The organism is Paraflavitalea devenefica (assembly GCF_011759375.1).
Taxonomy (GTDB): Bacteria; Bacteroidota; Bacteroidia; order Chitinophagales; family Chitinophagaceae; genus Paraflavitalea; species Paraflavitalea devenefica.
The window spans coordinates 692,057-749,727 of sequence record NZ_JAARML010000002.1; the positions used below are offsets into that span (position 1 = coordinate 692,057).

The following is a 57,671-nucleotide window of genomic DNA, read 5'->3' on the forward strand; positions in this document are numbered from 1 at the left end:
AGTAAAGTGGCATCCCTGATCGCTGTTTTAAATTCGTTGGCATGGCGGCGCGTACCGGCAAAGCGATCACTCGTCAGCACTTGTTCCCGCGTGGGGCCTGGCTTTTCACCAGCCACCATCCCGTCCTGAGTTTGGCGGAATGTCACACCACCGATCGTTCCGCGGATCTTGAATAGACTAATGACTTTTGCCATAAAAACCGATTTAATAGTTAATAAACGTTAATGCATTTCCCTCCTTGCCTTGTAGCCTCAATTCCTTGCTGCCTTTACCTAAACTTACAGCAACCAACATCATCTTTCCAAATCACCTGTTCATAAATGATCACTTTTGAAAAAAATGATAATTTTTCATAAGTCTAAGATGACTCAATTTGGTTTTTGCCAGGAGAAAAGCCACTTGGCGACTAGAGAAAAAATAGCAGAAAAATGGTTTTCCATGAACAGCGAAAAATCACTATTCATGAAATAATGCAGGGATAGGGACAAGTGAAAGCAACGCTCCGGTAACGCTTAAGATACGCTATAGATACTCCATAGATAACCTTAAGATACCTTTACTGATACCTGGTATGCACATAAGCCGCAGGTAAACTGGTAATAAGGGAATAGTAAGACAATAGTAAGAGAACAGGGCTCAAATCAGGGCGGGAAGCGGAAAACCGTTCGTAGGCAGTTGAACGGTTGCTGGCCGGAGAGGCGCAAAAAGGAGATATAAACAAACCACCATTCATATAAATTAAAGATACCCAAAATATCTATGAATGGGTCAATCTGGCCACAAAAAAAGAACCCCCGATAAGAATAACGGGGGGTTAACCAAAACTAACTGCTATGAGAAAACTCTATAAAACTTACTAAGTACTTTAAGTGCGTTTGCTTGATGACACAAAGTAAGGCTATCTCTCCCCGTTCCGGAAACGGTTTTGGACGAATTGCCTGTTTTAGTTAGTAAAGTGTGGTAAATGGGCGATGGATGGAGGAAACAGCAAACCCTAATACCCACTTAGTGGTATTTTCAAAGGGGATATAACCGGATGGTTGATCTCTGGACAGAGGGATAAAAAGCCCGTCGCCAGTTCGTATCTTGCGTCCTGCAAAACATGGACGAAATATTCAGCATATCAGTAGTTACAGAAAACGATATACCAGCCGTAACGCAGGTGGTGAACAGTGCTTACCAGGGAGAGCCGGGCAGCAGAAGCTGGACATCCGAAAGTCACCTGGTAGCAGGGCAGCGGACCACCGAAAATATTTTGCGGGATCTCATTGCACAGCCACCGGTCACTATGTTGAAATATACTAATGAGCAGGGGGAGGTGCTGGGCTGCGTTCTACTTGAACAAAAAGACGGTACCTTATACCTGGGTATGTTGTCTGTTTCTCCGCAGGCACAGGCTTTAGGCATTGGCAGCAAGCTATTACAACAAGGCGAAGCCTTTGCCCGGGAGCACCAGTACCATTCTGTCACCATCACCGTGATCAACCTGCGGCATGAACTCATTGACTGGTACCGGCGCAAAGGTTTTGTACCCACCGGCAAACTGGAACCTTTCTCCAACAAATCCTCCGCCGCCCGGGCCGACTTTTCCTTTATGGAAATGAAGAAGGAGCTGCTGTAAGCACGAATAAAAAAGCCACTCGCCGCAACCCTCTCAGTGCAGGTAGATTACTTCAATGCCTTTTTACCTCGTAACCTCTTTACCTTCTCTCGATATCGCGCGCCGTGTAGGAACCGGAGCTTTTGTAATTATCCACAGGGCTGATTGTTAGTTGTTTATATTCTGCTTTTGAGGCTGGGGGTAGGTAACGTATATTTGACGGATTGGCAAAATTGGGAGGTTTCCACATGTTTTCGGTAAGGTTCATTAGTAGCAGTAACAATTTTTGTAACCTACACTTACACAGCATGACAAGAAAAGATGCCGAAATACAGCTCAATCACCTTTTTGGCTTTTCACAATTCCACGATTTGCAGTGGACAGTGATCCAACAACTATTAGCTGGAAAAAAAGTGCTTTTCATTGAAAAAACTGGTTTTGGAAAATCCCTATGCTACCAATTTCCGGCTACGCAATTACAAGGTATTACCATCGTGTTTTCTCCGTTAATTGCCCTAATGCGTGACCAGGTGCGCAGCATGCACCAAAAAGGGATCAGGGCAGCAGCTATTAATTCTAATCAAACCGACGAAGAAAATGATGCCATAATAGAGCAGGCACGAAATAATGAACTTGATATTCTGTATATAGCGCCCGAAAGAATGGAAAATGCTGAATGGATTGGCGCTGCTCATAACATGAAAATTGCTATGGTTGTCATTGATGAAGCACATTGCATTTCCATGTGGGGCCAAAGCTTTCGTCCCAATTACAGGAGAATTGTAAACCTGGTGAACCTATTACCCAAAAATTTTCCTGTTTTAGCTACTACCGCTACAGCCACTGTGCGGGTACAGGATGATATTGTAGAGCAAGTGGGGGCTGGTTTGATTCCTATTCGCGGTCAGTTACTCCGTTCGAATATCAGCTTGTCGGTAATAACGGTGCAAAGCGAGGATGAAAAATTTTATTGGTTGGCGGAGAACTTTGCCAAACTGTCCGGTACAGGTATCATTTATACGGGTACACAGGCCAATACAGACATTTATGCCAATTGGCTGCAATTTCTTGGCTTTAATTCAACTGCTTATAGCGGTCGACTGGATGCAGAAACCCGTAAACGGGTAGAAGAAGCCTTCATTTCCAATCAATATGATGCAGTTGTTTCAACCAATGCGCTGGGCATGGGGATTGACAAGCCTGATATCCGCTTTATTATCCATACACAAGTGCCTCAATCGCCCATACACTACTACCAGGAAATAGGCAGGGCAGGTAGGGATGGGCAGCCTGCGGAGGCAATTCTCTTGTATCATCCTTCTGCTGATCTGGCCTTGCCCCGGAATTTTATTGAAGGGACTAAACCAGCTATTGAAAAATATCAATTGGTAATAGACACTACCAAAGTGTCACTAAAAGGGCGTAACCAGATCATAAAAGATACTAATCTTAAACAAAAACAGGTAGAGATAATATTGGCAGACCTTGTTGATCAGAAGATCCTGCATGAGATGCAAAATGGGAGTAAAAAATATGCCTATAATCCTGAGGCGCCCGTATTCGATCCTGCTGGATTTGAGCTTTTAAGAGTTGCCCAGCAAAAGGAATTGGAACAAATGGTAGCTTATATTGGTATAGACTCATGTAGAATGCATTACTTGTGTGATTATTTGGGTGATAAGTTGGAAAACTCCTGTGGCATTTGTGATAACGATAAAGGAGAAAAGAGAATAATAACAGAAACAACGAAATTAAAAGAGCAGTTACAGGAATTCAGGGAAACCTTTTTTCCTGTGCTGGACGTAGAAGCGAAGAAAAGCAACATTATAAATGGTGTCGCTGCATCTTATTATGGCGTTTCAAACGTGGGGGCGGCCCTGCATCATTCAAAATATGATGGAGGGGGTGATTTTCCGGACTGGTTAGTAAAGCTAACTTTAAAAGCTTTCAGAAAACATTACGGAAAAGAAACCTTCGACTTAATTCTATATGTACCACCTACTGAATCGGGCGATCTCGTTAAAAACTTTGCCGGGAAAATAGGTAGTGTTTTAAAAATATCGGTGTCGCATAAGCTTGTTAAGACCAGCCCTACCGATCCACAAAAAAGATTTGAAAGTGGTATTTCGAAAAAAGACAATGTTCATGGTAAATTTGCTTATGTAGATCCTGCGGAAATAGCCGGCAAAAAGATCTTATTGATAGATGATATTTTCGACAGCGGCTATACTGTCAAAGAAATAGGACAATACCTGACTAATAAAGGAGCGTCTGTTATTGCTCCTTTGGTCATTGCAAGAACTGTAGGAGGTGATATTTAAATAAAGACAGATGAAAAGTTTGATAGATAATACGTATTGGATAGCCGTGGCTCATTTACCAAGGTGGCCAACAGAACGGATTAATCGTTTTATTATCCAGGTAGTGCATGAACACAAAATGACCTGGGCTGATTTTTTTGAACTGGATAGTAAAGTGTGGAAAGAGACATTTGGCTTTTCGGATAAAGAAATAAATGATGTAGAAGTGGCAAGAAATGACCTGCCACGACTTGCTTTTATTGCAGAACAATTGGACAGCGAAGGTTTTCAGGTTATTCCAGTCAACTCCCCGGATTACCCAACCGTGCTAAAAGACAATCTAAAAGTAAAAAGCAGCCCGCCTGTTATATACATAAAGGGCAGAAAAGGGTTGTTGCAGGAAGAAGCAGTAGCCATAGTAGGAGCCCGTAAATCTGGAAACCTGGCTCTGGAATTTACAGATCATGTGGCTAAAAAGACTGTGCAGGAACATAAAGTAGTGGTGAGTGGCTTTGCAAAAGGGGTGGATAAACAGGCTTTGGATAGTTCCATAAAGTATAATGGCAAAAGCATCATAGTGCTGCCTCAGGGTATTTTAACATTTCAAGCAGGGTTTAAAAAGTATTATCAACCAATTATTAATGGCGATGTATTAGTACTGAGTACCTTTTTCCCAAAAGCGGGCTGGGAAGTAGGACTTGCCATGGCGAGAAATGTATACATCTATGGCCTTGCAAAGGAAATTTATGTAGCAGAATCTGATAATAAAGGCGGTACCTGGGAAGGAGCTATAGATGGGTTAAAAAGGAAAAGGAGAATTTATGTAAGAATGCCTAAACAAAATGAAAAAAATGCCAATAAGGTTTTGATTGATATGGGAGGCATTCCGGTAGATATGAATGGGGAAATAGCGAATACAAAAAATCCCTTACAATATTCTATAAGGGATCAGGAACTGAATATTGTAAACGAGCCGGCTGGTATTTATGAAGTGGCTGACAAAAGTAAAAACATTGAACGTGAAATATTGGACTTATTGAAAAAAGGCAGCTTTAGTGCCAAGGAAATTATGCTCACCTTAAAATTGGATTGGGAAGGAAAAAAACTCAGCAACTTTCTGAAAAGTAATCCAAATGTTAAAAGTCTGGGTGGTAAACCTGCGCGTTTTTGCATCAGCGATTCAACAGCTCCTTCATTATTTGGCTAAAATTGATAGCGAATGACCTGGACCTTATTAAATAATAATATTAAACACAAACCCCAGCTAAGGTAGAAGAGGCTGTAATAACAAAAAAGGCAGCTCATAACGAACTGCCTTTTTTATTAGTTACCAGATACTCCTGAAACTACTAATAGTTAATTTTTTAATCGTGGTATTACCGGGCGATTGAATCCGGATATGCTTAAATGGCTCAGTCGGAAAGAACGTTTCCGTCATAACCGTTAAGCCACCATCTGCAAATAGTTCAAGGGAGCTGACATCTATGATCAGGGAACAATCCAGCTTGCCCGATGAGGTTAAGCGTGGCGCTACATGCCTTCCTGCAAAGTCTTTGTGAAAATCTGTCTTTCCCGATTTAGTCCGGTCAATAAAATACTGTTGTTGTTGTTCATCATACCCAATCACCACCTCTTCCCCTGCATCATTGGAAAGTAGGATCGAAAAACCCCTGAGCTGTTCCAGGTTCAGGTCAACACGGGCAGGCAAGGACACCTTTCCTGTTTTGGCAACTACATCAAAGGAGTTTTTTACGGGTATATTTTGAAGCGTGACCGGTTTCGACCGGATTTTATTGAGCTCCGCAACCGGCTCAGAAGCCACATACATTTCCTTACCTATCCGCTTTAGCTTTAATTCACGGGGAATGGTCATGGCATTTCGCCAGGTTTCGGTGGGCACCACATTAGCATATTGCCAGTTACTCATCCAGCCTAAAAACACTTTCCGGTTGCCCGTATTCGCCCAGCTAATACCAGCATATTCATCAGGCCCATAATCCAGCCACTTGGTAGTTGTATCAAAAGGCGTAAACTGCTTGCCGTCAAAAGCTCCCAGGAAATATTGGGTAGCAGAACCGCCATTGGGACCGCCGGGATTCAGGTTGACGATCAATACCCAAACCTGCTTTCCATGATCATTCAAGGTAAATAAGTCAGGACATTCCCATACGCCGCCATGGGCGCCCAGCTCTTTTCCAAACTCGCTTTCTTTGGTCCAGTTCTTCAGATCAGGAGAAGAATAAAAGGTGATATGGTCTTTGGTGGCCAATGTCATAACCCACTTTTTTTGTGGCTCATACCACATTACCTTGGGATCGCGGAAGTCGGTGATGCCGGGATTCTTCAATACCGGGTTACCGGCATACTTTGTCCAGGTTTTGCCATTATCAAGACTATAGGCAATACTTTGATGCTGGAAATTGTTCCTGCCTTCCTTTTCCCCTTTGGGATCGTGATGCGTAAAGATGGCTACCAATGGGACCTGCCCGTTTTTACCAAAACCCGATGTGTTGTTTTTGTCCACTACCGCACTGCCGGAAAAAATATAGCCCAGGCTATCGGGATACAGGGCAATAGGCTGTTCCTGCCAGTGGACCAGATCGGTACTGGTAGCATGTCCCCAGTGCATGGGCCCCCAGATAGTACTACCAGGATAATACTGGAAGAACAGGTGATAAATTCCGTTATGATACACCATTCCATTGGGATCATTGGTCCATTTTTCTTTAGGCGAGAAATGGACCTGTGGACGGTGCTTTTCACGATACAACTGTTGAGCATTGGAAGACTTTGCCAATACAGCGGATATAAAGATGGCTGCTACAAGAACCGATTTCTTTTTATTCATAAAACAAGTTTTTTTGAATGAAGGCAACAAGGTAGTTACCTCGTTGCCTCTGTGCCTTTATGCCTTGTTGCCTTTTCAATAACGCGGGTTTTGCGTATACAGCCCTTTGGTAAAGGTAATTTCAGATTGCGGGATCGGTAAATATTCATCCCTGCCGGCTGTAAATACGGCGGTGGATAAAAAAGTCCGCCTGTTCTTTTCAACCGCTATATAATTATTTAAAACCTGCGCGGCAATGCCCCATCTTACCAGGTCAAAAAATCGTTGTCCTTCGGTGGCAAATTCGAGTCGCCTTTCCCACTGCAAGGCAGTACGCGCGTAAGCCTGTGTCCAACCGGCGGCAGGATAAGGTTGAACGTTATAGTTGGAAGCAAAAGTGCCATCCAACTTCTTCAGCTTGCCAGTACTGGCTGCTGCCCTGGTCCTGATCTGGTTAATAAGTGGCAGGGCCTTATCTGGCTGCCCCAGCTCAATATAGGCTTCTGCCTGCATCAACAACACGTCATCATACCGCAGGATATCATAATTCTTGGCAACGCCCATAAAAGGACCGTTTTTGAAATAAGAGGAGCTGGTGGCCAGTTGCTGGTTACGCATCGTATGAAAATTGCCATACACACCGGGATCGCGTACCCAGCTATTGCTGAACAACTTGGTGTTATCATACTTGTACACATGTCCATCGATGCCTACGGTATGATCCAGCCGCACATCAACAGTAGCGGTGCTTAAATTGGCATTGCTGTTGTTGAACGTAGTAAAATTAGGGAGGCCGTTGGCATCGGTCGTATGGGCATTCACCAGGTTTTGGCTGGCAGCATGAAAGCCACAGCATCCATACTGGGGAGCGCCATGCGGATAATTTAAGCCATCCTCATAATTCAGCCTGCCGGCAGTGGTGCCATCGTTGATCGTAAACTGGATGGCAAACAGGGATTCCCGTCCGTTCTCTGTTTCAGGTAGAAAATTATCAGCAATATCAGCGCTTAAGGCATACTTTCCTGATGCAATAACAGACTGGCATAAAGCCACTACTTCCTGCAATCGTGTTTGATTAATATTGATCACCTGGTGGGTGGCATCCTGTTCATACGCCTGGAATAACCGCAGTTTGGCCAGGTAAGCCTGGGCGGCAAACTTATTCGGCCGGCCGATTTCCGTTTGTGTTTCCGGCAGGTTAGCCACGGCAAACTCCAGGTCGGCAGCAATCTTATTCCAGGATTCTTCCCAGGAAAGGCCATTCGACACCTTTAAAATGTCGTCTGAAGAAGCAGTCTCATCGAATAGAGGAATATTCTTGTACAGGATCTTCATGGTGAAATAGCTATGTGCCCTTAAAAACTTCAGTTCTGCCAGCCTGGATTTCTTTTGCGGGAAGTCGGCCTCTGACAAATTATTCACTGCACGCAGCGCTACATTGGCCCTGGAAACAGACTTAAACAAATTCTTCCAGGTACGGGAAACAAAAGCGTCCATAGTAGGGGTTACCAGGTTATAATGTTCCATGGCGTCTATTTCTCCCACATCACCGGTACCGCCGCCGCCTTTGTACGAATCGTCCGATCTTACACTGCCATAGGCCCACATACTGTATATCGGGCCGATCATATCGCCATTACCGATGGCGGCATAGGCAGCCGTCACCAGGCCCTCAACTGCAGTAGGGGAGGTCAGTGCGTCGGACGACAATACGCCGGTGGGTGTGTATTCTAATTGTCTTTTACAGGAGCCGTACAGCAATAGGCCTGAAACAATCAAAGCCGGTATATATATCTTTTTCATGTTGAATCTCATTTGATGATGAATTAAAAGGAGGCATTAATACCGAAGGTGAAAGTTTTCGGTACCGGAATGGGATCGAGGTCAATCCTTTCAGGATCGGGACTCTGATAGCTTTTGCTTTTAAACCAGAACAGGTTCTCGGCCATAGCATAAAAGCGTAACCCGGTAAAGATGGTTTTGGGTTTCATACTATACCCAAGCTGGATGTTACGCATCTTGAAATAAGAAGTGCTCACCATAAAATAATCCGAGGTGCGGCCTTCATTATTATTGTCTTTAAGCGTTAGGGCAGGTACGCTGGTATTGGTATGTTGAGGTGTCCAGCCGTTGAATACGCCAGGGCCTACATTTTCCCTGCTTTTCATCAGGTTATTGAAAACGGTATACACATCAAACCCTTCTCTGCCGGCTACACCGGAACCGAAAACAGACAGGTCGAACTTTTTATAAGTCAGGTCAATGCGTATACCATATTCAATGTCCGGAAGCGTGGTGCCTATCCAGGTCCTGTCAAGATCATTAATAACGCCATCGGTGTTGATGTCTGCATAACGGATCCTTCCGGGGCCTGCACCTATTTGTGTCGGAGCTTTATTGACTTCTTCCTGCGACTGAAAGAGGCCCATTGTTTTATAACCGAAAATATCAAACTGCGAATGGCCGATGATTGTGTTCACCAGATTGCCGGGGTAGGCGGGACGAACACTTTCGGGCAGTTCGGTTATCTTATCCCTGAAATGGGCAAAATTCAGTTTTACATCATAGCCCAGATCGCCCTTCTTTTCACCCTGGTAGCCTATGACCAGTTCCCATCCTTTATTGGTCTTGGAAGCGCCATTCACGGCTTTGGATTGACCTTCTCCCAACGCGGAAGCCACCGGTGGCGTGATCAGTATACCGGTGGTTTTCCGGGAGAAATAATCGAACGACCCATATATCCTGTTTTTATACAGCGTGAAATCAATACCTGCATTGATCTCATCGGTTGTCTCCCATTTAAGGTCCGGGTTGGCGGCCTGCGTTTGCACGAATCCTGAAGGTAAGGTGCCGGTATTAGCGCCCGACAAGGAGTAAGCTGTACCGATATTCATATACTGTTCCCAAAAGCCGCCCACCAATTGACTCAGCGCTGTACCATACCTGGTATCAAAGAGCCCAAAACGGGCCAGGTCGCCAATTTGCTGGTTCCCTACGCGGCCAATGCCGGCTCTTAATTTTAACTCAGAGAGAAAGTCCTGGGTCTGCATAAAACTTTCTTTGTCTACTCTCCAGCCTATAGAAGCTGCCGGGAAAACGCCAAAGCGGTTATTAGCCCCGAAACGGGAAGAGCCATCCCGGCGAAGGGTAACAGCAGCTAAATACTTGTCTGAAAAATTATAATCAATACGTCCAAACAGGGAGAACAGGCGATTACCGGTTGACCCACCCGATACATACGTATTACCGGTTCCTGCACTTAAAGTAAAATAGTCTTCTGTTTGAATGGCAAAGCCTTCTTTCTTGGTATTCTGAAAAGTAAGGTCCGTTCTGATATATTCAGTGCCTGCCAGGAACTTTAAACTATGTTCAGTATTGATATTCCAGCTATACCGTACGGTGTTGGAGAAAGTATAACTCAGGTACTTGTTCTGATCTAAAGTAAGGCTATTGGTAGTTCTGTTAAAAGCGCCTTCCCTGAATGTTGGCAGAATGGTTTTGTTCAGGTACGTAGCATAATCTGCACCAAGCGTTGATTTGAAAAACAGGTTTTTGACCGGCTGAATTTCAACGAACACACTGCCAAAGGAAGTGAGCCGGTTGGCATTATCCCACCTGGACAAATACTGCATGTGCAAAGGATTATTTCGGTCGGAGTAACCGCCTCCGGAGGCACCTGCAAACGTGGTACCGTCTTTTTGATATACAGGAATAGTAGGCGCCAAAGTAACTGCCAGGAAAGTAGTGGAGGCGCCACCGATATCCCGCGTAGTGAGTGTTTCATTGGAGTTGGCCACCCGTATATTCATGCCAAACGTAGCTTTATTGTCAAAAGCCCTCGTGATAGCATTGATACTACCACTCATGCGCTCGTACCCGGTATACCGCAACATACCGGTATTCTTAATATAACCCACATTGATTTCGAGCGATGAGTTTTTGTTGCCGGCAGAAGCGGTTAAACTGCTGTTGGTCACAAGCCCCGTTTTATACATTACGTCCTGCCAGTCGGTATTGCCGGCAGGCGTATTGGGATCGCCGCCTACTAAGGGCTTAACGGTTACGCTGTTTAAAACAGGGTTATCAAAATCATTGTTCCAGTTGAAATCATAGATCTCGCCATAGGCAGCAGCAGGGTCCTGCCTGTCGTTTACAGAAGCCTGCCATAAAGCCCTTCCCCTGTCCACCGCATTTAGCATCTTAAACCTGACCGGTTTCTCTGTCTGGGCCGAAAGGCTGGAATTAAACTGGATATTTACTTTCCCATTCGTATTACCCCCGTTTTTGGTCGTAACGATAATAACGCCGTTGGAGGCGCGGGAGCCATACACAGAAGCAGCGGAAGCATCTTTTAATACCTGCACCGAAGCGATCACCGCCGGGTCCAGGTTTTGAAATACCTCCGGTCTTGTGGTGGGTATCCCATCTATGACATACAGTGGATCATTAACGCCCAGCGTATTGGAGCCCCTGATCAGTATCCGGGAATTGCTGCCATTGGGAGAACCGCCATTCCTTTCAATATACAAACCGGCCACCCGCCCCTGCAGCGCCTGCATAGCGTTACCGGAGCTATTATTCTTTACGGGCGCCAGGTCTACCACGGCAACAGCGCCGGTCAGGTCTTTTTTCCGTTGTGATTGGTAGCCGATCACCACAAACTGTTCCAGTTCCTTCTCCGCTTCTTCTACTTCAACCGTTACGGGTTGCATAGCGCTGGTAACTTTCATGGTCACGGGTTTCATGCCCACATAAGTGATACTGAGCACATCGCCTGGAGCTGCTGCGATGGAAAACTTACCGGCCGCATCGGTCACTGCCTGTTTATGATTGGCTGAAACAGTGGCCCCTGCAAGGGGCGCCCGGTTGGTTTTATGCACCACCACACCGGTAATTGTTTTTTCCTGGGCAAGGACCATTACAGAAAACAGCAGTCCTGTAATAGCCATCAGCAATCGTTGCATAGTGTTAATTTTGGTTTTGGAAAGTGTTAGATAATAAAGAATGTCATACCTGCGTCTTCGAAAATTGGCTAAGTGTTGCGATCTCCCGGGTGTCATAATCAGGGCAGGCGCCGGGATAAGAAGCAATAAGGGCCCCCATCGCGCACGCGTAATCGAGCATTTCGGCAGGCGGGGCCCTGTCAATCAATTGGGAAAGAAAGGCTGCCAGGAAGGCGTCTCCGCTACCCACGGTGTCCGCCACTTGTACCTTATATCCTGCATGCTCATAAAAATCCCCGTTTAAACACAGTACTGCGCCATCTCCTCCCATGGTTACCACGATCGTGTTGATCAGGAAGCGTTCCTGTATCAGCTTTATCTTACCGGTTACAGTAGGTACAGGTGAATACCAGCCTGCTATCAATTCCAGTTCAGCCAGGTTCAGTTTTAATACATCTGTCTTTTGAAGTAACTGTTCAATGATGGGACGATTGAAATGTGGAGGACGCAAATTAATATCCAGCACTTTGGTAGTAGTGGTAGCCGATTCAAGCAGAGAGAACAAGGTATTCTTTGAGGCAGGACTCCTGCAAATTAAACTGCCAAACACCAGGTAATCTGTCTGCTGCATCAGGGCTGTATAAGAATCATCCCACGTAATAAAATCCCAGGCCGATGGGTATACGATATCATAAGCCATTTCGTGATGACCATTAGACCGGGCATACACCAGGCCGGTAGGATGTATGGGATCTATACTGAAATGATCAGTGCCAATGCCCCATTTTGAGAAAATATCCAACAGTTCCCTGCCATGGCTGTCGGCCCCTACTTTTGTGATCACTGAAATAGCCCGGTTTAACTTATGCAAATGGTAGGCTACATTCATAGGCGCTCCGCCTGGCAAAGCACCCGCAGGCAGAATATCCCAAAGGACCTCGCCATAACAAACGATCCGTTTGCCTGAAGTTGGTATACGCATACAAGCAATGGTTTTGATGAAGAATAATTAATGCAGTACCAGCGAGCGTTCTATCTGCTCCAGTGATTTACCTTTCGTTTCGGGCATCACCTTCCAGACAAAAACCAGTTGCAACACCATCATAATACTGAAGAATAAAAAGGTATTGCCGCCTCCCAGTTTTTCGGCCAGCATAGGAAAGGAAAAAGCAATGAGCGCAGCCATTACCCAATGGGTAAAACTTCCCAGCGTTTGGCCTTTTGCCCTCACCTGGTTGGGAAATATTTCAGCGATGAATACCCAAATAACAGCGCCCTGGCTGAAAGCAAAAAAGGCGATATACACCAGCAGGTAAATCGTAACTGCCCATCCACTGAAATTATTGGAGTAAAAAGCCTGTGCAACCAGCCCCAGTGTGGCGATCAATCCTATAGAACCAATCAGCATCAGCGTTTTTCTGCCTATCCTGTCTATAAAATTGATGGCGATAAGCGTAAAAATAAAATTGACAGCGCCGATACCCACTGTCGACAACAGGGAAGAAGTTCTCCCCAGGCCTGTCATTTCAAAAATGCGGGGGGCATAATAAATAATCGCATTGATGCCGGATACCTGGTTAAAAACTGCAAAAGCCACCGCCAGGAAAACAGGGAACCTGTATTTGCGGGAGAGCAACTGGCTGGCATTAGGGGAAGCGTTTTCCGGCGACTTATTGTTTATTATATTTTCTAACTCTGTTTCATAACCATCCGGGTTCACTATTTTTAGAATAGTGCTGGCCTCATCCAGTTTTCCTTTCTTCAGGATCAGCCATCTTGGACTTTCAGGTACCAGTTGCAGCAGGATCAGGAACAGTAATGAGGGGAAAGCCTGTACCCCCAGCATCCATCGCCAGGCGGTTTCTCCATCCTCCCCGATCAGGTAATTGGAGAAATAAGACAACAAAATGCCAAACACTACATTGAACTGGAATAGGGCAACTAGGCGGCCTCTTTTGGCAGCAGGGGCAATTTCTGAAATATAAACCGGCGCCGTTACGGAGGAAGCGCCCACACCCAGGCCACCCAGCAGCCGGAACAGTAAAAAGAAATGCCAGTCGGTGGCAAAAGCAGTGCCGAGGGAAGAAACCAGGTACAGGGCGGCAATGATCATTAAAGTGTTTCTTCTTCCCAGCCTGTCGGAAGGAATGCTGCCCGTTAAAGAACCAATAATAGTACCTATTAAAGCAATAGAAACAGTGAGGCCATGTTCGACAGGGTTTAAGGACCAGTATGCCTGGATGGACTGTTCTGCGCCGGAGATCACAGCCGTATCAAATCCAAATAAGAAGCCACCCAGGGCAACGACGATACTCCACAGGAATACTTTTCGCTGATTCATACAACAAGCAATTTTTTGTAAACATATCGTACCGGTCCCCGGAACGGGTAGTGATCCTGTTTCAAAAAATTGTAAGGCGTAAGAAATAACTGGTTATGTGCAATGGGTTGCTATTCAATCATAAGTACATATCTGTAAATTTGTATGGCGGGGCGGCTTTTAGAATTTGTAACCCGCTTTTTAGAAACTGTATCATGGAAGTGCTGCCGCACTGTGCAAAAAATACCAACCGGAATTTCATTGAGTTATATTTATGACAGAAGGAGATGATTTTCTTTACCTTGTATTGCCTGTCTATATAATATGGTACGATCATTAACGAAACGCTTGCTTCTTACACGACTGCCCGGCCCTTGTATTGCCCCATTGTTGGTTTCGGGCCTATTATTGCTGTTGCTTTTACCAGCCTGTACCGGCCAGAAGAAACAGGCCGCTTATACCATCGGGTTTTCGCAATGTATTGAATCGGATGCCTGGCGCAGGACCATGCTGGAAGGCATGAAAAAGGAGCTGGCTTTCCATCCGGGTGTACAGTTTATTTACCGGCAGGCAAACGGCAATAGTCAGCAACAGGAAGCGCAGGTGAAGGAATTACTGCAAAAGCATATTGACCTGCTCATCATCTCTCCCAATGAAGCAGCGCCGCTAACGCCGGTAGTGGAGGAGGCCTTCCGCAAGGGAATACCGGTCATTGTGGTCGACAGGAAAATAGCCACACCTTTATATACGGCCTATGTAGGCGGCGACAACTATGAGATCGGCAAAATGGCCGGCCAGTATGCCGTGAATTTGCTTAACGGCAAAGGAAAGATCATCGAAATAACTGGGTTGCCCAAATCATCACCTGCCATAGAACGGCGCCAGGGTTTTGCGGATGCGATCAAAAACTATCCCGGTCTGCAGATCATACGGCAGGTAAACGGGGAGTGGCTGCAGCAAACGGCCCAACAGGAACTTGCCAAAATAGCGCCGCAATACCCGGATGTAAATCTGGTCTTTGCGCACAATGATATGATGTCGCTGGGGACTTACGAAGTATATAAAAACAGCGGGCTGACAAAGCCCTATATCATTGGCGTGGATGGTTTGCCGGCTACGGGGATGAAATTTGTGGCGGGCAAAATGACCACCGCTACCATGTTATATCCCACCGGTGGCGAAGAAGCCATCAGGATAGCCATGAAAATCCTTAATAAGGAGAACGTTGCTAAGGAAAACCTCCTGCAGACCACGGTTATTGATTCTACCAATGTGCGCATCATGCAACTGCAGGCAGCCAAAACGGCCAGCCAGCAACAGCAGATAGAGCGGCAGCAATCCATGTTAAAAGAACAACAAAGGATCTATAACAACCAGCGCACCCTGGTTTACATCCTGGTACTGTCTCTGATCTTGTCGCTTATTCTAGGCGGATTGGCTTTCTATTCTTTACGGGAAAACAGGAAGATCAGTAAAAAACTGCAGGCGCAAAACCAGGAGATCCTCGACCACCAGGCGCAACTGGTAGCCATGTCGGAAAAAGCCAAAGCGGCCAATGAAGCCAAGGTCAACTTCTTTACCAACATATCACACGAATTCAGAACACCTTTAACACTTATACTTGGGCCAATGGAAGAATTACTGGCCAACAGTAAAAACAGCTATCATACCAACCAAACCCTTGGTTTAATACAGAAGAACGTTATACGGCTGTTGCGGCTGGTGAACCAACTGATGGATTTCAGGAAAATAGAAGTGGACAAAATGAAACTAAGGGCCGCTGAAACCGACCTGATCACTTTTACAGCCGAGATCATACAATCGTACAAAAGCATTGCACAAAAAAGGAATATCGACCTTCGCCTCATCACCAAAGAAAGACAACTGCTGGTATGGATGGATATAACCATGCTGGATAAAGTGATTTTTAATCTGTTGTCCAATGCATTCAAGTTTACCAAAGACAATGGATACGTACACATTTACATCAGTAAAAATGAGCCCGGCAGCCAGGCGATCATGAAAATTGAAGACAATGGGGTAGGCATGTCGAAAGATGCCATTGACCATGCTTTTGATGTATTTTACCAGGGCGAATATGAAAACTACAAAGGATCGGGTCTGGGCCTGGCCTTATCCAAAGAACTCATCGGATTACATAAAGGCACCATTACCGTATCGAGTGAAAAATGGAAGGGCACCAGGTTTGAAATAAGTCTGCCTTTGGGCAATGCCCATCTTGAAAAAGACGAAATGACGGAGTCTGTGCAGGAATCCAGCCAGGCAGTTTTATATGAGCACGAAAAAATATATACCGCTGATCTTAAAACTGAAACCTCTATAAAAACTGAAACAGAAGAATCACCGGCTGAAAAAACACATACGGTATTAATTATAGAAGACAATGCAGACCTACGGCAATTCCTGGTGAACAAATTAAGCGGTCAATATGAAATACTGGAAGCGGATAATGGTCAGTATGCCTTGCAACAGGCTTTCGACTATGTCCCCGACCTGATTATTTGCGATGTGGTGATTCCCGGGAAAGATGGCATGGCGCTTACTCATATCTTTAAAAATGATGTCCGCACTTCCCATATTCCGGTTGTGTTGTTAACTGCCAAAACAGCCATGGAGCAGCAGATCGAAGGCATGAAAAACAGGGCGGACGCCTACATTACAAAGCCCTTCAACGTATTGTTACTGCAGCAAACCATCAAAAGTCTGCTGGATAACAGGGCCAGGCTAAAAGAACACTTTACAGGGGAGCTGCCCACTGGTCTAAAAACCCAGACCATCAGCAAACCCGACAGGAAGTTCATCAATGAATTTTCGGCATTGGTGGAAAGTAACCTTTCCAATGAAGACTTTACAGTAGAGACCATTTGTAAGCACATAGGCATATCCAGGGTACAGTTATACAGGAAAGTAAAAGCTTTGCTAAATGTTAATGTGAATGATTATATCCTGAATACAAGATTGCAGAAAGCAAAATACTTTTTGAAGAATGAAGACACGCCTATTGGAGAAATAGCCAGTAAAACCGGCTTTTCTTCCTCGGCTTACTTCTCCAGTGTATTTAAAACAAAAGTGGGCATTACTCCAAAAGAGTATAGGGAAAAATAAATAGTACCTACGTCTTTAATTTTCTATTTTTGGCCTGCTAAATGAGGTGTCAGAAGCTGTAAGCATAGCTTCGCACAGTCTCACATTGATTGTAATTAATGAAATACTGAATGAGAGAGCAACTAGCTACTTTGATTAAACAATTAAAAGACAATTCAGGCACGTTTAAAGAGGTAATAGAATTTATTGAAACCTACTATCAACATCAGCCAACCGCCTTTAAAAATGGTGCGGCATACAATGAAGCCACCCAAAATCAGGGCAGTGCCAAAGTCTTTGCTTTCGCCCAATTCAATAACCTGAGCAAAGAAGATACCCTTTACCTATTTGCAGAGCACTATCAATCGGTATTAAACAATCCGGACGGCACCGATCACCAAAACATCCGGCAATTTATGACGCATGGCTGGCCGGGGATCGTTTTTGAAGGGCAGGCCATGCTGGAGAAATAGTTCAGCCCAACACTAACATTACGATGATCCATATGCTCCATGGTAATGAATAGGCTTCTTTCCAAGAAGGTAAAAATACCAGTGATCTATAGTAGGTGTAAGTTGGTGAGTTTTAAGGTAACTGATAAGGTGCAATGTCAGGTAATTGGGTTGCCGCTTTATTCTTCAAATTCCTTATTCAGATAAGGATTAAACTCCTCTACCGGACGGGGCAGAAAATAGCCTTTGATTAAATCGGTATTTAATACGCATATTTCTATGTGCAGACGATCGGTAAAATTGGCGCCATCGTAGATGGGACCTCCTTCCTGAAAAGGGCTACGAATGGTATCATATCGGGGAACTCCTTTGTTTTTATTAGATTGATGCACAAATTTGATCACTGCACAATCCAACTGCCGATTAGCACCTTTGTTAACTGGCATTATTTCGTCGCTTTCACGCACGGTTGCTAACAAATTTACATGGGCTTCTTTGACGATGTTAATGGAATTGGGCTCAATCAAATTTAAGCAGTTGCCTAACTCAATAATGGCCCCAATCACAAAAGGCGTTTTTATTTTACCACTAAACTTCTGACTCTTCCGGGCGGCCTCTACAGCATATGTTAACGCACGATGAGGATTTTGCTCCCAAAAGTACACACCAGGTCCTAACCAATCCCAAGGATTGTCACTAAGCCTTAGTTCATCGGAACCGTTTAGCAAGCGTAAACCTAAATCCCGATCACAACTATGAAAGCCGGTAATTTGAAAGGGTTGATGATAAGCCAAAGGAATTTATTTCTTTGTTCCTGCCGCTTTTTCTTTTTTCTCTTCTTTAATGATGCCGGCATCAATCAGAAATTGCCGGGCAGACTCTTTGGTCTTGCGTGCTTCGGCAGAAGCTTGCCGAATGACTTCTATTTGTTGTTGAATGGTGATTTGAGTCATGACTAAGACTATAATGGTAAATAAGTTGCGATTGAATGCATTTCAAATGTACAATGTGGCGACGTGGGGCGAGTTATCAATTATCCACTACGCCGGGATAACCTTTTTAAAAATTGATTATCAATCATATAGCTTCATGCTACACTTGAATATTCAACAAAATTACAACAAATGGTAAGACATCAGAATTTGCAGAACACTATCAATCGGTATTAAATAACCCGGATGGTACTGATCACCAAAACATCAGGCAGTTTATGGCGCATGGCTGGCCGGGAGTGGTTTTTGAGGGGAAAGCCTTGCTGGAAAAGTAGCTCCGCAACTTTTATATTACCAGTTGCGAAACCCTTTTTCCCGATTCCGTAACCGTTATAGGCATGTGGCGCGCAATTTTGCGCCAAATAAAGATATATGCGGTCCAAGGTATTGGCTATGATGCTATTATTGTTTCTGTTAAGTATAGTAAATCCCCTTTTGGCGACGGAAGGCCCCGGGGGTAGTATAAAAGGTAAGATACTTACTGCAGATGGTAAGCCGGCTACATCGGTTACTATACAGATAAAAGAAAATAAGAAAGCAACAATGACCGATGAAAACGGATTGTTTACTTTCAAAAAACTGCTTCCCGGCAAATATACTCTGCAGGTTACCCTCGTAGGCTATAGGTCTGAAGAAAAAACAGTAGAAATCATAAAGGATGAAACGCAGACGATAGAGCTGAACATCCAGGTATCGGATAATGAACTGCAGGAAGTAGTTGTGTCGGCTGGTGCCAATAAATTTGGCCGCAAGGAAAGTGACTATGTGGCGAGACTGCCCCTTAAGAACCTGGAGAACCCACAAGTATATAATGTAGTAGGTAAAGCGCTGATCGAAGAGCAGGTAATAACCACCATGGATGACGCGCTGAAAAATGCACCCGGTGTGAACAGGCTGTGGTCTTCTACAGGCCGCCCTGGCGATGGTGCGAGCTTCTTTTCCATGCGTGGCTTTTCTGTACAGCCTACCATGATCAATGGTGTGCCGGGTTTGACCAACGGCGGCATCGATCCGGCCAATATTGAAAGGATCGAGAGCATCAAAGGACCCTCCGGCACCCTGTTTGGCAGCAGCCTGATCTCCTTTGGCGGTTTGCTCAACATCGTCACCAAAAAGCCTTACGAACACTTTGGCGGAGAGGTAAGCTATATCACCGGAGGCTTTGGGCTTAGCCGCATCACGGCCGACATCAATACCCCACTCGACAAGGATAAAAATGCCTTGTTGCGTGTAAATGCTGCTTATCATAACGAAGGCAGTTTCCAGGATGCCGGCTTTAAAAAATCCTTTTTCATTGCGCCTTCGTTCTCTTATAGAGTAAACGACAAGCTTTCATTCCTGGTGAATACCGAGTTCTATACCAGCGAAGCGACCAATACCCTGATGGTGTTCCTGAACAGGAGCCGGCAGTTGATCGCCAGAACACCTAAGGAGCTGAACATGGATTTCAACAGGTCGTATACCAGCAATGATATCACTTATAAGAACCCTACGATGAACCTGTTCGGCCAGATGAACTACAAGATCTCCGACAAGTGGACGTCACAGACCAACCTCTCCAGGAGTGTACGCAAAAGTGATGGGTACTATTCTTATGTGATGTTCCTGGATGGTAACCCTAACTCCCCGCCTGCAACCCTTCCTGCCAACGATACGTTGATCTCCCGCTTTGTATATTACCAAAACTCGGTAACTACTACTACTGACCTTCAGCAAAACTTTATTGGTGATTTCTATATCGGCCAGTTCCGGAACAGGGTCGTGGCAGGTATTGATGTCATGCAAATACAGGCAGTAAACGACAACTCTGCCTATGCCCTGTTCGACTATGTGAATGTGACAAGGAACAATGATCCACGCTATGGTCAGTTGACACGCGCAGCGGTAGATGCCAAACTGGCTGTTACGCCTGGCGCTACCAAAGTAGGCACCAATACCTATACCTACAGCGCTTATGTATCTGATGTATTCAATATTACCCCACAGTTGACTGCCATGGCCAGTCTGCGTTTCGACTATTTCGATACCAAGCCCAGCGTCAACTACAATACCGGTGCTAAATCCGGTAAATACGATCAGAAAGCCCTTTCCCCCAAGTTTGGAATGAACTACCAGGTATTGGATGACAAGTTGAGTGTATTTGCCAACTATATGAATGGTTTCCGCAACGTAGCGCCCGTAGCTGCTAACCAGGCCGCCAACTACCCGGTGAACCTGGAGCCACAACAGGCTAACCAATACGAAGCAGGGGTGAAGACCGACCTTTTCAACCACAAACTTACCCTTACTGCCAGCTACTATAATATTGAAGTGACTAATATTACCCGTTCTATCAGTGTAGACGATCCGAACAGTACCGATCCTGCCAAAATGTTGAATGTAACCATTCAGGATGGTAACCAAAGAAGCCGTGGTGTGGAAGTTGACCTCGTAGCCAACCCGCTTCCCGGTTTGAACATCGTGGCCGGTTATGCATACAATGACAGCAAAATATTAAATGCAGCCCCGGCAACCAAAGACAGAAGGCCCAATACGGCCGGTCCTTCTTCCCTGGCCAATGCATGGATCAGCTATACTTTCAGGTCTGGTAAGCTGCAGGGCTTTGGAGCAGGCGTGGGTGGCAACTATGCCGGCGAGAACATCATTACCAGTACGCTCGCCACGGGCGATTTCACACTGCCTTCTTACACAGTGGTGAATGCAACCCTCTTTTATAATGCCAGCAAATTCCGCATTGCCCTCAAGGCCGATAACATTGCCGACAAAGAATACTTTGGAGGTTGGACTACTGTTGAAAAACAAATGCCCAGAAGATTTTCGGGCAGTGTAGCATTCAGGTTCTAAGCTACAGGCATGGTTAACGAAAACAAAAAAGCCCCTGCAAACCAGGGGCTTTATCTCTTGGAGTTGGGGAGACTGGAGGGCAGTGAACCTTTTAATCTTTTACTCTTCTTCGCTCAGCCCGCTTTTTTGCCAAATCGCTGTTAACGGTAGGGTTTTCAATTTCAAAGCATTTCGACAATCTGAATATTGTTTCCGCAAGTGTCATTAAAAACAGCAATTTTCACTGTTCCCATTTCAGTTGGTTTTACACTGAACTCAACTCCAAGGCCTACAAGTCGCTCATATTCTTGCTGAACGTTGTCAGCATTGAATTGTGTGTAAGGAATTCCTGCGTCAAAAAGTGCTTTTTGATACGTTTTGGCTGGTTCAAAATGGTTGGGTACTGGTTCCAACAAAACTTCTGGCCCATCTTGCTCTTCTTTGCTTACCACAGTTAACCATCTGCTGTCTTCGCTTAATGGCACATCTACTTTTTTCACAAACCCTAATTTCTTCGTGTAGAACTGTAATGCTTTTTCCTGGTCCTGGACTGGAATACTAATTATTTTTACTTTCATTTTTCAAATTTTTAAATGAATGCTGCAAAGTTTCACAATTAGCATTAAACCGACTTTGCGAAAGTTGCTCTTTTTTGAAATTCAGTCGGCGTCAGTCCTACACGGGATTTAAACAATGTGCTAAACGAGCTGGGGCTTTCAAATCCAATAGCGAAACAAGTTTCTGTTACATTCGTTCCTTTGTTCAGAAGTTCTTTTGCTTTTTCAATCCGTTTATCTGTAAGATACTGTTTTGGTGTTTGTCCATAGTACCTTCTAAACAGTCGAAGCAAGTGAAATTTTGAGGTAAACCGGATATGCGAAAGCATGTCTAAATTCAATTCTTTATCAAAGTTATTGTTTATGTAATGGCGTGTTCCAATTACTGTTTCAATCTGTCCCTGGTTGGAATAGCAGATACTCCTTATTCGATCTATTTCACTTTGATAAAATGTCATATCTGTGTCTTTGTTAACATTACCACTAACACTTAAATATACGCCGTTAACCGGTCTTGATCTAAAAATAAGCATTTTATGAAACTGCTTAACAGCAAAATGGTGAAGGTTATTATCAACATCAGCCAACAGCCTTTAAAAATGGTGAGGCACATAATGAGGCAACGCAAAATCAGGGAAGTGCTAAAGTTTTTCAGTATTTGAAGGGAATCATTATTTATTCACCAAGGCTTATGAACGTTCGGGTTACAGTACTCCTAAGTAATCATTTGTAAATACTACCAAAAAGGCAGCTCTTTTACGAACTGCCTTTAATTTTTTTAACACTTTCCTATAGCACCAATTCAAGCAATGGGGGCAAGTGAATTTCTACCGCCGGCTATCATTTGATAAACACGGTATCTGTAGAATGCATAACTCCATTAGATATTTTAGCTTCACGTCCGAGAATAACGGCACCCCCAATATTTACAGCACCATTTTTCACCTCTACTATTAATTCGTTACCATTTATTGTTTTCAATCTATCGCCATCTTTCAGATCTTTGAAAGGGACCTTTCCGGTCACGATATGATTATTCAGGAGATCGGTAAGTTTCAGTTTATTTTTCGGCTCCAGGAGATCCCTCATGAACCCTTCTTCCAGTTTTTCAAAAGCAAGATCGGAAGGAGCAAAAAAAGTGAAAGGCCCCGTACTGCTCAGTAACTGGTCCAGGTCTGAAGAATGCACACCTTTCTTTAACGTTTTCAGGTTTTTATCCGTGTTAACAACCTGTGTGATATTTGACATATTATTGATTTACCTGCCGGTAGTATAACCGGCAACAGCAAAAGGTACGCTTAATAAGTCCAAATACAGATAATATTTAACTATTTGCCGCCCGGCCGGGCAACCAGTATCAGACCAACCTGGTCCTTAGCTGCATGGTCTTCAGCTACCGGGGCAACCTGAATGAACGCGGATATTTTAGTACAACGCTCTCCCATAAACAGATCACACGATTCGCCCCTTAAAATGTGTGAATGATGTAATTCTTTTCGATAATTGTGTAATGTATTTCTGAATTTAATAACCAATCTTTATATAGCAGAATCTTACACATACTGCCACAAAGAATAAATCTCATTTACAATGAAAGCAATTAAGGTTAATAAATTTGCAAGAAGTGTTTTTTCTATCGTTACAGTACTATTCATTACTTTATCTCTTCAGTCATGTGCAAGTAAAATGTTATTCTCGAATTCGTCAGTCGTGCCTGGTGCAGAAGGTTCGGTAAAAGTTAAAAAAGATAAAAATAACAATTACAGCATTGATTTAACTGTTATGCATTTGGCAGATCCTAAAAGGCTTGATCCGCCAAAAGAAACTTACATAGTTTGGATGGAAACGGGAGAGACCGGAACAAAAAACATCGGACAGCTAAAAACTTCAAGTAGTTTACTATCCAAAACGCTTAAGAGTTCATTAAAAACAGTAGCTACCGCTAAGCCTACCGGTTTTTTTATTACAGCTGAAGATAAGGCTGATATTCAATACCCTGCCGGGCAAGTGGTGCTTAAAACTGTTTCTTTTTGATAAGTGATGCTTAGTAAATATTATTATTATAATCGCTGTTTACCTGAATAATATCTGGTTCTTTTACGTAACTGTTATTGTATCTGAAACGCAGGTTGCTTGCAAGTGTGAGTTTGAACGCATTGTGTTGTAGTGATTTTCGTGGAAAATACATGAACCGCAATTCTACTGTGCCAAATAATATATTCTCGTTGCGCGCCCGTATCCCCCCGCCTAAACCAAAATAAAAGCCCGAATGTGAAAAGTTATTCTTTTCAGGTGTGAAGAGTGCAAAATCGGCAGTTGCAAACGGTGCAAACTTAAACCCCAACAATTTGTATTTTATAAAAAAGAATGTTTCTGTGTGCACACTCGAACGCTGGTGTCCGCTTGCCGAATCAAAAGAAATATATTGAAGTCCAAATACATTATTAATCCCAAGAGGTTCGAGACCAATGCGGTTAAATTGCTTCGTATAACTAAATCTCAGATAATGGCGTATTTTTAAGTTTCTGTAGCTAAAAATACGGCTGAAGATACTGGCACCCATTAAAATGGTTGCATCCTGAATTTTTCTTCTGTTTAAAAAAGTGCCCGCTCGTAAAAAGTATTGCCTCACATATCCTCTGTCTGTTACAGCATACAGATTGGCATCAACTCCGGTATAAAGCCTTTCCATGTGCAATTGTTTATACCAGCCTGTAGTTAAAGCAATATTATAACCATAAGGAACATCTTCTGTGATACCAAAACCAAAAACGTAATTGGTTTTATAAAAGTTTTGCCTGAAAAAAGTGAACTGAGCCAGTATGGCTTCCCGGTCATTGAACCTGAAATTGAATCCGTCGTTTACCTGGTGAGGAACCCGGTTAAACCTGTTTCTAAAATAACGAATGCTGATGAATTGCCTGCTTAGTATAGTTTTCAGGAAAAGGAATCTACGCACACCCAGGTTATACCCAAACCATGCATCATAGGTATCGTAATGATAATAATAAAACAGGCTATCAGGCTTTAAATAATTATTATAAGTTTGGCTATGAGCAAGCTTTATAGCACCTGCAACATGCAGGTATTGTGATACCAAGGGCCTTTCGATAGCTACATACCAGGTGTGTTCATCTGAAGTGCCATCGTGCAGATCGGAGTTGATCTTTGAATAGCCAATAGTTGTATTAATAAATGTATTGCCGAGTCCATTTTTTTTGTATAGTATTTCATAGCCAAAATGCGGATTGCGTTTTTTGTCGAACAATGCTGTAAACTGAACTTTTTGTGCCGTGCCCATTATATTGGCATCCCCAATTCTTCCTTTAAACCGGTCTTTGGTAGCGTGGCTGAGGTGAAATGTAATGCTAAGGAAGTCTTTGGTTACAACCATCAAATCGATGGAATCAGGTTCATTCGCAATCGTATCTACCAATATACGTGCATCATGTATATAGTCCAATGAACGAAGATGCCGCTCATTGTCTGCCACTAAATTAGCATTGAGTGCAGTCTTTTCTTTAATGAAAAGATTATTGCGAATTACCTTTTCTCTTGTGACTTTATGGAGGTGCTTTATAAAATCTTTACCGAAATAACTGATTTCTTTTGCCGTATCTGTAAATGGTTTGTCAAACCCGAATTCTTTGATCAGTATATGTCTGATGCCTTTACCCTGGTGAGGTAGAAACGGCCATTCATTTTTACTGATGAGCACACCCGGTTGCATGGATGAATCCACATTGCGTCGTGATATTACATTAAGGAGGAACTGCGAAAAGGTTTTATTTTTTTGGGGTAAGTCGTGTCCGGTAGAGTCGTTTATTTGAGCATACACACAACAATAAGGAAGCAATGCAAAACAGAAAGCAATGCAAACGCAAACAATATTTTTCGCCGTAAACATATTCAGTGGCGTTTCCTTCTCAGGCAACCTACCTGAAAAACAAAGCCCGACCTTTTGAATTGATTTTCAAAAAGTCGGGCCTGGCGTGGAGTCGAGGGGACTCGAACCCCTGTCCAAACATATCCTTCAAAAGCTTTCTACATGCTTATTTGATTATTATTTGTCGGGAACAGGCAGGAAATCAACAAACCAACCTGGTCCTTAGCTGAATGGTCTTAAGCTACCGGCACAGCCTTCGGCAGCAGCAATCTGTGTTTGTTTTGAGTCGGCGGCGGGGCATGGTAACAGACCAACCGGCCCGGCGGCCCTAATGACTATCTAATCACTGATTAGGCAGCCATGGCATACTGTGTATTGCCATTTGAGTTTTGAATATTCAGATTTACGTGCTAATTATCCAACGCACGACATGCTTATACTTTCAAAGATCTACGCTGTCAAAACCAATACGACCCCAAATAATTGTCGGTGCTGTTTTCTGTAACCGGTTGATTATCAGTAATGCTCTTCGCATAACCTGCTTTCCCCGGCCAACAGACCTAAGCGTGCAAAAATAATACAATTCTGTCAATTTCAGACAAAATAACAGGCGGTTCACCCACTCATTCCTGTAGCACAATAGCCGGTAGCGCCAATGCTATCGAATCATACCAATGGCCCTCATAACTTTTAATCAGACGCTCCACACTGGCGCAAGTATGCAGCCCAGCCTCGTACGGTTGGGTACTTGTGCCCGTAAGATATCTTCCCACCTCGTTGCCTTGTTGCCTCAATGCCTCGTTGCCTTTTTCTGCCACCCGCACCACCTCCACAATCCTCAAAGCGCCACCCTTTACCAGAACCTCTTTTTCGTCCACCACCTTATAAAACTCAATACCCAATGCCTGCACCAGCACCTCACCCGCCTCAACATCCACCTGGTGCTCCAGGCAAATGGCTGCTGGCGTTTTCTTGTGCAGCGGCAATAATTCACTCGTCTTGATATCACTGCGCTTACCATGGTAACGGGGACAAAGAAAATTAAGAGCCACGCCACCCGATACAATGCGAAAATGGGTAGCCGCCGCAGGAAAGTTTTTTCGCTTCCTGGCAATAAAACAAGGTAATTCCACTTTGATTATCCAAACTTACAATGTCGCATATCCCATTTCCAAATCACCCTGTCCGGAAATGGTCAAAATGACCGAAATGTCCGAATTGTCAGGGCAAAAAAAGACGTGATCCGTCGGAAAGGCTCATCCGGGGCTCCGCCGCAGGTCCGGCAAGGATGCGGTAAAGGTCCTCCCACCTGGTCGTAAGCCAGAGACAAGCCAGTAGTAAGATAATAGCAAGACAATAGTAAGAGAACAAGCCTCAAATGCAGGCGGGACGCGGAAATGCGTGTGGAGACAGTCCAGCAGTAGTTGACTGGTAGAGGGTAAAAAAGCAATATAAACCACTGTAATTCATATCAATGGAAGATACAAAAAATACCTGTAAAAAGAATACTAAGATTCCAATCTCAGCTAACACGCTCCAGGGCTTTGTTCAACAATAGCTTACCCGTCTCACTATAGGTGAGTGAGGAGGCCATCTGCCTTCCGGGTGCACTCATTTTAGCCCATGTTTTTTGCAGGATGCGGATCATTGTTTCTGCCGGGTGCTTTTTTATAAAATCATCGTACTGAAATTCCAGGAATACCAGGCAAAGGGCATTCTCCATCGTTTGAACTTCAGTATCTGTTTTAAGCTGCTTTTTCAATACAATTTGATTGACCCGGGCAATGATGTCCATTTCATATCCCAGCGACTGTAAGATCTCTGTGGCCTTTTGTGCGTGGAATTTTGAGAGGTCATTTCTCCATGTCAGGTAGCCCACCCGGCCTTCAGGGTAAGTCTTTCTGGCAATTTCCCATCGTCCAATATGCTGGCACCTGGAAGCGAGTAAAAGCGGTTCACTGGCTGCTGCGTCAAGTCTTTTTACCCACTCATGCAACTTAATGGCGTAAAAGTATTCGGATGGATACTGCTGTCCATTCCATATTACCACCGAAGGGTCCTGTTGGTTATAGGCATCAAAAAGATGAAAAGCCTGCTCCATTTTTGTCATAAGACCGGCAATTTATAATATCATGCTCAAAGTTATTCAAAGCAGGTCATGATGACAAAGAATTTGGTTATAAGCCCCAATCACTATTTACAAACGGCAGCTTACGCTTTACTTCACTGACCTTCGCGTTAAAATTCGCGTACCCTTGCTCTGACTTTTTCATGCTGCTTACCTTAGTATAGCATTCAGTGTATCTTTCCTGCACGAGCATACTGTTATTTCCGAAATTTTTCCAGAGCACCTGATAATAAACTGCCGCATTGATCCAATTCCCTTTCGTATAGAACTTTTCGGCCAGCTCTGAAGTTTGATTGTACGAACAACCAATAATATTATTTTTCAGCACCGTATCGTCCGGAAAGAGCTCCAATGCCTTTTTATAATGCTCAATCGCCTTTTCCCAGGACTTACCTTTGGCTTGCTCCACACCTTCATCCCACTGTTTATATCCTTTGGCATCCTTTAACGCTTTTTTATACGCTGGATTCTTCTCATCATAGATCGTTGCCCGGTTAAAAAATTTGATAGCGCTGTTCCAATCCCTTTTTTTCCATGCCTCAACACCTTTATTGTAGTCTTTTCTTGCCTTATCCTCATAGGCTTCTGTGATGGTTTCACTTGAAGTGGGGGCAGGCGTGGAACTGGTATTGCCCGAGCTCCATGAGTCATTGCTATTACTGCCTCCGCCGCCCTTGCCACTGATGCTGGGTTTACTAAAATTATAAGGTGTTCCGAAAAGATTTCCGGAAAGCTGGGCTTGAAGCAGTTTAAAAGAAAGTAAGGTGAACAGGAATGCGAATAACTTTTTCATAACAAGCATTTTTTATTTTGATTTGATCCTTGGACCGATCAACAATGCAGCCCCAAGGGAATAGGGCTGCCTGAGCGTAAAGTTTGCAAGCTCAAAACCATTCAATGTATAGGTTTGCGGTTTATAATTCAGCTTCACCGAAAGTCCGGTGGTATTCCGGAAGGATGAAAAACAAATGCCCGCAAATAGGGCGGAGCTGAATTGCAGCGGCGACCATTTCTGCGTGGTCCCATTCATGTATGCTTCTGTTTGCTTCCAATAAAAATCGTAGCCACCGATCATTCCCCCGGCCGTAAAACGGATGGCCCCCTGCTTACCCAGCCGCAACGTGGGTAGAAGCGGGTAATAACGCAAAACCGCATACATCTCCCATAATGACACTGCCTTTTTGGGAACGGTAGTTAGCTGTGTTTTTTCCAGGTTAACGGAGGAATAATCTACCTGGAAACCGATAGCCATCCGCTTGCCTCCATTATGAATATTGAATAAAAACCCATAAGCCGGGCTTTTTTGTAGTTCACCGCCGGTATATTGAATTTTTTGCTCCTGCCTGATATCAACCCCCAATTCCGTAAACCATATCCTTCCCTGGGCGTAAACAGGGCTGATAAAGCCAATCGCAAAAAGAGAGATCATTGCTGCAGTAAAAAGCAGTTTATAGTTCAGGTGAATCATAAGTATTGAATTCAACACCCTGGTTTAATTTAATAAGATCCGAAACTGAAAAAGGAGGTCAGGCGCTACATCAGGCCGCTTGCAGGAGACAGGCTTAAAAAAAGATAAAGGTTGTTTAAGATCAAGGGAGCTGAGCCTTTAATCAGATAAAGATAAAAAAAATATAACACAAAAAGAAATTACCGGAACTGCTATACGGATCCTTAAAAAGAAAAGGACGCTTTCAGCAAAATAAAGCGGGGGCGCAATTCGTATGCGCTTTTAAAAATACTGTTCTCGGAAACAGCGAGTACATTATAATACTTCAGGTTGGTGATATTAAAGGCCGTTAACTCTAATTCTATATTGGGTTTGGCCAACCGGTACCGCGCTGTTACATCTGAAAAGAAGAAATTCTTCTGGCTGTTATACGACTGACTGGTAGAAGTATGCTCTGCTGTCAATTTCATGGATAAGCGATCAGCCGGGAAAAAATCAACTTCAGCAAGCTGTTTGAATTGACCAATGCCCTGGTTGGAAATTAATTGGTTGCGTTGCTTTGTATAAGAATAAAGATAAGAGCCTTCATAATTGAAGGTGATGAATTTTATCCTGGTTATTCTTATAGCTCCTTTAATAAAATGAACATTTTCCTTTAATCTTAGTAAAACATTATTCTGGATCTGGTTGGTCGAATTCAATTGATAATTATACTTTAGGTTGATGGTGCTTTTAAGTGGGAACAGGTACTTGCTGACAGCACCAGCTATCAACACCGAGCTATAATTATTTTTGACCGGCAAAGCAATCCGTTTGGTGATATTATCCTGGATCTCTGACGAGAAAATTACATTTTTTGTTCCGCTGGTATACGACGCAGAGAAATTGGCAAAGAATATCTTGATGGCTTTCTTATAAATGAACCCTGCACCTACTGTATGATTATTGATTTCCTGTATAGGAGCATCGTTGAAAGTAAAGCTCCGGTAATTCTGCAATATATTTCCCCGGTAAACATCATCCATTGTCCCTAACCGGTTATTATACGAATAACTGGAATAAACGCTGCTCTCTTTCCCTACTTTATATTGCCAGCGCAGTGCTGGTTCGATGAAAAAACGGCTGGTCGAATTTTTATACTGATGGGTGGAATCTTTCGCATGAATGCTCACGATGCTGGCAGGGGCAGAAAAATTTACTTCTGTTCTTTGGTGTACATATCGTAACTGTGGTTCCGCATACAGTTTTGTTTTTCTCCATTGCAGGTTATTGATGAAATCAGGATTGGTGATAGGGAAATAACTCCCCGACTTATTGGTTTCAAAAAAGGACCTGAAAGTTTGGTCCTGCAATAGGAAACCTGTCTTGGCTGTCAAAATAGTCTTGCCGATCCTTTGCCTTGCTGCAATGAAATTATTGGTAAACAAAAGAGGGGCTTTAACAACGTGCCGCAGTGATTCGTAACCGCCGCCGGTGGAAAACAGGTCTTCGTACAGGCCTGGTCTGATAGAAAGATATTGAGGTTCGTTGGTATAAGTAATATATGAGTTGATCTCTATTATCTTTCTGTTCTTAAAGGCATACAGGGCTTTCAGGGTGTTGGAAAAAGATTGCTGATCATTGGTTAAGGCTTGCTGAATACCATTTCCATTCACCATGGTCTTACCTCCGCCATCGTGGTACTCAAAGCGAAGGCTTGTATTATTGGTTAAAAAATACCTGTTCTTATTGATCGTCAGGTTGATCTCCGGGTTAAATGTTTTCGAACGGTCTGTATAGGATTGGATCTCTTCATACGAGACAGTATCTCCCAAAAGAAAAATATCGGTCGTTTGCCGGTAATTCCGTTGCTGCTTGTCTATCAGCATAGAGCCATTGAACCTTAGCTGAACATCGTTATTTAATTTAAACAGGTGGTTCAGGTTTAGAAAATTGCTATTGTTGAATAAGTAACGTTGTTTGCTGATATCAGGTGGACTGGCTACACTTTCGCTCAGGAAAGTGGTCTTGCTGTTATTCTCGTATTGAAGCAGGAATTCTGATAAATTAAGCGATGTTACTTGTTCAGACGGATCAATGCCAATATTATTCTTTTTAAATACATTGATGCTTTTATACGTGTTTTTGAAGAGGAGGGAGGTGAACGTCATATCATACACATCCCTATACCCACCCCCAACCTGCACGTTATTGATCGGCTTAATCTTCGCTTTGTCCTTCAGCGTAATATTGATGGCGGTGCCGCCCGACTGAATATTGCTTAATACTTTAACCGGTTGGTTGTTTTCAAGCACCTGTATCTTATCTACCAGGTCCGAGGGAATATTCCTGGTGGCTGTGTTGTATTTGTCTGCAAGGAGATCATCTCCCTCAATAAAAAAATTATTGATGTACCTGCCGTTGTATTTGATCTTCCCGTTTTTATCTACTTCTATGCCGGGTATCTTTTGCAGTACATCCGCTATCATCCTGTCGTTTTTGCCGGCAAAATCTGCTACCCGGAAATTAAGGGTGTCTCCTTTTTGTGTTACAATGGGACCTTTATTCTTCACCACTACCTCATTAAGTAACTTGGGATCTATTGTCAGCACGAAGTCGTACGATAAGACGCTGGGAAGAATATTTTTTTCAGCTTTCTGATAACCGATAGCCGTTACTTTAATAAATAATCCTGTAACCTCGCCCGTGTTTTCGACAGTCAGTACATACTTACCGGCCTGATCAGTTTTGGTGAAAAGGATCCCAGCTCCATTGCTTTTCTTTACGATACTTACGCTAACGTCGGGTATAGGGTTTCCGGAGGTGTCACGTACCTTTCCTTCCAGCCGTACCTGTGCCGTAGTGCTGGTGTAAAAAAGCAGGCATGCCATTGCCACCCGGATTATTGGCAGGAGGGTCCTTCTACTTCTATTTATCAGGTATTTCAAGCGGATTATTGATAACTGCTCTGGTTACTGTTTGACTGGAGGTGACTTTTAATTCAACCCCTGTTTCTGCAGAAAATGCATTTGGATCATTTTTATAGGCCTCGATCATTTCATTCAGGCTCTTGTTGGTGGTCTTCATCATATTGGAGGGAAAGTTCAATGCCGTATTGCCCGAACCATTTAATTCAATGCCGCTAAATACAAATGAGATCCGGTTCTTTTCATCAGTAGCCTCCAGTATTAAACCCGGTAAGCCATTCAACTTCCAGGGGCCATAAGCGAAAGGGAAATCTATACAGAACCAGGCAAACCAGGTACGGCCCCCGATCTTACCAGTTGCTTTTTGACAATTATTGCCATTGATTACCCTGGTTTCGTCAAGGATCTTCCAATCAATTTTCGATAAGGCTTCCATTACCACATAATTGTTGCCGAGAAATGGCCTGTATCTCCAAAATTGTTTCTTTTGAACATCGGTATAATACTCGTCCATGGTGGTTGCTCTTACCCGGCCAATATTGAGCTTATTTACTCCCGCTGCCAATGCTTTTTCCATTTCGATATTTCTGAGCGAATCATTGACCAGCTTGGTGTAACTTTTGTATAAACTGATGTCTTTGTTAAAAAACAACACCATGTCTTCCTTGTATGACCTGGTGGGCATGGTGGTATCCCTTACATGACTAAACTTATAAATAATTCTCCCTGCTATGGCCTGGTTGGTTTGTGCCGGAAGAGTGATGGATAGTAATAGTAAATAAATAAAAAAGAGCTTTTTCATACAATTAACTTTTGGATGAACGCTACTTTTCGTGGCGTGTGAAGGTAAACTGTCTTGTGGTGGTAAGTGCTGTTTGCTGAGGACAGCTATTATCAAGAGACTTTTACGCCTACATCGTATTGTCTTAATTATAAAATATTAGTCTTGATAACAGCCACCTCCGGTGGAGTGTTCGTTCAACCAGTTATTAATGCCATTCAAAAGCGCCTGATCGGTACATGAGCCGCAGCTTGCTGTGATTGTCCACTCTGTACCACATTCATCAGTGAATGTAAGTGTCATTTGTTTTTTAAGTACATCCGGTTTTACTTCTGAGGTTTTGACAACCGTGAATTCTTGTTTGCCTGTTTCAGGCTTAGTGTCGATTGCGAATGAGTAGGTTGCACATAGAAATGCAACTACCAGGAGGGTGATCTTTTTCATAATAGTGATGAAGGTTTTGTTGATGAAAAACGGTGCAGACGTAAAAGTCTAATCAAATGTAATAATCCGGAACTACAGGTAGTTGTTAAAAGTAACCATGGCGGTAAACCGAAGCTAATTATACCCAAACACCCGCAGTCGCTATGTTGGCTGCAACATTTCACCAGCATGAAAATACAGCTAAATGCAATCCGGTGGGAAGGGTTGGTGTGATTGTTTGATTGTTGGTTGATAATGAATTTGTTATGGCCTGTTTATAAATGGTATATTTTACGGGGCATAATATGAATGGTTTTAAAGGATAATATTTGGACCGGGGATATTATTTTTGATGGATTTACTAACCAGCCCATTCAATACCACATGAAAATTGCGAAGTCCAAACACAAGAACATCTTTTGTATAGAAGGCAACTGGACCAATGACCTGCGCGACAGGCGGAGTATTAAAACGGCATTGGAGTTTTTGGAGCACAATTCCTACAGCAAGAAAAATGTATTGCATACCCATCGCCAATGCTCCTCCAAACAGGAGTTTGAAAATCTGCTCAAAGAATCTTCCTTAAAAAGATATAGCCAATACAGCATCCTGTACCTGGCCTTTCATGGCAATGCCGGCCGCCTGCATGTGGGCAAGCGCGTAACCATGCGCCTCGAGGAAATTGCCGAAATGCTGGAAGGTAAGGCCGCCAATAAGATCATCCACTTCGGAAGCTGTGAAACCATGTACGTCATGCGGCGCGACCTCAACCGGTTCATGAAACAGACTGGGGCATTGGCCATCTCGGGTTATGAGAATACCATCGACTTCATGCCCAGTACCTTCCTCGATATGCTCTACTTCCAGTTCTGCCAGCAATACCAGAAAATGTACCTGATTGAAAGGGATGTAAAACTCTATTACGGTAAACTGGTGCGGGAATTAGGCTTCAAAATGATCTATGAGAAATAACAACAGAGAAAAGGCAGTTCGTAGCTGAACTGCCTTACTTAAAAGAAAAACATGGCTATACTTGAATAACTATAGGATAGGAGAGAAACTTTGTTGTGTAGTAACAGCCCGGGAAAGTTGCCCGGCATTATCATACACCTTGTTAAATAAGAAGGGGCCCATACTCCCCCTTTTTACGCCCAGTTGCTGCAGCGTGGCAAAGTCGGGAAGACCAGGGAAACACATCACATTCAGAGGCAGTTTGGTATGATTAACCGCTTCGGCAATATCATCTTCTGCAACAATGCAAGGCAGGAAAATACCATCTGCTCCCGCCGCCTCATAAGCCCTTAACCGGCGGACTGTTTCTTCTTGTTTGTCGGCAACACCCAGTATATACGTATCACAACGCACATTGATAAACAGATCGGCCTTATCGGCAGCCAGCTTATCTTTCATACTTTCAATCGTATGGGCAAATTGTTTGGTCTCCTTCAACACCCGTCCTGCTCCATGCAGCATCGAATCCTCGATATTGATGCCTGCCGCGCCCAGGTCAACAAGCTGCCGGATATTGGCATAAATAGCAGCGTCTGTTTTTCCATACCCCATCTCTATATCCACAGTCAGCGGAACTTGCACAGCAGACAATATCCGTTTGATCACAAAGAGATAATCGGCAAAAGGCATCCTTTCTCCATCTTCATAACCCAGACTGCTGGCTACGGCAGCACTGGAGGTACCGATAGCGGGGAATTGTTTCTCCTGGAAAGTCAGTGCGCTTTTAGCATCCCATACATTGGGCAATACGAATAAGCTGGCCGATTCATGCAGACCTTTGAATTGTTTAAATGTAGCACTCATGATAATTCCTGTTTATAATGATGATTGATTTACTGTAACAAAATTATCACGGCAGTGAAACCTGAAATTGTATAAAACGGAACTGCTTAATGATTGGCAGTAGCAGAAGTAATAGGGGAGTGTGTCACTAAATAGTTGGAAGGGGTGAAGCCGGTAAAAGACTTGAACTCTCTGATGAAATGTGATTGATCAAAATAACCGCAATCGTAAGCGATAGAAGTGAGAGAAGCATCTTTCCGGGTAACCAGTCGCAGGCTGTTCTGAAAGCGGTTGATCTTACTGTATAATTTAGGCGTGAGGCCGGTATATTGTAAGAATAACTTTTGCATGTACCGGGAGGTGATACCGTACCGGGAAGCCACATGCTCTATATTATCGAAGAAATCATCCTGACGTATCTCCTGCATCACATAACTCACGATAGCTACTTTATGAAGTTTACCTTCGGAAAGTGAAAGCTGCTGCAACAAAAAGCCTTCAATCAAACCGATCCTTGTATGCCAGTCTGCTGTTTCCTGCAGCCTCGCATACAGTTGTTTCACTGTTTTGCCCGATAAGCTGCTGAAATCAACTACCTGGTTATTGAACTGGCTCACTTCATCATTCAGAAAATAAGCGGCAGCATGCGGAAAAAGGCGGATGCCCAGCATTGTGTTCTTACCAATGGATCGTATAGGCAGGGGCTTGATGATCTGTCCCCACAACTCAATGGGCGGGGTGGTAATAAAATCATCCCCCACGGCTGTTTGCCAGTTGCCCGTACCCAGGTTAAATATGATCTCCACACAGCCACTGGGAAAAACAGTATCATCAAATGCCACACTTGCCTCAGATTCATAGACATAGTAGCATTTTACATACTGCTTCAAAATAGTAGCCGGTTTGATCTCCTGGTATCTCATTATAACAAAATTAAGGAAATCAGGCCCCTGAAATTGTATAAATCGGAACAAGAAGGTGGTCGGATCAGCACCTTACCTCCTGAACTTTGGACACAGTACCTGCCGTCGCTCTTTCTGGCTGCTGTTTAAAAAATCCCTATAGGATATGACCAGCTCAAATCCGCCCCGGTTCCGGGAAGCGGCCGCCAGCTTATCAATATTCACATCATAGCTGGCGCCTATCACTAATTTGGATAACTGTAATTGTATAACCGGGATAATCGCATCATTTAAACGGTACAACAATCCGCCGGTAATGGTTTGCTGCACATCGCCCAAAACGAAAAGATCATGACTAAACATGAACCCGGTTTGCAAAGTGCTGATGCCTACTGGTGTAAACCTTTCCTTGAATTGCTTAAAATAATCGGCATAAAAAATAAACTGATCTGTTTCACTCGTGGGGGCCGCCAGTCCGAAATTCAAAGCAAGCTTTTTATTAAGCGTTATCGTATGGCCTTCATAAAAGCCCACCTTGGGTTTGGTAAGATGAAAGATGCCGGCCCCGATAAAATAATCTATATCCTCCCTGATAACGCCATTATAGCTTAAGCCTGCGGAGAGGTCGAAATAATTAACATTTGTATTGTTAAACACCTGGCGTGAAGACGACATGATATTGAAACTGCCATTGCTGGCGGAAATAAACTGATCGTTCAGTACCAGCTTCGTTGGGTCAAACCGCTGTTGCATCAGGCCGCCCATAAATGCAATAGACAAATAAGAATTGCTTTCTGCACTCAAAGGCAGGCTGTAATTAACCGCAGGCAGGATCTGCAAAGTGCTGAATTCAGAAGTGCCGGCAACATCCCTGATTAACTGTAATCCGATCGTGACATTGTCATCAGGTGCGATATTGGCAGGCAGCTTAACTTCTGAGCTTAGCCCAAAAGTCCTGTAAGGGATAGTAACGCTTTGCCACTGGTTCCTGTACGATGCTGTAAGGCGTATATCGCCGGTGAAAATGCCTGCCAAAGCAGGGTTGCGTAAAAGTGGCTGATCATAAAATTGAGAAAAGCCAACATCCTGCGAAAAAGCAGTAAACACCCATTGGCATGCTATAAATAGTAACGAAAGTGATTTATAATACAGCCTCATAAGTAAATATTTTAGAGCAACGTTACATTGCCTTTATAAGTATAAGGAACCCCGTTTTCACAAATTACATCCACCGTATAAATATATACGCCGGTATCTGCCATCTTCCCATTCACCCGGCCATCCCATCCCATGCCCGGAATGTTCGGGGCAAAATTGGTTCTTTCAAATACGACCTTCCCCCAGCGGTTAAATACCCGGAATGATTTAACCGAAGCAATACCCGAAGCCCTTACCATCAGTATCCTGTTCTCCGGAACATTGCCAAGCGGAACAAAAGCGTTTGGAACAAATACCTGCGAGTTTTGGCAAAATACCTTCACACATATAACATCGCTTCCACTGCAGCCATATACATTCGTGGCCTTTACTGTATAACAAACATTGTTTTTAATAGTGGCCACAGGAGAAGAACAGGCGGCGTCGTTGCAGTCAATATCCTGTGAGGGCGTCCAGGTATAATTTTTCATGGGCAAAATACCTGGTTGTGCTGCATTCGTAATTACAGGCGCCAGGTTCAAACGGTATCCTGTTGGTAAGGTGAGCGTGTCCTGTGCAAATTGTACAATGGGGTAATCTCCCACCTGTATTAGGGTATCGGTAGTAGAGCTGCATCCCGTTTGCGGTGAGCTTACAGTGATGGAGTATATACCTGCATCTTCAATCTTTACGTGATCTATCGTTACACTCGGTGTGTTTACCGGGAATCTTGGTCCGGGACCATTCCATGAATAATTCAAGGTTGCATTGCCTGGCATGGAGCTATATGCCTGCAAAAGCAGGTGGTCTCCTACGCATAAAGGAGTTCTTGTAGCAATTACGGGCTTGGAAGGCGATTGTTTGATCGTTACTTCAAAACTCGTGGGCAATGAAATACAATTATTTTGAATGGCATAAACAACATAAGTACCGGCATACGACATGGCCGCGGAGGGGAATGATACAACGGTATTCCTGGTAGTGTCTGCAAAAGGCCCAAAGGCCGGGCCGACCCATACATAATCAATGGGGCCTGCCTGTGTACTTGTCGGCGTAAGAGCGGTCAGCGTTAATAATTGCTCACTACAGATCGGCGGATTATATCCTGCAACCGGTTGTGCGGGAGGAGAAGGGTCCCGTAAAACAAATATGTCTGGTATTTTTTGCGAGGTACAACCATTCCTTGTTTCTACATATATGCCCGAATAAGTTCCCGCTGTCAGCGGTACCGTAATTTTCCCGGAGGCATCTGTACTGGCCGCAACGGTATAAGCCGTTTGAAACTTATCGTAATGAACCAATACCGGAACACCAGGCATTGCATTATTATTCAGGTCAAGCACATCTAATACAATGGAGCCTGATGGCACCCCACAGGTTGTTGGGTTAGTATAAGAGGAACTTACTATTTTGGGCGTAGGATGAACGAATGCTACGATGGGGGCAGCAGGACTTTCACAACCATAACTGTTCGTCTGGGTTACAAAATACCTGAATCTCGCAGGGGCTGCGGTGTTTATAACGGGGGCATTACTTAATAAAACCATGTTTTCATCATACCATTTAATGGCAGTACCCGGTAATGGATTTACCTGCAAAGCAGCCGGAGGTGTACCCAAACAGAAATTGGCAGTATCTGTAACCGGTGCAGGAGGTACGGGATTTACGATCAACGTTAAAGCATAAGGGGCGCCGGGACAAGGATTTTGAGTGGGGTTAACAGGTATTACCTGTATGGTAAGTGATTCACTAATACTGCCGGTGTTTGTAAAAGACAAGGATATAACCGGATTGGGCCCTGATGCTGTTCCCGAACTTATGCCGGAAACAGTAGCAGGAATTTGACCAGTTACTGACCACGTATATGTACTGTTCACAACAGTGGAAGAAGGTACAAAAGCAGCCGTGCCACCGGAACAAATGGTTCGGGTAGCAACAGGGAAGCTCAATACAGGACTTTCATTTACCTGTACACTAGCTGTTGCTACATAGCCGGGACAGGGTGGTGAAGCTGCAATGGTATAAGTTACGGTATACGTACCGGGTATGCTTAACGCCGGATTAATAGCGCCTGTTGCGGAATTAATAGATAATCCCTGGCTGGAACTGAAAACTCCACCCAGAGTTCCTGACAATGAAACCTGTTGTGGAACGTTTGTGCCGCCACAATACGGAGAACTCTGGTAATGAATAGTGGCCGTAGGGGCGCTATTTACCGTAACAACAGTTGTAGCAGTATACATTGAGCAACCACCTGTACCAGCAATCGTATATTTTATTGTGTAAGTACCTGCTGTAGCGCCGGAAGGATTGATCTCGCCTGTTGCTGCATTGATGGGTAAACCGGTGGAAGGAGAAATGGAATAACCACCGCCCGGTGTACCCGTATGTTGCACTACTACCGGCGGATTGGGAGTATTGGCGGTATTTACCACATTACAAAGCGTTGCGGGAGTATAAGCAATGGTAGCCACCGGCGCCAGTGTTATAGTAACAGTGGTGGTGGTCACAAAGCCGGGACAAGGCGCAGCGGGTGGAACAGTATATGTTACTGTATAAGTGCCGGGTGTACTGGTGGACGGTGTAATCATTCCGGTGGCTGGGGCGATTGTTAAACCTGTCGTTGATGTAAATACGCCTCCGGAAGTGCCTGTAAGATTTACTGGGGTGGCGCCATCTGAAGTGCAAATAGCCGGATAAGTGATAGTGGCAGTGGGAGAGCTATTTACAGTAACAGTTGTTGTAGTGGTGTAGGTAGCACAACCACCTGTACCTGCGATAGCGTATCTTATTGTATAGGTACCTGCTGTAGCGCCGGAAGGATTGATCTCGCCTGTAGCTGTATTGATGGATAAGCCGGTGGAAGGAGAAACGGAATAACTACCGCCCGGTGTACCCGTATGTTGCACTACTACCGGCGGGTTGGGAGTAGTGGCGGTATTTACCACATTACAAAGCGTTGCAGGCGTATAAACAATAGTAGCCACCGGCGCCAGTGTTATAGTAACAGTGGTGGTGGCCACAAAGCCGGGACAAGGCGCAGCGGGTGGAATAGTATACGTTACTGTATAAGTGCCGGGCGTACTGGTGGACGGTGTAATCATTCCGGTGGTTGGGTTTATTGTTAAACCTGCCGTTGATGTAAATACGCCTCCGGAAGTTCCTGTAAGATTTACTGGGGTGGCGCCATCTGAAGTGCAAATAGCCGGATAAGTGATAGTAGCAGTTGGAGAACTGTTTACAGTAACAGTGGTCGTAGCAGTGTAGGTAGCACAGCCACCTGTACCGGCGATCGTATATCTTATTGTATAAGTACCTGCTGTAGCACCAGAAGGATTGATCTCGCCTGTTGTGGCATTGATGGGTAAACCACTTGAAGGGGAAGTGGAATAAGTACCACCCGGTGTGCCCGTGTGGCTTACAGTTACCGGTGGGTTAGGAGCAGTGGGGGTGCTGACCGTATTACAAAGTGTTGCAGGCGTATAACTAATGGAGGCCGATGGACCTGGATTTACAGTTACTGTTATGGATGCCCTGGGACTCTCTCCGCATCCTGTAGTCTGGCTTACATAATATACAGTAGTACCGGCGGCGCTTGTTGATGGGGTGGGGGCAGTAGGTGAACCTGTACCACCTGTGGCGCTGGTGTACCACAATAAGCCAGTTCCCGCTGCTGTTAAAGGAACAGCCGGTTGGTTCTGGCAGTAAGTAATGGGTGAGGTAACAACAGGAGCGCCGGCCAATGAATTAACCGTTACTACGATAGCTGCGCGCGGCCCTTCACAACCATTGCTTGTTTGACTTACATAATAAGTGGTGTTACCAATGACGGCAGTAGATGGAGTGGGCGCTGTGGATGAACCCGTACCGCCTGTAGCGCTGGTATACCATAACAATCCCGTTCCCGTGGCAGTAAGCGGAGCGGCAGCCTGGTTTTGACAAAGTTGCACAGGAGTAGTTACAACAGGAGCGCCGGGACGCGCATTGACAGTGACAGTAACAGGAACCCTTGGACTTACACAATGATTAGGCTCTGTCTGACTTACGTAGTAAATGGTAGTGCCCGGTGTATTAGTGGATGGTGTGGGAGGAGTGGCGGAGCCTGTTCCGCCGGTGGCGGTTGAGTACCACAACAATCCGGTACCGGTGGCTGTAAGCGGAACGGCTGGCTGCCCCTGGCAATACACTACAGGAGTAGCAGCAACAACAGGCGGCTGAGATGTGGTGAGTACGGTGATCTGCTTTGTTTTTAGGTCATTCCCGCACGCTGTATTAGAAGCTGTGAGCGTAACCGTGTAAACACCTGGTGATGCATAGGCATGGCAGGGAGGATTAGCAGCGGTTGACGTAGTGCCGTCACCAAAATCCCAGAGAAAAGTAGTGGCGGTATTACAACTATTACCACTGTAGCCATTCGTTGTCTGATTGGTAAAACAAACAGACGTATTAATACACAATGGGGTGGTCGGGGTTGTAAAGTCCGCAATAGGCTTCTTCCTTATGATGATCTGATTGAGCGTATAGGTAGTGGTAAAACATCCGTTGCTGGCTTTTAGTGTTGCCGTAAAATCGGGATTAGGGCAGGAAGACGTGGTGTAAGGATGGGACAATAACTGAATGGTATTGCTTCCATTCAAAGGGTGTGATAAAGTAACGTTGGGACTTCCATCGCCAAAATTTACCTGGTAAGTGGTGCCTGCTGAATTATTGTACCAATTGCCGATCTGGAATTCAATAGAAGCGGGAACACATAAGCCGGTAGTGGAGGTAGTGGTAGTAAAACTGGCTAAAGGGTTCTGGCCATTATAAAACCGGTAGGTCACGCTTCTTTTACAATTGTTAGGAGGCGTAATGGTAAGGACTATATTATAATACCCCTGATTGGTATAAGTGTGGGTGGTTTGCGAACCTGCCGGCCAATCTGTTTGTGTAAAAAATGGCGTATTATCTCCCCAGTCAATTTGATATGCATTGCCTGTTCCCGTTGTTACAGAGTTGTTACTTACTATAAGCTGGTAGATGGCATTGCCGTCGCAATTGGTAAAAGGTGCATCGCGCGTACCCACATCTGTCAGGGCAGGCTTGGGAGAAGGCAGGACTGTTAAGGTAACATTATCAGTGCCGGTACCGTCAGGGTTGGTTACTGTCACCGTTCCGTTTGCAGCAGCATCAGCCACCGTGGCAGTGATGCTGGTAGGGCTGTTGACAGTAAAGTTAGCAGCATTACTACTGCCTAATTTTACATTGGTAACGTTTATGAAATTGCTGCCGGTTATCGTAACAGATTGTCCCTGGCATACCGTTAAAGGAGAAAAAGAGGTAACGGTTGGCGCCTGCGCCCGGACTGAGACAAAGCTTCCGAGCAGTAAAGAAATGGTACTATAGAAAATGAGTAAAACAGGTTTCTTCGATCGCAAACAGGAGCGTAAAAAAAATGCATGCATAAACTGGGTGGCAGTTAGGGTTAAAGTGATTCAGTCATGAAATAGCTACTATCCCAATTTATAAAGGGGGAATGGTATCAATGCCGTAATTGAGCCCTGGGAAGATTTACATAGGTTTGGGGAAAACTGGCAAGAAGGTAGGGTTGACGAACGTCACTAAAGTACAATCTTTATTTGTTTCGTGCAAAGACATGGATAAAATAAATTATACAAAGTGTATTAAATCTGTGGTTTCCCTATGTAACTCCACTGTATAGGATAGTTGATTGACTTATGTCAAGAATGAAAATGATTTAATATTGCCTTGTAGTTGAACTATAACCTCCGGCTTCCTGCCCGCCACAATGTTTTATATTTATACATACAATCAAGTTATATGACCACTTCCTCCTTCCCCTGGCACGACGCTGTAAACAGGCGCGCATTTCTTAACCAGGCCGCTGCTGCCGCCGGAAGCCTGGCATTGCTGGCAACACCACTTGCCTGTGGTGCTGCGGATAATCCATCCAACCAACAATCATTCACGGTACAGGACATCATCAACCTCATTTTAAAAGAAGGTGGACTATCGCCCCTCAGCAATACAGTGGATACCATCAAGGCGGGTAAAGCCAACCAGGTCGTCACGGGTATTGTTACTACCATGTTTGCCACCACCAACGTCATCGAAGAAGCTGCCCGGCTGAAAGCCAATTTCATTATAGTACATGAACCTACCTTCTACAATCACCGGGATGATACGGCCTGGGTGAAAGACAATACAGTCGTAAAACAAAAACAGGAGCTGCTGGCAAAACACAATATGGTCGTCTGGCGGTTTCATGATTATTGCCATGCCCTGAGCCCGGATGCCATCAGTTATGGCGTAGCCCAAAAAGCCAACTGGCTTTCTTACTATAAAACAGGAGAGGTGATGCTCACCATTCCCGTTCTATCCCTGCAGCAACTGGTGCAGCACCTCAAAGTATCGCTGGGCATTGCACACGTGCGCATCATCGGCAACCCGGAACAATCCTGTTCGCGCATTGCTTTATTGCCCGGCGCCTGGGGCGGACAACGGCAGGTGTCCACAGCAGAAGCAGAAAAGCCTGATGTATTGATCGTGGGGGAGGTGGCGGAATGGGAAACAGCAGAATACATAAGAGATCACCGCCTGATGGGTGGAAAGACTGCCTTACTGATATTGGGACATAGTGTAAGTGAAGAACCTGGCATGGAATACTTCGTAGATTGGTTGCAACCTAAACTGCCGCAGCTCAAGATCACTCATATTGCATCCGGTGATCCATTTACCTGGTTGTAACTTTTTCTTCGCAGAGTCTCCCATTACTTTACTTTCCCCGCAGTGTCTCCCGCAGGGGACGCTGCGGAAGCACAGGCATAACTAATCCATATGCCAGCGATAAACCGCGCCCAGCAGCACGATTCGGCCTGGTTGTGCAGGCATAAGCCTGTCGGTATAATCTGTGATATTATCGGCAGTGATTCGTAGGCTGAGATGATCTTTCAGCAACCTTTTTTCAATAGATGCATTCAGCAGGAAGAAGCCCTCTACAAAAGTATCATAACGGTCAATGAAGGCATTGTTATTGGCATCGCCAAAAGGATACTTACCGCGGTAATTCACTCTAAAGGAAGCGTTGATACCTGCTGCACGCCAGGAATAAAATACCCGCAGGTTGGCCATATGGCGTGAGCGGTTTTCAATGCCCCAGTAATCTGAGGGAATGGAACTACGCGTTTCTCCTGTTTCATTATTGCGTACTTTATTCCAGGGCCAGTTGGCAGCCCGGATACTGACTTCCACACTTCTGTCTTTGGCTATTAAATACTGGTAACCGCCATTGATCTCCAGGCCTGTTATTGGAGTCCAGGAGCAGGAGGCTTCTACGCCCTTATTGACAGACTTCGGTAAATTCTGGTAAGTAAATATCTGCCGGTTATTGCTGCCGGTAGCCACCTGTATGCTGTTGATCTGGTTACGGATATCATGATAGAAAACACCGGCTTCTAGTTTGAAAGTATTGTTCAGCTTGAACAGCAGGCTCATATTGAGGGAGGTGGATTTTTCAGCCTGCAGGTTGCCATCCAGTTGTTGCAACAGGTGCTGGCGGATCTCAGATATCTGTCCTGCTGCTTCCAGTTGCTTCAATGTCTCACCCAATACCTCAGTACCCACCACCATATAATTGCTGAGCGGGTTCAGGAATACCTGGTAACGATTCTTGAAGTCGGGTGTTTTAAAACCTGTTCCTGCTGCCAGTTTACCGGTAAGCCAGGAAGTGATCTTTTGTTGCAGGCCGAGGCTGGGATTGAATCGTCCGCCGTAATTATTATGCCTGTCGTACCGCAGTCCGCCTGTTAGTTCCGTGGTTGAATGCAGTAGCCAGTTGGCTTGCAGGTAAGCAAAACCTGCCGTCATATCAGCGGCATGGGTATAGGCATTATTATCCATCATCTCCAGGCTGCCACCTAACCCACCTGTTAATTTCACTGCCTGCCAGGGTGCATAAGCAAACTGTTGTTCAAAACGGTGCAGGGTTTGGGCAAATTGTTCAGCACTGGCTGTACTGCCCTGTTGCCACAACACGCTCATGTCAGATACATAGCGGGTGAAATAATACCGGCTCATGCTGCGCAGTCCATTGTTGAAGTTGTGATTATAATAACCGGAGAGATTGATATCTGTTACGTCCTGGTTATCTCCTGAAGTATTGGCCTGACCTCCTCCTGACCCAGTGAATATTTTTGACATGAACGACCGGCGGAGGGCATATCGTCCTGTCATACCTACAGTTCCGTTCTTGCTGAGGCGATAGCGGGCGCGCCCCTGTACGCTGTAATCGTCATAGGGTGGGGCGGTGGTGCCTTGTGAAATATATTGTTTATCGGTATTGAAACCATCGCTGTGGTAATAGTTGGCCGACAGGTTGGCCGATCCACGCTTATGGGCAAAGGGAGTTTCTCCTTCCAGCGTCGCATCTACAATATTCAGGCTGCCATATTGCAGGGAGGCCTGTGCCTGCGGTTGTATAGCGCCGTAACGGGTAACAATATTGATGGCGCCGCCCAGCGCCTCACTACCGAACAGGCAGGAGGATGCGCCTTTAATGATCTCTATTCTTTCAATATTGGTGATGCTGATCCGGGAAAGATCAAAGTTCCCTGAATTCCGGCCTACCATAGGCTGACCATCTATCAGTACCATTACATATTCCGATCCGAATCCCTGCATTTGTATGCCGGTGGCCCGGGCGCCGCCGCTGATATCACTTACCACGGCCAGGCCTGTTTGCTCTTTCAGCAATTCGTCCAGCCTGCGACTGCCCATCCGCTCGATGGTCTCGCGCGTGATGACCGTTACCGGCATGGCCGATTGCTGAATATTGAGCAGGTTGTCGGGAGTATAAGATTTAATATCAGCCGCTACAATTACTTCCTGCATTTCACCCACGCCCGGCTTTAGCCGGATGACGACAGCGGTAGTGACGCCCGCCTGAATGGCTACTTCCTGCGTATCGGTAATAAAACCTACATTACTCACATACATCGTGTAGGTACCCTCATACAGCCCTCTGAACACAAAAGCGCCTTTGGCATCTGCCTGTTTCAAATGGCGGTCAGGCTCCAGGCGGATGGTAGCGCCCGGAAGTATTGTTCCCTTTTCATTAACAATAATTCCTTTGAGTATGCCTTGCTGAGCAAACAACCCGGTGTGTATAAAGGTCACTACAAAAAATACGGTGAGTGTGCGGAGCATTCTTATAATGCTTTAGCGGGTTCAAATACGTCACCAAAACGGTTGAAGGTGGCATTCGCCGCTTCGATGGCTGCTGACTCATCTCCTGCTGTTACTGCCTGCTGGTTGAGCACTGCAATAAACTTCCCCCACATTTCACCGGTAGCAGGCCCGTATCCTGAAAAGAAAGAAACACCTTGTGTAATACCGCCTTTGGCCAGCATCTGCACAATAATGCTGCCGCCCATGATTGAGCCTTCCATTACATATAGTGCCCCCAATGCGGATAATGTGCCGGAAATTTCAGGAGCAGTGGCCGCGGGCAGATCATCAACCGTAAAGCCCAGTTCTTCTATATCTTTCTTCAGGTAAGATGAATTGCGACGGTCTTTATAGTCAGGTAACAACTCCGGGGTGATGAACGGTGCAATGGCTTTTTCTACCTGGCTGAAATAGGCATAGAAATTTTTGAGCAGCGCTGCATAATCCGCATTACTGCGGATGGCCTTGAGTTGCAGTACCACTTTTTTCTCTAATTGCTGGTGTGCTGTTTTGGTAGCTTCTTTAATATTGGTGCTGAGCATACGTTTGGTTTTTAATTTTTAATTGTCGCAAATATTGGAACAAGATCAATGTTCCTGGTGATGAAATCCGGTTTCATTTATATCAAATCCGGTTTATTTTAAGGGCCGGCGTCTTTCTATCATACCTGTAAAGGTAGCTTCTTCTGTAACGATCGTTTTAACAGTAACTGGCAAAGCCTCCTGCCCGCCGGTCCGGAACGGGCTCTTGCTGATGTATGCCAATGCCTGCTGCAGGCAGGCTTCTTCCGGGTCGCCAAAATCCCTGGTTACATCATCGGTTGCCGGGAAGTCAGGGTTCAATCCTGCATAGTAATCGCCTTCACCGGAGGTATTGAGGATCCGGAACTGCGACAGGTAAACAGTAAACACGTCAATGCCAATACCGAAAAAGCCTACCGGTTTACCATAGGTAGTGCTGCCCACCAGCTTCACATCCACATAAGGCTTCAGGCAGTTGATCAGTAACTCACCGGCGGATGCTGTGCTGCCACTCACCAGGAAGACAACACTTTTTATACCGGTAAGCGCACCCTTCTTCTCAAAGTGATGGGTATTGCCTTTTACGGAGTAATCTGCATCGGCATACGTGGCCGGCCTGCCATTCACATATACCGGCTGCCGGTTTTCATCGAGGTAAGGGATCTGTTTAAGGATAGGGGCTTTGCCCTGCTGCAGTAAGGTATTATAATGCTCTGCATACATAACGGCGCCGTTGATGGCAGCGGGCGCTATCAGATTGGTCATATATTCAGCAGTTTCCACATAGCCTCCTGCATTATACCGGAGGTCAATCACCATATTGGTAATGTCCTTGCCGGAAAAGGCGTCGAAGGCTGCTTTCAATGCTGCCTGTGCATTATCGGGATGACTGAACCTGGCAAGCGCTATATAAGCTACTTTTTTACTGCCGGCATCCAGGATGGTTGTCTTTAATACAGGAGAGGCTGTATAAGCAGCGCGATTGAGTATTACCTCCAGCGTATCACCATCCTGCTTTTGCAATAGCAACGAGAGGGAGGATGATTCCAGCATGTCTTTCAGCACGAAGGGATTGGTGGAAACGGGGGCGCCGTTTACCTGTAATAGCTGCATCCCTCTTTCGAGACCGGCGGCGGCAGCCGGAGATCCCTGTTCTACATAACGGATATATACCTGCGTGTTGTTGACTACTGCAATACCCAGACCCATATCATTGCCGGCGCCATCCAGTCCTACCGAAGCGGAACGGCCGGTGATAATATTCCCTTTGGCGATATAGGAATACAAGGGCTGGTGATAGCCGGGCCGGTATTCATAAGGCTGATTGGTAGCAGGATTGATGGCCTGGTTGGTAATAGCCTGTAAGGCCGATTGCAGGGCAGCCATATCCAATGTGGCCGCTGTTGCATATTGGCGGGGCGCAAAAGCAGCATATGCCGGGAGTGATGGATACCACAGATACGTTTCCCGGGCATATAGGTAAAGGGAGTCCAGGCTTAGCTCTAAACGGGTACCGGCAGGCAATGGCGTACCGCCATCACCTGCCTGGTTTTTGCGGCAGGCAGCGAGTGATAGCCATCCTGCCAGCAATAAAGGAATACCCTGTTTATGGTTCGCCATATAATTTATTTGTCTGTTGCCATTTTGATTATGGTGGCGTGATCTTACGGATGCGGTTACCTGCAGTTACATACAAAATACCGGCAGCATCTATAGCGATACCTCTCGGGGTGCTGAATTTTGCTTCGGAACCGGAACCGTCAGCAAAGCTATTCTCACCGCTACCGGCCCAGGTGATCACTGTACCATCGGGGCTTATACGGCGGATACGGTGGTTGTTGCCATCGGCCACGTATAAATACCCTTGTGCATCCATGGCCAGACCGTTGGGGGTATTGAACTGTGCGGCAGTACCTGCGCCATCTGCAAACCCGGCAGTGCCCGTGCCAGCCAGCGTAGTCACATTGCCAGACGGGCTTATCTTACGGATGCGGTGGTTACCATTATCGGCTACATATACATTGCCACTACCATCTACGGCTATACCATAGGGCGATTTGAACATAGCAGTGGCGCCCGGACCATCTGCAAACCCGGCGGTGCCATTACCGGCCAGGGTAGTTACATCGCCTGCCGGACTTATTTTGCGGATGCGGTTATTGGTAAGATCAGTGATGTACACATTGCCATTAGCATCCACGGCCACATCTCTTGGAAGGGAGAACATAGCAGTTGTCGCCGTTCCATCTGCAAAACCTCTTGTGCCACTGCCCGCCAAAGTAGTTGCCACGGCGCCAGGGCTTATTTTGCGGATACGCTGGTTCCAGTAATCGGGCAGGTATAAATTACCATCTGTACCTATAGCGATACCTACCGGAGAATCGAAGGAGGCGGCTGTACCAGTGCCATCAGCATAGGCTCTTGCACCGGAACCGGCAAAAGTGGTGACTGCTGTAGCGGCATCTACCTTCCGTATCTTATGGGTATTCTCTACTACATATAAGTTGCCTGCAGGATCAATAGCCAATCCTGTAATGGTACGGAACGAGGCGGCTGTGCCAATACCATCCACCGAAGCATTGGCGCCATCACCTGCAAGGGTAGTTACGGTAGTAGCGGCGGCACTGAGCACCGTAAAGGGTGTTGCAGCGGTACGGCTGTATTGTCCTACTGTTACGGTTATATTGCCGGTGCTTGCTCCAACAGGTACCAACACTTTCAGCTGGGTGGAGCTGGCTGCTGTTACGGTAGCCGCTACTCCATTGAAGGTTACTGTGTTGTCGGCAGGCGTAGTACCAAAATATTCTCCCGTCAGCGTTACTTCGTCGCCGGCCGCTCCTTTATCAGGACTGAAAGTGGTAATGACCGGGCGGGCATACACCTTTACTGCTGAATCACTGCTATATATTGTATAGATATTATTGACCAGCTTTATTTTATAGTAACCGGTATCGGCTAGCGCTATAGGTACCGGTTTTGCATAGATGGTAGTTGCATCCATTGATGCGATGGGAAGGTTCACCTCCTGTCCGGCAGCATTGATGGCGTACAGGCGGGTGAGGGAAGTATCCGGTATCAGGTTGGCAAAACCATCTATGCGCCAGGCCGATTTTACATTAAAACTGAATTTGTTGCTGGTTGTCACAGGTTCATCCTGGTACACTTTCAGGTAAAGGGTATAGGTGGCCTTGCTGCTGTCCTGCGCAGTAACTGTATATTTTACGCCGCTTTTCAAGGCGATCTTTTGCCCGGATGCAGGATATATGGTAGCATTTTCCGAAATGGTAATAACGGGAGCAACCGAGTCGGGAACGGCTTTGAATCCCGACCAATAAACGACTATGCTATCATTGGTAACGGCAGCTTTCAGACTGCCTGTATCATAAGCGATCTTAAATGATGTTATTTCATTGTAGGGGTGTGGCGCATCCACATACTCTCTTTTGCAACTACCCAACACCAGCAGCAGTGAAGCGCCTGCTGCCATCCATTTATTGATTGATTGACTCATTCTATTATTGATAGTTTATAGTTGGTGATTGATGACTGTTATTCGTAGATGATCCTGATCGGGTTCTTCAGCGTGGTAGTCCTGCTGTAATACTGTACCTTGATCCGGTACAACCCGGGAGGAGGCGAGGTTTGGTTGGCGCCGCCGGTAAGAAGATCATACCCAATTACTCCCGACAGGTTTACAATTACATGTGAATAAGAAGTAACGCCCGCACCGGCAAAAGCAGGGGCGCCGGCCCCATCGGCCGTCATCGGGTATTCCGTACCATTTTCTGCTACAAGACTTACCCTTCCTACTGCCTGCGACACGATATTCGAAGGGGAAAACAGGTAAGGAGTAGTTGTGTAAATGGGAATGCTATTGGCATACCAGCTTATGCTATGGTTATAGGTAACCGGATCGGCCGGGTCGGTAGTAACTTCCTGAAAGCTTAAAGGCGGCTGCTGTGATATAATATGCAGGCTATAGGTGGAGACGGATTTGTCTTTCCCGGTTACTGTATATTGTATAGTACGTCCCTTGGCAAAATAATCGGCCAGGTTTTCAATGAAAGTGCCGCTTGCCGGGCTTATGCTGGCTCCTTCAGACACGGTTATTTGTGGTTCCAGGATGGAGAGGAACAGGGTGGGGCCGAGGTACACCGTAATGGTATGGTCATTATCATCTACCACGCCGGTAATGGGTGTGGTGGTGTTGACAATTTTATAACTGAGTATCCGGCTTTGTGATTGCGGGGGATAGGGATTGGTGGTGGTTTTGGTGCAGGCGGTCAGAAGCCATAAAAAGCCTGCAATAAGAAAAATAGAGCGTTGGTATTGTATGGAGCAGTTGCTGTTTATCATGTTCTGAAGAGTTGAGATAAACCTGCTACCGGACATAGCCGGTAGCAGGTTATAACGGTAAAAAGATCGACAAAAGGACGGAGGTTTAATGCTAATGGCAGCTTATATTATAGATGCTTATAATCAAAGCTGAAATACGGGTAATTGGTCGGGTACGGTGAACCTACCGGTGTTGCGTTATAATAAATACTGTTGATGCGTAACTTCCACACTTCGTTGGTTGATTTTTTGGTGAGCAGGTAAGTCCGGGGTGTATAAGCAACTACGGTATGATTCACGAGTGAATAAACATACCAACCTGCGGCGGCAGGATTGCCAACACCGGTGATTGAATTATAACTGGCAACACCGCTGGCAATAAGGGTAGAACCTGTTGTGCTGGTCACACTTCCAAAGGCCGTGTTGATATAGCGCAGGGTGAACCGGCTGGTATCTACTGTCAGGTCGGCGGTGGCAGAACCGGTAAACTTGAAGCTATAGCTGGATATACCGGCGCCAGACAAACCATCGTTATCGTCAAAGCTGTAATAATAGGTACCTGCTTTGGTAGCCCATTGGTTGGTATCGGTCAGGTCCTGTACAGTACCCTGGTGAAAATTGCGGGCGCCATACGCACCGTCGGCCAGTCCTTTCAGGTAGCCTTTGGTTTCAGCGTCTTCAAAATCAACGGAGTCGCCTTCGGCAGGAAGAGCTACAGCGGTGCCAGTTGGTGCGGGCAGTGTGGCCAGGCTGTCTGATTTTTTACAGGATGTAATTGTTGCAGCAGCAGCGATGGCTATTGCAGCAACAAGACTGATTTTTTTTAACATAGTTAATGTGTTTAAATTTGCCCCATTCGGTGTTAAAAACAGGGCGGGTTAGAAAAATACCGTCCGGCGCAGGGCACTCTTGTACAAGAAGAAATGTCCTGCGCTTTTTTTATTGTCAATTCAGCATACCCAATGTTGATAGCTCACTCAGTGATGGCCAGGTTCTGGCTGCCATCTTTTTGTATGGCGTACTTCATCGTTATAAAGCCCGGCTTGTTGGAGCGGGTGGGCGTTTCAGGGGCGTCCTTATAAAAGCTATAGATCTGTATCTTGGCATAATTGCCCTTGGCTGTTTTCACAACGAACGACCTGGGCAGCGCATAAGCTACATGCGCTACAGAATCTGTCGGCCGGGAAGGGAACAACTCGCCATAGAAATCATACCAGGCCCATCCGGGAGTAGTGTTCTGGAAATAATCCAGGCCTACTATAGCATCGGTTTCCCATTTGCCTTCTGCTATACTGGCCGTGGTTACCTTGGTAAATGCCTGATCAAAAAGGCTGCGGGTAGGCACGCTTTTGATCGGCTGACCGGGCGCTTTATAATAAATGGCATCGAGGTCATTATGCACCACCATATAAATGCCGCCTTTTCCGGGGCCGCCATATCCCGGCGAACTGGTGATGGTGCCGCTATTGGCGCATACGTTACTGTTGTAAGTGCCGTTAAAACAGATGTCCCAGTTGGCTGTTTGCGCCTGTGAGGAGGGAATGATCTTTCCTTCTTCCAGGCTATAATAAAAAGGCTTGGCGCCGCTGGCGAAGGTGGCTGCCGAATCGGCCACCAGGTTGCGCAGAAAATAGACGCCGGTTACAACAGGCTTTTCTTCTTCGGGATCAGGCGTTTCCTCAGTTTCTTTTTTACAGGAGATCAGTGATAGGGTGCTAGTTAGTACAAAGCAGAACAGTAATGTGCGTTTAATGTGATTAGGGCAGGTTACCATGATAGTGTTGTTATATTGCTTGTAAATGAAAAACTATTGTGTGGAAAGGTTGCGGCTTCCATCCTGCTGAACATAATACCGGAAAGTGAAATAAGGGGCCGGCCAGTGCAGGTCCGTCACCGTTGGGGGATTGCCCTGGTACACATTGAGGATCTCCAGTTTGGCAAACTTTCCCGTGGCGGTTTTTAATACGAATGTTCTGTTTTTAATGGGTACCGCAATGTGGTTGGACAGTGTATAGAAAAACCAGCCAAATCCATTGCCACTATCCCAACCTGTTCCACTGTAGGCCTGGGTAGCAAATAGTTCATCCGAAGGCGCTTCTGTTACCTGGCGGTAAGGCTTGTCTATCATTACTATACCGGTTGATTGGCCGGGGCCACCATAGCCGGGATTAGCAACCAGCGTACCACTGTTGCAGGACACGAGTGAGTTATAGATACCACTAAAGCAAATATCCCAGCCCGTTGTTTTCAGCCAGGCAGCGGAGTCAGCCGCCGTTTTCACCCATATCTGTTGTTTATCGCTGAAGCGGAAGAGGAAGGGGAAGAAAGGACGTTTCTCTTTGCCGTCTACGCCATCGCCCATCGAGGCGCCGGTATCGCCGGCCAGGTCATAGATCACAGTACTTTTGCCATCTTCAAGGGGAGGTTCTTCTTTTTCTTTCTTGCAGGCATTGAGGGAGAGCAATGCCATGATCATAACAGTAATAAGGTTTATTCTTTGGCCGGCGTGCAGCATTTGCATTCAATTATTTTATGGATGCAAATGTTCAACGGGATTTGCTTTTTGTATTTACGAAATCCGGTTTCAGTTATATCAAATCCGGTTTTTTTTATATGAAAAAGTGAAGGATTGATAGCAGAAATGAGATAAGAAATAAACTTCCTGCTATTGACGGGAATGTATAATCGGTTGGTAATAACTGTTTTACTGCTTTGGTATTTACTGTTTACGAATTATGGAAACACCTGTATTTGCATACTTTCAAATGTCTGTAGGGAAAGGAATTAAATAGAATAAATCTTTTTTTTGCATCCCTTATGATACGATTCATCTTCATCACACTATTGGTACTTCGTTCAATGTCTTTGCTGGCAACGGATGCCCCTCAGCGCATCATCACCCTGAGTGGGGCACTTACAGAAGTTGCGGACGCCCTTGGGTTTGGGAAAAATATAGTGGCCGTTGACGTTACCAGTGAATTTCCCGCTTACGTAAAACAACTACCTAAAGTAAGCAGGAACCGTTCCCTCTCGGTAGAGGGGCTGATGGCTTACCGGCCCGATATTGTACTGGCCCCTGAGGGGGATATTTCAAAGGCCATTCAATCGCAGTTGAAAGCAGCGGGCATCACGCTTGTCAATATCAAACAGGAATATTCTGTAAAGGGCGCCTTACAATTTATCCGGACGGTGGCTGCCGCCTTGCAGGTCCCTGAAAAAGGGCAATCGCTGGCATTGCAAACGGAAAAGGAAGTGAACGCAGAGCTGGAGAAGATCAGGCAGGCAAAACGGAAAACGCCCGGGGTACTGTTTATCTATGCCCGCGGAGCAGGCGCTATGTCGGTAGCCGGAAAAGGCAGTAATATGGATGCGTTGATACAACTGGCCGGTGGGAAAAATGTGGTGCAGGAGTTCAGCGATTTTAAACCCTACAGCACGGAGGCGATGATCAGGGCCAACCCCGATGCGATATTGCTATTTGATTTTGGATTAAGCAGCCTGGGAGGAAAGAATGCCCTGTTAAAAATGCCGGGCATCACTACTACGAAAGCAGGCAAAAATAAATGCGTCATAGAAATGGATGGGCCCTTGCTCGTCAACTTCTCCGTAAGGCTCGCTACAGCCATCAGGGAATTGAATCGTCAACTGGTACAAATAACACCTCAACCCTAAACAGGCAGGCTTGAAAAAAAAGATCATCTATTGTGTGCTTTCGGCAGGATTGCTGGTAGTTATAGCTTTTTCATTGGGACTGGGTGCTATGGATATTCCGATGCGCAGTGTATTGCTGGTACTCGCCAAAAAGGCGGGTATATTCAGTAATGCGATAGTGGATGAACAATATGAAGCAGTATTAACAATTGTGCGCATACCACGTATGCTGCTGGGCATACTCGTAGGGGCAGCTCTCGGTGTTTCCGGTGCGGCCATACAAGCCATCTTCCGCAACCCGCTGGCAGAACCGGGATTTGTAGGTATTTCAGCCGGCGCCTCGCTGGTGAGTGCGTTGATCATAGCACTGGAAGTAGGCCTGCTGGCAGGACTTAGTGAGTGGTTGGGACAATACCTGCTGGTATTTGGCGCTTTTGCCGGCGCCGGCATTGCTGCGATGCTGGTGTACCGGCTTTCCAAAACGGATGGCAAACCGAATGTGGCCACCATGCTGCTGGCAGGCATAGCGATCAATGCATTGGCCGGCGCCATCACAGGACTCATTACTTATACTTCCAATGAACAACAACTTCGTACCATTACTTTCTGGATGCTGGGCAGCCTGGCAGGGGCCGGCTGGACAACAGTAGCCTGTGTAGCTCCCTTCATTATTTTTTCCCTCATTGCACTTCCCGTGCAGGGAAAAATGCTCAATGCATTCGCCCTGGGCGAATCGCAGGCGGAGCAATTGGGCATCCGCACCAGTCATATTAAAAGAAGGATCGTATTGCTTTCTACCCTGGCTGTAGGCAGTGCGGTATCAGTAACCGGCATCATTGGTTTTGTAGGACTGTTGGTGCCACATACCATCCGGTTACTGGGTGGCGTGGATAACCGTTATGTATTACCGGCCTCTGCATTAATGGGGGCGTTGGTGCTCACCCTGGCCGATATGATAGCCCGGGTGATTACCGCTCCCATGGAGTTGCCCATTGGGGTTGTGACTGCTTTGCTGGGTACGCCCGTTTTCCTGTATATACTGATAAGAGATAAAAAGAAATTACTCCACTAAAACAAGAATGCCCGCCATGCTCAGTGTAAATGCCATTACCTGCACGGTCAAAAATAATCACCTCGTGAAGGAGATCAGCTTTATAGTAAGGCCCGGGGAGGTGCTGGCATTGCTGGGTGCTAATGGCGCCGGTAAATCCACGTTGATACGGATGTTGTGCGGGGAACGGAAGCCCGATAGTGGCAGTATCCATTTGGGTGGCCGGTCACTGAATACTTACAGCATGGAAGAGCTGGCTAAAAGACGGGCTACACTTCACCAGCATAATGTGGTGAGCATGCCGTTCCTGGCGGCTGAAATTGTAATGATGGGTCGCTACCCGCATTACCGCAACAGTCCCGCTGCGCAGGATTACAGGATCGTGGAGGAAACGATGGAGATATGCGGGGTACACCATCTGGTGGAACGCTCTTTCTTATCGCTTTCCGGCGGGGAGCAGCAGCGTATACACCTGGCCCGTGTGTTGAGCCAGGTATGGGATGTGCCCGGCGCCCTGTTATTATTGGATGAACCGGTGGCCGCCATGGATATTTTATACCAGCAGCAAACGCTGGCCATTGTGAAAGCCCTGGCGCGTAAGGGATACATGGTCATCACGGTGTTGCATGAAATCAACCTGGCTGCCCAGTATGCCGACCGTATCCTCCTGTTGAAAAATGGCAGGCGATGGAGTGACGGCACACCCTCAGAAGTGCTCACGCCACTGAACATTTATACTGTTTTTTCTATTGAAGCCGAGGTGGCCATTAACCCGAAAACACTAAACCCCTATGTGGTGCCCGGCGAAATAAGATTGAGTGTGTAAAGCATGCTAATCCCTGATATCACTGGGCGAGATCCCAAAATACTTTTTGAAGGCGCTGCTGAAATTATTCTGATGGGTAAAGCCAGTGATCTCTGCTGCTTCATTGATGGTCCTTCGCTCTTCCAGTAACAAGCGGCGGGCACACTCCATGCGCACCCGTACCGTATATTCATGGATCGTAGTGGCAAAGTATTCCTTAAAGCCCCTGCGTAGCTTGGATTCGTTCAGGGCTACCGCAATGGCCAGTTCCTTTTGGGTGGGTGGATTGGCAAAATTGGCTTCAAGGATACTCCTGGCCTGTTCCAGCTTTTCAATATCCGGCCCTCTCAATACGGTCCTTTGATCAGGGCCTGTTTCGTGGAACTGCTCTAACTGGCAGATAAGTAGTTCCATGATCTTCGCTTCTGTATGCAGCCGGCGCAGTTCCCCCGTTTTCTGGTTATCCTTCAGTTCTCCGATAATGCGCTGCATCTCCGGCGTTACCACCATATCTTCCTGCTTAAAGGATACAAAAACGCCTTTGTCCATCTCCTGTACAAAATCCTCCTGCAGGGAGGAGTGCCTGTCAATAAGGTGGAAATAATAATTCCGGGAAAGCACCATCAGGAAATAGGCATATTCCATGCCTGCCTTCATGTCATATTCCTGTACCGCCGAAGGAATGTACCGGATATTGTGCCTGCTGCGTCCATGTATGCTTAGCTTTTTTACCGACTGCGGGCGGTAAAAAATAAAGTGG

At 45.5% G+C, this 57,671-nt stretch carries 45 protein-coding genes, 1 other RNA gene and 1 pseudogene (2 of these 47 running past the window's edge); 14 read left to right on the forward strand and 33 right to left on the reverse strand.

The window, feature by feature from the left end; translation table 11 throughout:
• Window positions 1-194 carry the beginning of a hypothetical protein gene (locus HB364_RS12440; RefSeq protein ID WP_167288303.1) on the reverse strand. Its footprint begins 556 nt before the window's first position, so only the first 194 of its 750 coding nucleotides appear in the window; the start codon lies at window positions 192-194; its stop codon lies off the left edge, out of view.
• Window positions 195-1,102: 908 nt separating this feature from the next.
• Between HB364_RS12440 and HB364_RS12445 the strand changes: the two genes are divergently transcribed.
• The 3 genes from HB364_RS12445 (at window position 1,103) to HB364_RS12455 (ending at window position 5,107) form a co-directional block, all read left to right on the forward strand.
• Window positions 1,103-1,621, forward strand: a complete 519-nt coding sequence (locus tag HB364_RS12445; RefSeq protein WP_167288304.1) for a GNAT family N-acetyltransferase — start codon at window positions 1,103-1,105, stop codon at window positions 1,619-1,621.
• A gap of 287 nt (window positions 1,622-1,908) precedes the next feature.
• Window positions 1,909-3,921 carry a RecQ family ATP-dependent DNA helicase gene (locus tag HB364_RS12450; RefSeq protein ID WP_167288305.1) on the forward strand — a complete coding sequence of 671 codons (2,013 nt, stop codon included), beginning with the start codon at window positions 1,909-1,911 and terminating at the stop codon, window positions 3,919-3,921.
• 10 nt (window positions 3,922-3,931) lie between these two features.
• Window positions 3,932-5,107 carry a DNA-processing protein DprA gene (locus HB364_RS12455; protein WP_167288306.1) on the forward strand — a complete coding sequence of 392 codons (1,176 nt, stop codon included), beginning with the start codon at window positions 3,932-3,934 and terminating at the stop codon, window positions 5,105-5,107.
• 120 nt (window positions 5,108-5,227) lie between these two features.
• Here HB364_RS12455 and HB364_RS12460 read toward each other — a convergent pair whose 3' ends face one another.
• The 5 genes from HB364_RS12460 to HB364_RS12480 all read right to left on the reverse strand — a co-directional run bounded on the left by HB364_RS12460 (window position 5,228) and on the right by HB364_RS12480 (window position 14,011).
• The gene (locus HB364_RS12460; protein WP_167288307.1) at window positions 5,228-6,748 is read right to left on the reverse strand and encodes a glycoside hydrolase family 32 protein; all 1,521 of its coding nucleotides are present in this window, start codon (window positions 6,746-6,748) and stop codon (window positions 5,228-5,230) included.
• 75 nt (window positions 6,749-6,823) lie between these two features.
• Window positions 6,824-8,530 carry a RagB/SusD family nutrient uptake outer membrane protein gene (locus tag HB364_RS12465; RefSeq protein WP_167288308.1) on the reverse strand — a complete coding sequence of 569 codons (1,707 nt, stop codon included), beginning with the start codon at window positions 8,528-8,530 and terminating at the stop codon, window positions 6,824-6,826.
• A gap of 23 nt (window positions 8,531-8,553) precedes the next feature.
• A complete protein-coding gene (locus HB364_RS12470; protein WP_167288309.1) occupies window positions 8,554-11,691 on the reverse strand; it encodes a SusC/RagA family TonB-linked outer membrane protein in 3,138 nt (1,045 codons plus the stop codon).
• A gap of 43 nt (window positions 11,692-11,734) precedes the next feature.
• Window positions 11,735-12,652: a carbohydrate kinase family protein gene (locus HB364_RS12475; RefSeq protein WP_167288310.1), complete on the reverse strand. Its 918-nt coding sequence runs from the start codon at window positions 12,650-12,652 to the stop codon at window positions 11,735-11,737.
• A gap of 27 nt (window positions 12,653-12,679) precedes the next feature.
• Complete coding sequence (locus HB364_RS12480; protein ID WP_167288311.1) at window positions 12,680-14,011, reverse strand: sugar porter family MFS transporter; 1,332 nt, start codon at window positions 14,009-14,011, stop codon at window positions 12,680-12,682.
• 303 nt (window positions 14,012-14,314) lie between these two features.
• Here HB364_RS12480 and HB364_RS12485 point away from each other — a divergent pair, with 303 nt between their 5' ends.
• Together HB364_RS12485 and HB364_RS12490 are read left to right on the forward strand one after the other, a co-directional pair.
• The gene (locus HB364_RS12485; RefSeq protein WP_167288312.1) at window positions 14,315-17,116 is read left to right on the forward strand and encodes a hybrid sensor histidine kinase/response regulator transcription factor; all 2,802 of its coding nucleotides are present in this window, start codon (window positions 14,315-14,317) and stop codon (window positions 17,114-17,116) included.
• Between the two features lie 110 nt (window positions 17,117-17,226).
• Window positions 17,227-17,568 carry a HopJ type III effector protein gene (locus tag HB364_RS12490; RefSeq protein ID WP_167288313.1) on the forward strand — a complete coding sequence of 114 codons (342 nt, stop codon included), beginning with the start codon at window positions 17,227-17,229 and terminating at the stop codon, window positions 17,566-17,568.
• A gap of 158 nt (window positions 17,569-17,726) precedes the next feature.
• Here HB364_RS12490 and HB364_RS12495 read toward each other — a convergent pair whose 3' ends face one another.
• Together HB364_RS12495 and HB364_RS12500 are read right to left on the reverse strand one after the other, a co-directional pair.
• Complete coding sequence (locus HB364_RS12495) at window positions 17,727-18,341, reverse strand: hypothetical protein (protein ID WP_167288314.1); 615 nt, start codon at window positions 18,339-18,341, stop codon at window positions 17,727-17,729.
• 6 nt (window positions 18,342-18,347) lie between these two features.
• Complete coding sequence (locus HB364_RS12500; RefSeq protein ID WP_167288315.1) at window positions 18,348-18,500, reverse strand: hypothetical protein; 153 nt, start codon at window positions 18,498-18,500, stop codon at window positions 18,348-18,350.
• A gap of 161 nt (window positions 18,501-18,661) precedes the next feature.
• Here HB364_RS12500 and HB364_RS12505 point away from each other — a divergent pair, with 161 nt between their 5' ends.
• On the forward strand, window positions 18,662-18,814 hold the full coding sequence (locus HB364_RS12505) for a HopJ type III effector protein (protein WP_317170712.1): 153 nt from the start codon (window positions 18,662-18,664) through the stop codon (window positions 18,812-18,814).
• A 160-nt stretch (window positions 18,815-18,974) separates the two neighbouring features.
• Window positions 18,975-21,383, forward strand: coding sequence for a TonB-dependent receptor (locus HB364_RS12510; protein WP_246228478.1), 2,409 nt, complete (start codon window positions 18,975-18,977; stop codon window positions 21,381-21,383).
• A gap of 161 nt (window positions 21,384-21,544) precedes the next feature.
• Here the strand turns inward: HB364_RS12510 and HB364_RS12515 are convergent, their stop codons facing one another.
• Together HB364_RS12515 and HB364_RS12520 are read right to left on the reverse strand one after the other, a co-directional pair.
• On the reverse strand, window positions 21,545-21,940 hold the full coding sequence (locus HB364_RS12515) for a VOC family protein (protein ID WP_167288317.1): 396 nt from the start codon (window positions 21,938-21,940) through the stop codon (window positions 21,545-21,547).
• Window positions 21,941-21,984: 44 nt separating this feature from the next.
• Window positions 21,985-22,506 carry a helix-turn-helix domain-containing protein gene (locus HB364_RS12520; RefSeq protein ID WP_167288318.1) on the reverse strand — a complete coding sequence of 174 codons (522 nt, stop codon included), beginning with the start codon at window positions 22,504-22,506 and terminating at the stop codon, window positions 21,985-21,987.
• A gap of 23 nt (window positions 22,507-22,529) precedes the next feature.
• Here HB364_RS12520 and HB364_RS12525 point away from each other — a divergent pair.
• A pseudogene (locus HB364_RS12525) lies at window positions 22,530-22,652 on the forward strand (hypothetical protein); the annotation flags it as partial.
• Between the two features lie 107 nt (window positions 22,653-22,759).
• Here HB364_RS12525 and HB364_RS12530 read toward each other — a convergent pair.
• On the reverse strand, window positions 22,760-23,167 hold the full coding sequence (locus HB364_RS12530) for a fasciclin domain-containing protein (RefSeq protein ID WP_167288319.1): 408 nt from the start codon (window positions 23,165-23,167) through the stop codon (window positions 22,760-22,762).
• A 342-nt stretch (window positions 23,168-23,509) separates the two neighbouring features.
• Here HB364_RS12530 and HB364_RS12535 point away from each other — a divergent pair, with 342 nt between their 5' ends.
• Entirely contained in the window at window positions 23,510-23,953 is a 444-nt protein-coding gene (locus HB364_RS12535; RefSeq protein WP_208419940.1) for a hypothetical protein, read from the forward strand.
• Between the two features lie 10 nt (window positions 23,954-23,963).
• Here HB364_RS12535 and HB364_RS12540 read toward each other — a convergent pair whose 3' ends face one another.
• From HB364_RS12540 to HB364_RS12580, 9 genes are all read right to left on the reverse strand, one after another.
• Entirely contained in the window at window positions 23,964-25,661 is a 1,698-nt protein-coding gene (locus HB364_RS12540) for a BamA/TamA family outer membrane protein (RefSeq protein WP_317170697.1), read from the reverse strand.
• 248 nt (window positions 25,662-25,909) lie between these two features.
• Window positions 25,910-26,282, reverse strand: a transfer-messenger RNA (tmRNA) gene (ssrA, locus tag HB364_RS12545).
• A 146-nt stretch (window positions 26,283-26,428) separates the two neighbouring features.
• Window positions 26,429-26,938, reverse strand: a complete 510-nt coding sequence (locus HB364_RS12550; RefSeq protein WP_167288320.1) for a hypothetical protein — start codon at window positions 26,936-26,938, stop codon at window positions 26,429-26,431.
• Window positions 26,939-27,327: 389 nt separating this feature from the next.
• A complete protein-coding gene (locus tag HB364_RS12555; RefSeq protein ID WP_167288321.1) occupies window positions 27,328-27,915 on the reverse strand; it encodes a DUF4202 domain-containing protein in 588 nt (195 codons plus the stop codon).
• 67 nt (window positions 27,916-27,982) lie between these two features.
• The gene (locus HB364_RS12560) at window positions 27,983-28,726 is read right to left on the reverse strand and encodes a tetratricopeptide repeat protein (protein WP_167288322.1); all 744 of its coding nucleotides are present in this window, start codon (window positions 28,724-28,726) and stop codon (window positions 27,983-27,985) included.
• Window positions 28,727-28,738: 12 nt separating this feature from the next.
• Window positions 28,739-29,416, reverse strand: a complete 678-nt coding sequence (locus HB364_RS12565; RefSeq protein WP_167288323.1) for a hypothetical protein — start codon at window positions 29,414-29,416, stop codon at window positions 28,739-28,741.
• A 188-nt stretch (window positions 29,417-29,604) separates the two neighbouring features.
• Window positions 29,605-32,250 (reverse strand): carboxypeptidase regulatory-like domain-containing protein, encoded by a 2,646-nt coding sequence (locus HB364_RS12570; RefSeq protein ID WP_167288324.1) that lies wholly within the window; start codon window positions 32,248-32,250, stop codon window positions 29,605-29,607.
• A gap of 37 nt (window positions 32,251-32,287) precedes the next feature.
• Window positions 32,288-33,088, reverse strand: a complete 801-nt coding sequence (locus HB364_RS12575) for a GLPGLI family protein (protein ID WP_167288325.1) — start codon at window positions 33,086-33,088, stop codon at window positions 32,288-32,290.
• Between the two features lie 138 nt (window positions 33,089-33,226).
• Window positions 33,227-33,511, reverse strand: coding sequence for a hypothetical protein (locus tag HB364_RS12580; RefSeq protein ID WP_167288326.1), 285 nt, complete (start codon window positions 33,509-33,511; stop codon window positions 33,227-33,229).
• A 363-nt stretch (window positions 33,512-33,874) separates the two neighbouring features.
• Between HB364_RS12580 and HB364_RS12585 the strand changes: the two genes are divergently transcribed.
• Window positions 33,875-34,462: a DUF6642 family protein gene (locus HB364_RS12585; RefSeq protein ID WP_167288327.1), complete on the forward strand. Its 588-nt coding sequence runs from the start codon at window positions 33,875-33,877 to the stop codon at window positions 34,460-34,462.
• 69 nt (window positions 34,463-34,531) lie between these two features.
• On the opposite strand, the gene HB364_RS12590 is transcribed toward HB364_RS12585, so the two are convergent.
• The 4 genes from HB364_RS12590 to HB364_RS12605 form a co-directional block, all read right to left on the reverse strand.
• On the reverse strand, window positions 34,532-35,305 hold the full coding sequence (locus HB364_RS12590; protein ID WP_167288328.1) for an isocitrate lyase/PEP mutase family protein: 774 nt from the start codon (window positions 35,303-35,305) through the stop codon (window positions 34,532-34,534).
• Between the two features lie 86 nt (window positions 35,306-35,391).
• The gene (locus tag HB364_RS12595) at window positions 35,392-36,207 is read right to left on the reverse strand and encodes a helix-turn-helix transcriptional regulator (RefSeq protein ID WP_167288329.1); all 816 of its coding nucleotides are present in this window, start codon (window positions 36,205-36,207) and stop codon (window positions 35,392-35,394) included.
• A 72-nt stretch (window positions 36,208-36,279) separates the two neighbouring features.
• Window positions 36,280-37,344, reverse strand: coding sequence for a PorP/SprF family type IX secretion system membrane protein (locus tag HB364_RS12600; RefSeq protein ID WP_167288330.1), 1,065 nt, complete (start codon window positions 37,342-37,344; stop codon window positions 36,280-36,282).
• 11 nt (window positions 37,345-37,355) lie between these two features.
• On the reverse strand, window positions 37,356-42,740 hold the full coding sequence (locus tag HB364_RS12605; protein WP_167288331.1) for an Ig-like domain-containing protein: 5,385 nt from the start codon (window positions 42,738-42,740) through the stop codon (window positions 37,356-37,358).
• 403 nt (window positions 42,741-43,143) lie between these two features.
• On the opposite strand from HB364_RS12605, the gene HB364_RS12610 reads away from it, so the two are divergent.
• A complete protein-coding gene (locus HB364_RS12610) occupies window positions 43,144-44,070 on the forward strand; it encodes a Nif3-like dinuclear metal center hexameric protein (protein ID WP_167288332.1) in 927 nt (308 codons plus the stop codon).
• Between the two features lie 81 nt (window positions 44,071-44,151).
• Here the strand turns inward: HB364_RS12610 and HB364_RS12615 are convergent, their stop codons facing one another.
• From HB364_RS12615 to HB364_RS12650, 8 genes are all read right to left on the reverse strand, one after another.
• Entirely contained in the window at window positions 44,152-46,527 is a 2,376-nt protein-coding gene (locus HB364_RS12615; protein ID WP_208419941.1) for a TonB-dependent receptor, read from the reverse strand.
• Between the two features lie 2 nt (window positions 46,528-46,529).
• Entirely contained in the window at window positions 46,530-47,090 is a 561-nt protein-coding gene (locus HB364_RS12620; RefSeq protein ID WP_167288333.1) for a biliverdin-producing heme oxygenase, read from the reverse strand.
• Between the two features lie 93 nt (window positions 47,091-47,183).
• Window positions 47,184-48,689 (reverse strand): S41 family peptidase, encoded by a 1,506-nt coding sequence (locus HB364_RS12625; protein ID WP_167288334.1) that lies wholly within the window; start codon window positions 48,687-48,689, stop codon window positions 47,184-47,186.
• Window positions 48,690-48,717: 28 nt separating this feature from the next.
• Window positions 48,718-50,580, reverse strand: coding sequence for an IPT/TIG domain-containing protein (locus tag HB364_RS12630; protein WP_167288335.1), 1,863 nt, complete (start codon window positions 50,578-50,580; stop codon window positions 48,718-48,720).
• Window positions 50,581-50,618: 38 nt separating this feature from the next.
• Window positions 50,619-51,425: a hypothetical protein gene (locus tag HB364_RS12635; protein WP_167288336.1), complete on the reverse strand. Its 807-nt coding sequence runs from the start codon at window positions 51,423-51,425 to the stop codon at window positions 50,619-50,621.
• 107 nt (window positions 51,426-51,532) lie between these two features.
• Entirely contained in the window at window positions 51,533-52,234 is a 702-nt protein-coding gene (locus tag HB364_RS12640; RefSeq protein ID WP_167288337.1) for a hypothetical protein, read from the reverse strand.
• Between the two features lie 143 nt (window positions 52,235-52,377).
• The gene (locus tag HB364_RS12645; protein WP_167288338.1) at window positions 52,378-53,178 is read right to left on the reverse strand and encodes an HmuY family protein; all 801 of its coding nucleotides are present in this window, start codon (window positions 53,176-53,178) and stop codon (window positions 52,378-52,380) included.
• Window positions 53,179-53,211: 33 nt separating this feature from the next.
• Window positions 53,212-53,880: an HmuY family protein gene (locus HB364_RS12650; RefSeq protein WP_167288339.1), complete on the reverse strand. Its 669-nt coding sequence runs from the start codon at window positions 53,878-53,880 to the stop codon at window positions 53,212-53,214.
• A 341-nt stretch (window positions 53,881-54,221) separates the two neighbouring features.
• On the opposite strand from HB364_RS12650, the gene HB364_RS12655 reads away from it, so the two are divergent.
• The 3 genes from HB364_RS12655 to HB364_RS12665 are packed head-to-tail and all read left to right on the forward strand — an operon-like array spanning window position 54,222 to window position 56,932.
• Entirely contained in the window at window positions 54,222-55,076 is an 855-nt protein-coding gene (locus HB364_RS12655) for a heme/hemin ABC transporter substrate-binding protein (protein ID WP_167288340.1), read from the forward strand.
• A 10-nt stretch (window positions 55,077-55,086) separates the two neighbouring features.
• Window positions 55,087-56,127: a FecCD family ABC transporter permease gene (locus HB364_RS12660; RefSeq protein ID WP_167288341.1), complete on the forward strand. Its 1,041-nt coding sequence runs from the start codon at window positions 55,087-55,089 to the stop codon at window positions 56,125-56,127.
• A gap of 16 nt (window positions 56,128-56,143) precedes the next feature.
• A complete protein-coding gene (locus tag HB364_RS12665; protein WP_167288342.1) occupies window positions 56,144-56,932 on the forward strand; it encodes a heme ABC transporter ATP-binding protein in 789 nt (262 codons plus the stop codon).
• 6 nt (window positions 56,933-56,938) lie between these two features.
• Here the strand turns inward: HB364_RS12665 and HB364_RS12670 are convergent, their stop codons facing one another.
• A protein-coding gene (locus HB364_RS12670; RefSeq protein ID WP_208419942.1) for a helix-turn-helix transcriptional regulator crosses the window boundary here: on the reverse strand, window positions 56,939-57,671 show its 3' portion. Its footprint extends 275 nt past the window's final position; only the last 733 of its 1,008 coding nucleotides appear in the window; the start codon falls outside the window, past its right edge — the gene reads right to left on this strand; its stop codon occupies window positions 56,939-56,941.

What these genes read in the sequence shown, in the direction of transcription:
- HB364_RS12490 (WP_167288313.1), top strand. Translation starts at nt 17,227, where the DNA reads ATGAGAGAGCAACTAGCTACTTTGATTAAACAATTAAAAGACAATTCA.
- HB364_RS12515 (WP_167288317.1), bottom strand. Translation starts at nt 21,940, where the DNA reads ATGAAAGTAAAAATAATTAGTATTCCAGTCCAGGACCAGGAAAAAGCA.
- HB364_RS12635 (WP_167288336.1), bottom strand. Translation starts at nt 51,425, where the DNA reads ATGATAAACAGCAACTGCTCCATACAATACCAACGCTCTATTTTTCTT.
- HB364_RS12620 (WP_167288333.1), bottom strand. Translation starts at nt 47,090, where the DNA reads ATGCTCAGCACCAATATTAAAGAAGCTACCAAAACAGCACACCAGCAA.
- HB364_RS12575 (WP_167288325.1), bottom strand. Translation starts at nt 33,088, where the DNA reads ATGAAAAAGCTCTTTTTTATTTATTTACTATTACTATCCATCACTCTT.
- HB364_RS12610 (WP_167288332.1), top strand. Translation starts at nt 43,144, where the DNA reads ATGACCACTTCCTCCTTCCCCTGGCACGACGCTGTAAACAGGCGCGCA.
- HB364_RS12630 (WP_167288335.1), bottom strand. Translation starts at nt 50,580, where the DNA reads ATGAGTCAATCAATCAATAAATGGATGGCAGCAGGCGCTTCACTGCTG.
- HB364_RS12460 (WP_167288307.1), bottom strand. Translation starts at nt 6,748, where the DNA reads ATGAATAAAAAGAAATCGGTTCTTGTAGCAGCCATCTTTATATCCGCT.
- HB364_RS12480 (WP_167288311.1), bottom strand. Translation starts at nt 14,011, where the DNA reads ATGAATCAGCGAAAAGTATTCCTGTGGAGTATCGTCGTTGCCCTGGGT.
- HB364_RS12535 (WP_208419940.1), top strand. Translation starts at nt 23,510, where the DNA reads ATGAAAGCAATTAAGGTTAATAAATTTGCAAGAAGTGTTTTTTCTATC.
- HB364_RS12485 (WP_167288312.1), top strand. Translation starts at nt 14,315, where the DNA reads ATGGTACGATCATTAACGAAACGCTTGCTTCTTACACGACTGCCCGGC.
- HB364_RS12655 (WP_167288340.1), top strand. Translation starts at nt 54,222, where the DNA reads ATGATACGATTCATCTTCATCACACTATTGGTACTTCGTTCAATGTCT.
- HB364_RS12530 (WP_167288319.1), bottom strand. Translation starts at nt 23,167, where the DNA reads ATGTCAAATATCACACAGGTTGTTAACACGGATAAAAACCTGAAAACG.
- HB364_RS12640 (WP_167288337.1), bottom strand. Translation starts at nt 52,234, where the DNA reads ATGTTAAAAAAAATCAGTCTTGTTGCTGCAATAGCCATCGCTGCTGCT.
- HB364_RS12475 (WP_167288310.1), bottom strand. Translation starts at nt 12,652, where the DNA reads ATGCGTATACCAACTTCAGGCAAACGGATCGTTTGTTATGGCGAGGTC.
- HB364_RS12590 (WP_167288328.1), bottom strand. Translation starts at nt 35,305, where the DNA reads ATGAGTGCTACATTTAAACAATTCAAAGGTCTGCATGAATCGGCCAGC.
- HB364_RS12665 (WP_167288342.1), top strand. Translation starts at nt 56,144, where the DNA reads ATGCTCAGTGTAAATGCCATTACCTGCACGGTCAAAAATAATCACCTC.
- HB364_RS12465 (WP_167288308.1), bottom strand. Translation starts at nt 8,530, where the DNA reads ATGAAAAAGATATATATACCGGCTTTGATTGTTTCAGGCCTATTGCTG.
- HB364_RS12555 (WP_167288321.1), bottom strand. Translation starts at nt 27,915, where the DNA reads ATGACAAAAATGGAGCAGGCTTTTCATCTTTTTGATGCCTATAACCAA.
- HB364_RS12615 (WP_208419941.1), bottom strand. Translation starts at nt 46,527, where the DNA reads ATGCTCCGCACACTCACCGTATTTTTTGTAGTGACCTTTATACACACC.
- HB364_RS12560 (WP_167288322.1), bottom strand. Translation starts at nt 28,726, where the DNA reads ATGAAAAAGTTATTCGCATTCCTGTTCACCTTACTTTCTTTTAAACTG.
- HB364_RS12585 (WP_167288327.1), top strand. Translation starts at nt 33,875, where the DNA reads ATGAAAATTGCGAAGTCCAAACACAAGAACATCTTTTGTATAGAAGGC.
- HB364_RS12470 (WP_167288309.1), bottom strand. Translation starts at nt 11,691, where the DNA reads ATGCAACGATTGCTGATGGCTATTACAGGACTGCTGTTTTCTGTAATG.
- HB364_RS12650 (WP_167288339.1), bottom strand. Translation starts at nt 53,880, where the DNA reads ATGATCATGGCATTGCTCTCCCTCAATGCCTGCAAGAAAGAAAAAGAA.
- HB364_RS12500 (WP_167288315.1), bottom strand. Translation starts at nt 18,500, where the DNA reads ATGACTCAAATCACCATTCAACAACAAATAGAAGTCATTCGGCAAGCT.
- HB364_RS12570 (WP_167288324.1), bottom strand. Translation starts at nt 32,250, where the DNA reads ATGGCATGCCTGCTTTTTTACACCAGCACTACGGCACAGGTACGGCTG.
- HB364_RS12445 (WP_167288304.1), top strand. Translation starts at nt 1,103, where the DNA reads ATGGACGAAATATTCAGCATATCAGTAGTTACAGAAAACGATATACCA.
- HB364_RS12450 (WP_167288305.1), top strand. Translation starts at nt 1,909, where the DNA reads ATGACAAGAAAAGATGCCGAAATACAGCTCAATCACCTTTTTGGCTTT.
- HB364_RS12625 (WP_167288334.1), bottom strand. Translation starts at nt 48,689, where the DNA reads ATGGCGAACCATAAACAGGGTATTCCTTTATTGCTGGCAGGATGGCTA.
- HB364_RS12455 (WP_167288306.1), top strand. Translation starts at nt 3,932, where the DNA reads ATGAAAAGTTTGATAGATAATACGTATTGGATAGCCGTGGCTCATTTA.
- HB364_RS12645 (WP_167288338.1), bottom strand. Translation starts at nt 53,178, where the DNA reads ATGGTAACCTGCCCTAATCACATTAAACGCACATTACTGTTCTGCTTT.
- HB364_RS12580 (WP_167288326.1), bottom strand. Translation starts at nt 33,511, where the DNA reads ATGAAAAAGATCACCCTCCTGGTAGTTGCATTTCTATGTGCAACCTAC.
- HB364_RS12595 (WP_167288329.1), bottom strand. Translation starts at nt 36,207, where the DNA reads ATGAGATACCAGGAGATCAAACCGGCTACTATTTTGAAGCAGTATGTA.
- HB364_RS12600 (WP_167288330.1), bottom strand. Translation starts at nt 37,344, where the DNA reads ATGAGGCTGTATTATAAATCACTTTCGTTACTATTTATAGCATGCCAA.